Source organism: Nitrospiraceae bacterium (assembly GCA_035623075.1).
Classification (GTDB): Bacteria; Nitrospirota; Nitrospiria; order Nitrospirales; family Nitrospiraceae; genus DASPUC01.
Window position 1 is genome coordinate 1 of record DASPUC010000038.1, and the last position, 45,852, is coordinate 45,852.

Sequence of the window (45,852 nt, forward strand, 5' to 3'; positions counted from 1 at the left end):
GTGCCGCCGCCGATCATCGTCGTAATGCCGGCAGAGAGGGCTTCCCAATATTGCTGAGGACAGATGAAGTGGATGTGGGTCTCCACACCGCCCGCCGTTACGATACAACCTTCCGCAGAAATAGCTTCAGTTCCCGGCCCAACTTCCATCCCCTTCGTCACGTTCGGCATGAGATCGGGATTCCCGGCTTTGCCAATCCCGATGATACGCCCGTCCTTGATCCCGATATCCGCCTTGACGATCCCCCAATAATCGAGAATGACCGCGTTCGTGATGACCGTATCGAGCGCGCCGCTCGCGCTGGTGGCTCGAGAAGACTGTCCCATCCCGTCGCGCAGAACCTTACCACCGCCGAAGACGGCTTCGTCTCCGTACGATGTGAAGTCTTTTTCGATTTCGATGAGCAGCTCGGTGTCGGCAAGTCGGACACGGTCGCCCACGGTGGGGCCGAAGAGATCCGCGTATTGTTTGCGTGGGATCTTCATGAATTCCTCCTAACGAAGGCCACGGGTAATGTTAAGGCTGAGGCGAATTCGCAGTGCTTGTTTTCCTCGACCTTATTCTCAGCCTCAACCTTTGCTAACAAAACCTTGCTCGGCCGCCCGCGCCAGCGCTTTGGCCTTCACCTGTGCATCATCCAATGAGCCATCGGTCAACCCGTTGATCCCGTGGGCAACCCGCTTACCGGCCAGTGCGACGACCGTCACCCGTTTTTCCTCCCCTGGCTCGAACCGCACTGCCGTACCGGCGGGAATGCAGAGGCGGAATCCGAAGGCCTGCTCGCGATCGAATTTCAGAGCACGATTCGCCTCGAAAAAGTGACAGTGGGAGCCGACCTGAACAGGCCGGTCGCCTGTATTCGTCACCACGAGTTCCTTCGTCGCACGACCTGTATTCGCCTGAATGTCGCCGGCCCCAAAGAGAATTTGACCGGGCACGACTGGTCTGGACAACTCAGCTTTGATCACAGAAGCCAGGGAGCTTCCCTTTTTTTGAGAGGCCTTGTGAACCTTGGTCGGGGATCGCTTGGTCTTCTTCGCCATATGCCCCTCCTCGTACGAGGACAACAATTGAATGGATGGGTCTGAGCGTGCCTAGCGAATCGGATCGTGAACGGTCACGAGTTTCGTGCCGTCGGGAAAGGTTCCTTCGACCTGGAACTCGTGAATCATCTCCGGCACGCCCGGCATGACGTCTTTGCGTGACAGCAGCGTGGTCCCAAAGGTCATCAGATCGGCGACGGATTTACCGTCACGAATGCCTTCGAGAACAGCAGCGGTCAGGTAGGCGACTGCTTCAGGATGGTTGAGCTTGAGGCCCCGCTTCTTGCGGTCCGCAGCGAGCTGCCCTGCGGTGTAGATCAACAGCTTTTCCTGCTCTCTCGGAGTCAGATGCATGGGCTCTCCTCTCTTTGGCGGACTTCATGTCCGTCGTTCCTGACACAGGACAAACGGCGTGAGCGAGTTGCATTGAGTATCCTACGTGAGAAATCTATTGCAGGGAGGGAAATGCTAGTCTAGGATTTCGCCGCCTGTCAAGCAGCACTCCATAGTCGGGTGAAAGGAGGCCTCCGTGACTCATACGGAATTGATTGGCAGATTCCGGGATCACCCAACGCTGGGATTCGTCGACTGGGTTTTGCGCGGAATCGGTCAGGTAGTCTTCCAAAACAACCCCATTTCCGGCGCCGTGATTCTCGGCGCAATCTTCTACAACTCCTGGATCTACGGTACGGCCTGTCTGTTCGGAACCGTGATCAGTACGCTCACCGCTCTCCTGTTCAAAGCCGACAAAGGGATGATCAAGGATGGTCTGTTCGGGTTTAACGGCGCCTTGATCGCTATCGCCTTGGTCGCCTATACGAGCCCGAACTTTACCACCGGTAACATGCCCAATCTGCACCTGTGGCTCTACATCGTGCTCAGCGCAGCCTTTACTTCAGTGCTCATGCCGGCATTCGGCGCCTTGCTGGGGCCACACAAAGTTCCTGGCCTCACGATGCCGTTTGTCCTGGCCACCTGGTTCTTTCTCGGTGCATTGTTGCAGTTCTCTACCATCGATGTTTCCAATGCCTTGAAGCCAACGTCGCCGTCAGACTTTACTGGTCCGCGACCGGATTACACCTGGGTCACCTGGTTTTACGGAGTTACGATGGGCATCTCGGAGATCTTCTTTCAGGACAACTGGGTGACCGGGGTCATCATCCTGATCGGCATCGCCATCAATACCCGCATCGGCGCCCTGATGGCGCTCATGGGGTCCACGCTCGCGGTCGCTGCCGCGGTGTTGTACGGCGCGCATGACGAAGCGATCCGTGACGGGTTGTTCGGGTACAACGCTGCGCTGACCGCGATGGCGCTCGGCGGGCTTTTTTATGTGCTGAACGTCTCGGGCTTTCTCTATACGGTCATCGGCGTCTTGGTAACGGCAAGGGTGTGGGCTTCGCTTGGTGTTTTTCTGGAACCGTCCGGGATGCCGGTCTTAACGTCCGCCTTCGTATTTGTCACCTGGTTGATGCTCTTGGCAAAGAGCGGCTTCCCGTCGTTGATCCCTGTTGCGCCGGTTGAGGCTACGACGCCGGAAGACAATCTCAGGCGTTTCGGCAACCGTCAAAAAGCATAGATGGCTTCGAAGGAGAGTGTGGGCTGGTAGCTGGTTGGGCGCCCTCCGACCTGGAAGACATTCTGGTTGGATTTGTCATACCGATATTCCAAGCGGGTCGTGAGAGAGTTGAGCGGTTTATACTGCAGCGTAGAGGTGACCTCCCACAGCGTCTGTGCAATTGCGGGAGGAGAAGCAGAGGACGTAGCTCCAAAACACAAGTTGGCTCTTGGTTGATAGGCGGTCGTGCCCTGGCAGGCGGCGAAGCCTCCTGCATCTTCGAAGATTTCTCCTCGCAGACGGACACCCCACTGCTTCGTGAAATCATGAATCAAATAGGCGGCGACTCCGTCCCAGCGGGCGTTCTTCGCTGAACTGATCGTGCTGCTGTTCGCTTGGTTGGCGTAATAGGATTCTATGACCGCTGAAGTCTGGTCGCTGACCTGTAAGCTGAGGAAGCCCCCTGTAAGAAAAAGATTGCCGCCGGTCGTGCCGGTCGGTCCACTTCTCGGTCCCGCTAAGCCGTACCATGTCAGCTTGATCTTCTCGGACGGAGCCAGTGCGAGTGCGTATTCCACGAGAGGATCATGCTGTGTGTCCCCTCTAGCAGAGTTGATGAACTCGATCGCTCCCACCGAGAGCGACACCCACTTGTTGAATTCATAGGAGGCTCGAGCACCGCGAGTTGTGAATGGCTGACCTAATCCGAACAGCCAAGACCGCGAATAGTTTGGATTACGCGGGCTTTCGACGACTTCATAGCCCACGATGCTGTTGATCTGGCCCAGTTTCAGGTCGAGCCCGCTGCCCACGGGCGCTAAGTATTGGACGTAGTACTCCTGGAAGTCGGCCCAGGGACCGATGTTGTTGCCGCCGATGAAATCCGAATCACGGCCAGCATTGAATTTGACCTTGAACCCGATTCGATCAAACCAGGCATCACCGGCCATAGCGTCCCGTCCGACTACGAGTTGTCCCACATTGAAGCGGGACTGGTTGGAATTCACGTCGAAGATGCGGAGCTCGTTGATCCGGTTTGAGGGATTATTGAAGTTCTGGGTGTAGGAGGCGTCGAGGTAACCATAGATATGCAGCCTGAGATCTTCCGACAGCAGCCGTTTTTCAACTGCCTTCTCGCTAGCCCTCAACCTCAGGGCGATATGTTCCAATTCACGAGCAACCGGGCCAGGTTCTTCCTCTGCCCTGGTATCTCCGAGAAGAAACCACTCTATGGTGAGAATGAAACAGAGGAGAACGAGGCAGACACGAACTAGCCTGTAAGAACGCGACTGGTCATACGGCACAACCCTCTTCTTACTCCTTACTACCAAGGCAGACAAGAGGACTTCCTGCCAACTTCGAAGCCCAGCCAGCCTCTCTTCATACCGTCAGATGCTGCTTCACCATTTCCGCGCTCAACTCATCACTTTTGCCCTGCGCCACCACCGCCCCTTTGGCCATGACCACGTACTTCTCTGCCAGCCGAGCCGCAAAATGAAGCCCTTGCTCAACCAGCAGAATGGAGAACCGTCTGGAGTTCTTGAACCCATTGATCACGTCTTCGATCTGATCGATGATCGAGGGTTGAATCCCTTCGGTTGGCTCATCGAGCAACAGGATCTTTGGCTCGGACAGCAATGCGCGCCCGATCGCGAGTTGCTGCTGTTCGCCACCACTCAAGACTCCGCCAGGCCGATCGAGAATCTGTGTCAGCTTGGGGAAGAGCTGATAGACTTCTTCGAACGCGGCCTTCTCGGAGATGCCGGTGGAAGAATGAGCTCGGGCCCAATATCCCAGTTGGAGGTTTTCCCGAACGGTCAGATGTGGAATGATCTCCCGTCCCTGCGGAACATAGGCAAGCCCTCGTTTCACTCGTCGATTCGTAACTTCCTTCGTCATATCTGTTCCGCCGATTGTGATCTGCCCAGACCGCGTCGGCAGCAACCCCATGATGGCCTTCAGGGTCGTCGTTTTTCCGACCCCGTTCCGTCCCATCAGACAGGCAACCTGCCCAGGCTCGACAGTAAACGACACATCCCGAAGAATGTGGCTCTCGCCATAGTAGACGTTCAGTTTTTCGAGTTGAAGCATTGGGTTTAGCTTTCAGCTGTTAGCATTTAGCCATCAGCCTCAGAAGATCTTTCCCAACTCAGCTCTCAGCACTTCTTATGCGTGCGTGACTTTCTGCCTCCCCAGGTAAATTTCACGCACACGAGCGTCTGCTTGGACTTTTTCAACAGGCCCTTCACAGATCACCGTCCCTTCGTGAAGGACGGTTACCGTCCTGGCGATTTGTCGGACGAATTCCATGTCGTGCTCGATGACAACGATCGCATGTTTTTCCGCCAACGATTGGAGTAATCGCCCCGTCTGTTCAGTTTCTTTGTCCGTCATGCCCGCGACCGGTTCATCGACCAAGAGGAGCAAGGGATCTTGGAGGATTACCATCCCGATCTCAAGCCATTGTTTTTGACCGTGTGAGAGCGATTCGGCCCGTGTGTGTGCCTGATCCTTGAGTCCGATGGCTTCGAGGTTCTGGTCGATTCGTTCCCGCTCAGCCGTGGTGGATTTCCCCAGCAAGGTCGGGAAGACGCCTCGGCTCGAACGTTTTAGTGACAGATCGAGATTTTCCCAGACCGTGAGGTTTCCATAGATCGATGGTGCCTGGAACTTCCTCCCGATGCCGAGTTCCACGATCTCATCCTCTCGTTTCCCGATGAGATCGATATCCTTGCCGAAGATCACACGGCCGGCGGCCGGTATCGTCTTGCCGCAGACCACATCGAGCAGCGTCGTTTTGCCAGCCCCGTTCGGACCGATCACGACCCGCAATTCGTTGTAGTTGACGATGAAGTTAAGATTGTTGAGCGCCTTAAACCCGTCGTAGTCGACGATGACGCCTTCGAGATAAATAATGGACCCTCGTTCAGTCATGTCAGCGCTTCCCCTCCGACAGGGCCACTTTGCTCACACCTGTTTCCATTGGCCGCAAAAGACTTGTGCTTCTCCTGATCACGCCGACCAGCCCATCAGGGAATAACAGGACCACCAACACGAAGAGTCCGCCGAGGATGAACGGCCAGAGTTCCGGGAAGTAATTCGTGAGCACACTACGACCATAATTCACACTGACCGCTCCCAGCACCGCACCGGCCAGGCTGCCACGTCCACCGACCGCCACCCAAATCACCATTTCGAGCGAAGGCAGGACGCCGATTTGCGCCGGGGTGATGATCCCGACCTGAGGAACGTAGAGCATCCCGGCCAAGCCGGCCAATGCCGCCGCAACAACGAACACGAACAGTTTGTAATTTGCCGGAGTGTATCCCGAAAACACGACTCGCGGTTCGCTATCTCGAACAGCGATCAGGACCCGCCCCGCTCGGGATTTAATAATCCAGCGGCACAGGAGGTAGGACCCGCCCAGACACAAGACCGTCAACACATACAACGCCCGCTGAGTGCCGGGATCTGCGAGCCGAAACCCAAGCACCTGCTTAAAATCCGTCAATCCATTCGTCCCGCCAAGATTCGTTTCGTTCCGATTGAACACCAGCCATGCCACGAGGGCCAGGGCCTGTGTAATGATCGCGAAGTACACCCCTTTAATACGACTGCGGAAGGCCAGGAACCCAAAGACGAGTGCAAAAAGCGTCGGGATAAAGATCGCCCCCACCAAGGCCACAGGAAAACTGTAGAACGGCTTCCAGAACAGGGGCAATTGTTTAACCTGGTTCCACACCATGAAATCCGGCAAGTCACTGCCGTACACGCTTTCCTTCCCGATCGTCAGCATGAGATGCATGCCCATGCAGTAGGCACCAAGCCCGAAAAATACGCCCTGACCAAGACTCAAGATGCCTGTATAGCCCCAAATGAGATCGAGGCCCAACGCAAGAATCGCAAAGGCGAGAAACTTCCCAAATCGATTGAGGCTGAAATCGGAAAGGTGCAGCCAGGAATCCTCCGGCGGCAGGACGTTCAAAAGGGGCATCGCGACAAGCAGGACAAATCCCAGAAGCCAGAAGGCCAGCCCTTCAGCACGCGGCTGATCGTGCGCCACTGGTTCAAGACTCGGCATGTCGCCCCTTGATAGCAAATAATCCTGATGGGCGCCATTGGAGGAAGAGAATGACCAACACCAGAATCAGCACTTTGCCATAGACCGCTCCAAAGCTCGGCTCGAGCAATTTGTTCAGGCCGCCGATACCTAGCGATGCAACGATTGTCCCTGCCAGTTTTCCAACACCGCCGGTGACCACGACCATGAATGAGTCGACGATGTAGTTTTGGCCCAGCCCTGGCTCCACATTCCCAATAAGCGTCAGAGCCCAACCGGCCACTCCTGCCAACCCCGAACCGAAGGCAAAGGTATAGGCATCGACCTTGCGCGTAGGAATTCCCAAGCAGGCACTCATGTTCCGATTCTGTGTCACGGCCCGTACGCGTAAGCCCAAGTTTGACCGAAATAGCAGCAGATAGATGCCCACGACACAGACAATCGACAATCCGATAATAAAGATTCGATTGTACGGGAGATAGACTCCGACCATCACCTGAGCACCGCCGCTCAACCAATTTGGTGCCACCACCGCCGTCAGGTCACCGAAATAGACGCGCGCCGCCTGCATCAAGACCAGGCTTACCCCCCACGTCGCCAGCATCGTCTCCAGCGGGCGCCCATACAGGAATCGGATGACGGTCGCTTCGAGTAGAAGGCCACACGCTGCTGCGGCAAGAAAGGAAATCGGCATGGCGAGCAGAAAGTACGAATCGAACATCGACGGCGAGAGATAGGCTCTAAACAATTCTTGCGTCACGAACGTCGCGTAGGCCCCGACCATCATCAGCTCGCCATGAGCCATATTGATCACGCCCATGAGTCCGAACACAATGGCTAATCCGAGTGACATGATGAGCAGTATCGAGCTGAGGCTGATACCGCGAAAAATTGTTTCGATCGCGCTCGACCATGCATTCCACGTCTCAATGCGCTCGATCGCAGCCGCTGCGGCTCTCGCTATCTCTTTTTGCTGCTCGGTCGCCTCGGGTGCGTTACCGGCAACAACCAGTTCTTTCAAGCTTGGCGCGCCGTTCTGGCTGCGAAGCTCCCCGAGCTTCTGGACGGCGGAAATCTTGATCGACGGATCGTCCGACGTGAGACTCAGCAGCGCGGCAGACTCCTCCATCGTGTAGCGCACCCATTTGTTCGGATCCTTCGTCGCTGCCTGTTCCAACCAAGGAATCGCGACGGTCCTGCCCATCGTACCGAGATCCGTGGCAGCCGATCGCCGGACGCCAACATCGTCACTCGAGAGATTCGCCCGATTCTTCAGCAGATCCATCAGAGGCTTGATGGCTTGCCGGATGGCGCGATCCGCGTTAGCGCGAAGTTCTTCCAACCTGGGCAAGAGACTCACATCCCCTTGCTCAATCAAGGTACGAATCGCTGCTTCACGAACCGTTTCATCCTCGCTGGTCACTTGAGCGAGAGCCTGCTCTACGGGAGGGGACGGAGGGGCCGTTGTCGGCCCCTCCGCCGCTCTCACCCAACTGTCACCAACGAAGAATAGGAGCCCGATAACGGTTAGAGCGACCTGTGCGAATCGCAGATAAATCTTCACGATTGGCGAGCAACCCCCTCACAAGACAAACGGGTGACGTTGACATTTCGTCTCGTCACCCGCTGTCCTTCCCTATGTCTCTGCCCGTTCGCCCGTTATGACACGGGGATATTCTGGATCCCCTACGCTCTCACTTCTTCTGATAGGTGCCCTGATGGCTCACCCAGTCACAACCCTTCTCCGGATTCGTATACTCGCTCCAGGGTTCGGGTTTCACAAGCCCCTTCGAGCGAGACACGACCTTGAACTGCCCATCCTTGAGAATTTCTCCGATGAGCACGGGCTTGTAGGTGTGATGGTTGGCCGGGTCCATCATGATTTCGCCGCCTGGAGCGAGGAACTTGCTGCCGTATACTGCCTTCCTGACCTTATCCACCTCAGTCGAACCGGCTTTTTCGACCGCCTGTTTCCAGATGTGCACCCCGAAGTAGGCCGCCTCAATTGGATCGTCGGTAACCCGCTTCTCGCCATCCGGCAAGTTGTTCTTCTTGCAATAGGCTTTGAAATCCGCCACGAACTTCTTGTTCTGCGGCGTATCGACGCTCTGGTAATAGTTCCACGCAGCCAAGTGCCCTACCAGTGCAGTGGTATCCATACCCCGCAACTCGTCCTCCGCCACGCTGAACGCCATGATCGGCGCATCTTCGGCCCGTAGACCCTGATTGGCAAACTCCTTGTAGAACGGGACGTTGCTATCGCCGTTGATCGTACTGATCACACAGGCTCCACCACCGGCCGCAAACTTCTTAATCTTGCCGACGATGGTCTGATAGTCCTGGTGATGGAAGGGTGTGTACTCCTCCATGATGTTCGCCTCCGGCACTTTCTTGGCCAGCAACATGGCGCGCAGAATTTTGTTCGTCGTGCGCGGGTACACATAGTCCGTCCCTAACAGATAAAACTTCTTGTAGGCCCCGCCTTCCTTGCTCATGAGATATTCGACAGCCGGCACCGCCTGCTGGTTCACTGCCGCGCCGGTATAGAAGACATTGTGCGAGCATTCTTCGCCTTCATACTGGACCGGATAGAAGAGCAACCCGTTGTTCTTTTCGAACACCGGCAGCACAGACTTGCGGCTCACCGAAGTCCAGCAGCCAAACACCACGGTCACCTTGTCTTGCAACAAAAGCTGTTTGGCCTTTTCAGCGAAGAGGTCCCAGTTCGAGGCGGGATCGACGACGACCGGCTGGATCTTGCGACCCATCACGCCGCCCTTGGCATTGATTTCCTCCACCGCCATCAGAACCACGTCGCGCAGTGAGACTTCACTGATCGCCATCGTGCCGCTTAAGGAGTGAAGGATGCCGATCTTAATCGGCTCCTTATCAGCTGCATAGGAGAGCGCCCAATTTCCGAGATTGCCCAAAAGCGCGGCAATGCCGACACCAGCCGTCACTCTGGCACCTTGCACTAAAAAATCTCGTCGTGAAGGACCAGCCTCCAGCATACTCGTGGTATCCGGCTCCTTGATGATGCTGGGCTTGTTAGGGTCATTCGATTCCATCGTCAGGCTCCTTTCGCTAACGTAATGATGTGTACTACCTTTAAAACATGCCGTCCTTGTTCTTCTTTTGTATTCTGTCCGAGTCAATGGACGTCGTTCTCCACGCGTCAACCCGTATACTCCTAGAAAGTGTTAGCCCTCTCTCGCAAGAGATCATCGTCCCTCAAGCAGAGATGAACCTGGTGCGCGAGATAAAACAATCCATCATCGGCTCGTCCAAACACAGAGAAACTCTAGTAACACTTCGTCTTCTTAGTACTGGACCTGGAAGGCCACCTTGAAAGCATTATGATGATCACCCGTCGCAGTGTTGGAGTAATTCGTGCCCAGGGAGGAAAGATTGCCATACTGCCAGTATGCCGCAAGGCGCGCGTTATGGCCGGCAATGATGTAGTTCGTGCCGAGTTCCGTTTCCTGGCGATTTTGGCTGTTATTAGGCACAACGGACGTATATCTGGCATAGGGCTGAAATTGCCCCATCAATCCCGCAATCCCTACTTTATCCGGAAATAGATACATGCCGGTCGCGTAGTAGGAATGCCCGTCAAACATACAGAAGCAGCCATTAGGATTACCACCAGCGGCTTGAAAGGGCGCCGAAAAGGCACCGGTCGATGACGAGTTGTTGTAATTTGCAAAGAACTGTTGCCACTCAGCATTGACCGTAATCACACCCTTGTCCCCGCTGTTACCAAGTGGTTTCTCAAACAGGAGGTCGGAGGTAAGGTACGTGAGATCCGCCTGATTAACTATTGTTCCAGCACCATTTTTCTGGTGTTGCGCCGCAAATGCGATCGCGAGAATATCGCCGGCTTTGCCGTAGTAGGTCCCGCTTGTGTAATAACCAGGATTCTTCTCTGGGTTCCAAAAGTTGTAGGTGAGGCGTCCCGCATACAAGAAGCTGTTTTGTTGATTAGGTCCTACACCTGCTCCTGACTGGAGTCCCGTGAACAGCCCGACGCTATATTGCAAATGACCATACGCTGGGTCGACTTGGCCCCAGAAGACCAAGCCGTTGTCACGGCCGTAGACACCAGCCCCGCCAGTGCCGAATTTCCCGGCGAAGTCTGCGGACTCAAACGGCGTCTTATACTGTTCGAAGACCGCTGAGTAGAACGGACCATTCAGCTCGCCGCGCGATGCTGGCACCAACAAACGCCCGGCCCAGACATTCACGTACTGATTGAACTCGAACTTCCCGATCGCATCGAGCAAACCGATATTGGTTGTACCGTTCCCGCCATTGGATGTTTGACCGAACGGATTGCCCCCCTGACCATTGCAATCAAAGCATTCGGTGTTGAACTCGAACTTGATAACCTTCGTGATTCCACCGTTGATATAGATACGAGCGTTGCCGATCCCGAAGCTGTTGTTGTAACTCCCCCCGTTCGCTGACCCGTTTTCCACCGCCGCGAACCCACCACGAATACCCATTCCGATGGAAATCCACTGGTCCCCGTCCTCGCTCTTGATCATGCCAGCCGCGTACGCACTCGGCAGCGTGAATGCCATCCCAGCCAACAGCACCACGACGGCCCCGGCAATTAAAAATGCTTTCCACCATCCAATTTGGCGTGTCTTCATGGAGAATGCCTCCCGGTTATAATCGGCTTGTGACTCCGTTGCTCACTGGCCTTGCCCCTATCGCCTTGACATCGTCGTCACTACGCACGCCATTGTGCGCAATCTCCACCCTCGCCCTGTCCGTCCGGCTCTCACTTCCACATCGATTCCGTCAGTCGGCGCCAACTTTCATCTGCATCGCATTTCCGCAGACCTTCGTCGACGGATGGTCACTCCTTCGGATTCGCCGCTGTTCGATTCAATTGCACCACTGTGATTCGGCCTACTCAAAATGTAGCCCCCAAAAAAAAACGCCCTTCCGGTCCCTCTCCTGGACCAAAAGGACGTCATTGTCCTTCGATGAATTCGGTCTTGAAACCTTGGACTCCATTGTCCAAGTCGTGACCGTACGGCGAGGTATTTATAGAGGTCATGTCTTCTTCTTGTCAAGTGGATAGTTTTTGGTCCGAAGATGGACGGTCCTAGTTTCAACACCCTCCATGCCTGTGCTAGAGTGTGACAGGGATTGCTCGTGAGGTTCCCACATGTTGCTCCGAGAGGGATATGCTGTCGCCTTGCTGACTGGCTGTTTGGTGGGTTCTTTTGCCTGTGCCACTGGGCCCGAATTAGATTTGACCTTGCATGAATCCGATCGAGGCAGGGTCTACCTTGAACGGTTTTCCGATCGATCGCTCCAAGCTGCGCATCCAATTAGGATATCAATAGATACCATGGCCCGGGTCCTGCGCGGCGTAAACATCAAGGAGAACCGAGGGTTCCTGATTAACGCGCTCGCCGGGAAACAAGAGCCCGTTCGAGCGTTGAAGGACGAGGAGGTGGCATTCCTCGCGCCGCTGCTGGTCGAGGGACTCGCCAAAGCTGCGTCTGACCAGCAGGTTGGGTTTCGGTTTGGTCGAACGGGGGCGCCCGCGGAATGGAAGCAGGGTTCGCTCTACGCCTACGGACAATCGCTGTACCTGACCTTGCCTTGGCTCATCCCCGCCGACCGGCTCGGAGCCGGCGGGCCGACACTATCACCTACGATTCTCTTTATGCCGGAGTCGGCCAGACGGCCAGACAGTTATCGTGACGCGAGATCGACGGAGTCGACGGTTGTTATTGACTATGCCTTGCTCGCCGCCCTGCCCGCCGAGTCATTATCACCACCGCCCCCTGTAGTCCCTACCGCCAGACCAACTCCTGGGGAAACAGCCCCAGCACCCCTCGGCGCACCAGTGGTCCAAGGACCCAGCCAAACGAGAGAAAGTGACCTCGATGAACTGAAGAAGGAACTGCAAGACATCAAACGGCAGCTGGCCGAACAGGAAGCCGAACGAAACGCAAGTAAACAGAAGAGCTCTTCCAAACAGAAACCACCATCGACTCCTTAACCGCTGTATCAGAATAAGATTCCGCTCTTGTCCAATTATCTCCTTTGCTTAATCTGCCCCGTCTGAAAATTCTCCGGCTAGCAGCACAGCCTCGCCAATTTCCTGGATGGATTTTCAAAGGTCCATGCTTTGCCGCTGAATCAGCTTTAAGGCATCTTCCTGACCTTCCGCCTCCAGTTGTCCCATTTGCAATGTGAGTCAGGGAGATAGCATATCAAGTCCGACTCTCACAGAGGATCTGGACCCGTTGAAGGGGGCGAGGTCGCTCCCGACGCAGGAGGCCTCACCCCGTTGGCCCATGCGCAACCTCCCCTCTCGTGGGATGCGGGACCTTCTCCTCAAGCTCACGACGCGACGGATTGATCCTGTCAGCATACCGGCAAGAGACGGCTATAGACATTGGCGGGCCGGCCGTCGAAACAATACAATTAGGAGACGGATCACTTAGCTTTGCTGTCCGATTTTTTCGGATCACTCTCCAGACCCGCCTGACCGCCTACCCGTTCCCCGCCCATCGAACCAGCTCTCATCCCCCTCTTTTCCATAGGAGTTTCCTGGCCCGCCTGACCGCCCGCCCGTTCTCCACCCATCGAATCAGCGCCCTTCTTCCTCTGTTCGAGATGGGTCTCTTTACCAGCCTGACCCCCTATCCTGCCACCTGGCTGGTCGGATTTTGTGTTGGTACCGTCCGAGGTGGCAGCGTATAAGGGGCTAAGAAACAGCAAAACACCACAGAACGTAACCGTGATTATGCTTAGAATGGACCTCATGTCAACCTCCCTTGCTAGAGGATTTTGTACTCCGCGAGTATCGCAAGTTGCACGTTGAATTGGAAGGGGGCTTTCATCTCCGGGGCCAAACAAGCAAGCCCCATCGCTAACTTTCGCCGCTGGTATTCCTCTTTGCGTTAACCTTCCCCCCGCAGTTGTACCAACGTAAATGTGAGTCATGCACAGCGCTGGCCGGCCCTGGATTTCTGTACCAGGTCTAGGGAGAGTCTCCAGCGGTGGTGCCGGCCCGATCCTGCCAAGGATCCGGCACCGATTCAGGAAACTAGGTCAATCGTTTTAGAGAAGCGGGATATAGGATGGAGTGAGTTTCGTGACCGCTGATTTTCATGGCAATTGTTTCAGGCACACCTGCACGAACTACATGCTCCTGTGCGTCATAGGTCGTGAAACGTCTTTCTTTGACCCATTTCCCCCTATAAACGGCCTTCCAGCCATAGAGGGTGGATCACTTAGCTTCGCTGTCTGGCTTTTCCGGATCACTCTCCTGACCCGCCTGACTGCCTACCCGCACTCCACCCGACGGCTCGGCGGCGAGCGTCCTCCGTTCGAACGGAGTTTGCAGACCCGCCTGACCGCCCACCCGCATTCCACCTAACGACTCAGCGGCAAGCGTCCTTCGTTCGAACGGAGTTAGCAGACCAGCCTGGCCGCCTATGGTGTCAGCCGACTGGTCGGCTTTGGCGTGGCTAGTGTCCGCCGAGGCAACGCATGACAGGCTAAGAAACAGGGAAATACCATAGACCGGGACCTTGATCGTGCTCAGAATGGATCTCATGACAACCTCCCTTATGAGAGGGGTTTGTACTCCGCGCGCAAAGCGAGTTGAAATGGGAGGGAGCCTTCACTTCCGAGGCCGAACGGGAATGCCCCATTGCCAACTCCCGCCATGCTATTCCTTTTCTCGTCATCCCTACTTATCAGCCTAGTAGCAGATTGCAATCTGGCCACCTAGGGAAATCCCTAAATCGACCTTTAATCTTCCCTTGCTGTTGACGCTGGTTATGAAGCTCTTTTGGGGTCTGAAAACGTTCCCTCGGACCCCTTTCTCAAAAGAGATACGCGAGCAAGATACGATCTCTTTCCTGACCTACACCTCTGTCGTTGTCCTACCTTCATTCATTGCGCATTTGCCCCCTGCTAGAGGACCTGGACCTGCTAAAGGAAGTGTCGATGATTTCTGCATTGACACGTGAAATGCCCTGATGCTAGCTTAATAAGTGGCTGAGGGGAGTGAACATTGACGTTCTCTCCGCCAGCCACATAAAAAGAGAGGACAATGACGTCCTTTTGGCTCGAGTTCAGAGCCGGAAGGGCGTTTTTTTTCTCGCGTGAGTCGGCACGAGCACGAGGAGGACATGAGATGGGACGGCTGGCTATTCGGCTTCTGCTGATTGCAGCCCCACTGTGGGGCTGCGCAACTCAAAATTCTCCTGAGGTCTTGCTGAACCAGGCGTTGCGGGACCAAGACGCTGCGTATCTCAGGTTGACCAATGCCATTGGAAGATACTGCTCGGTGAGTAATAATTCTTTTGAAAGCAGTCAAAACTGCGTTCTCGAGAAGCTGACGGTCCTGCGAGCCGAGCAGGCCCGGAAGGTCCCCAGTTTATCCGATCTCTCGATGATGCCCGCTCTTTCGCTCAGCGTGGACGAGCATCCCCAGGTCGCGAATGTGAACTGTGCACGCACCCGAATCGCGACAACCTGTCACCGGGTACCGCCACCAGTGACTCAGACCGGCCTGAACTAGCGGAAGGAGACGGGCTCCAGGGCTACATCCTTCGTTCGATTATCATTGCGCATTATGCGGTAACTGGTTTTGATAGTCTCGAGCCAGTTGATCTGTCTCTTGCGCCAGAACCCAAAGCTTCTGGGCCATTGCTCGGCTCTATTTCAACTCTGGGGATTCCTGACAGAATTCTTTCGTCTTGAGGTCAGCGTCGCACCCGTAGCGTTAGGCTTGCATGTCGACGTCTCTTGACTGCTGATGGGGCTAGTTTGTCCTGTCCCGGTAGCAGTGAGGTAGCAGACTAGGACAGCCAGTACCCGATCACAGCGTCAATCCGCCCAGCTGCGAGTTTCTGTATGCCATCATCAAGGGGATGGGAGAATAGAAATGGGCGAGCTGTGGTAATCAGTAAAGCAAAAAGGAGAGTGATCGAGCTCACAGGGATGCAGAGTCAAGATTTCTCTATCACCATGAGGTAGCGAAGTAAGCGTTATGGTAGGTGGTACAGAAATTCTCGATTGGTCACCCATGTCCTTCACGCCTCGCCATTTCCCTCATATCCACAAGCAACGCACCGTGAGGTACCGCGTGGGACCATTGCTCAAGTTGACTCTGGGTTACGTCTTTGGTTTCTGGCTACAGATGGCGTTCCTGGGGCTTAATAGTGAACTGGCTTATGCGGAGTGGGTCCCGGTTGAGAAAAACAACCAATTGGCCGGATCAATGACAGTGTACGTCAATCCAGATACTATTGATAGGAAAGGGGCTTTGGTGATGATATGGCAATTAATTGACTTTAAGACAATGCAAGGTGGGAGGAGCCCCAGCCGATTTTCGTCTATGAAAATGCAAAAGCAATTCGACTGCGTGGAAACGCGTGTGCGGCTGCTTAGAGTCACGGTCTTCTGGGGCAATATGGGAACCGGTGACCCCACTGAGGCATATGTAGAAAAAGGCAACTGGGTACTAGTTGAACCGGATAGTGTTGACCAAGCTTTGTGGGAAGTTGCTTGCAACAAGCAATGATTGCGTCCGATAGCACCAACGCTGATCACATGCTGGCATCACAGGGCTGACCAATATGAAGCTTTATTAATTATACCTGAAGCGGCAAGGCGGTCTGAAAGGGATCGCAACTCGCACTCAACCAAATCAACACTTGTCGTCGATTATGAATTACCAGCTACCTTGCCCTGGTCTCTAGACCAGTCTCGCCCAATATCGATAAGATCATCCCCTCAGCTACCGTCCCTCCTCTTACCACCGCACAGTCCACCGCCCTGTAAAGGAGAAAACCACTCAGGAGGATGTGGATATCGAAACTTTGCGGAAGAACGTATAAGAGATCAAACGAAAACTCATCGAAGAACAACTCGAACGCAATCCCCCCTCAAAGAAACCTGTAGTATCACGAGATTCCCAGGCTCCATAAGCTTCTATCCTATATCTACCTTCGTCGCTCTTCTGCCCGTTCCTCGATCTCCCCGGCTAATAACACGGCCTCGGCAATTTCCCGCATGGATTTCCGAAGGTCCATGCTCTGCCGCTGGATCAATTTGAAGGCCTCCTCCTCCGTTAGCTTCTTTGAGCGCATCAGGTATCCCTTCGCCCGTTCCAACAACTTTCGGACAGCCAGCGCTTCCTGCATCTCAAAGGATTTTTCCAGGAGCGTGGTGTGCTCAATCGCAATGGCCACTTGATTCGCGATGGCCTGTAACAGCTTTACTTCCTCCGCCGAAAACGCATGGGGAACGGACGTATAGCAATTAATCACTCCCACGGCTTTTTCCCGAATCATCATCGGAACGGAGAGGAGCGAGCAGAGCCCCTCTTTTCGCGCCAGATCCGGATACATGTAATCTCGCTCTTGTGTGACATCGGCGACGATAATCGGCCGCCGTTCTTGCACGGCACGCCCGCTGATGCTTTGGCCGACTTTCAGATTGGGTTTTCGCCGATATTGTTCGCTGAGACTCTGCGTCGCCGCGATTCTCAACTCACCACTTGCTTCGTCCAGTAGCATGATCGAACAGATTTTCGAGTTCATCATCTGTGCCGTCATCGTGACGAGAAGCTGTAACACATCTTCGATCAATCGATTCGATGCGACTGTCTCCGACACTTGCGACAACGTTTCCACTTGCAAAGCCTTGCGCCTCATCTGTTCGTAGAGGCGAGCGTTCTCGATGGCTCCACCGACCTGATTGGCGATCGTCGAAAGAAGAGCCAACTCATCAGGCCGGTACCGTTTGGGGCGTTTGTGTTGGACATTGATGACTCCAACGACTTCCTTCTTTGCCATGATCGGGACCGATACGAACGCTTGATGGCGATCCTCTGGAAGATTATGGAAGAACTTAAAGCGCGAGTCTTCACTGGCATTGCTTGGGATCACGACCCGAGTCCGTTCACGAGCCACCCATCCTGTGATGCCCTCCCCCATTCCGAGCGTGATCCTTCCGATTAATTTGGGATGAGGATTCTTCGACGCTCGCAGAATCAACTCGTCCCGACCTTCAGAAAGAAGATACAGGAGACAGGCATCCGCTTTCGTCACTTCTACGACCACCTCCACGATGTGTTTCAAGACCGCTTCGAGATCCAGCGTGTTGCTGATCGAATCGGTGATTCGATGCAAGACGTCGACTTCGCGGGTTTTTTCTCGCAAGGCCTGCTCAAGTTGATCGATTGAGAGTGTTCGTTTCGTCGACATTCTGGCGTTACCCGCGCCTCCCGCGTCTAATACTGGAACGATTCATTCTTGACCGGCGACGAGGCTTCGAGTGGTCGTTACGTCCAAAGCGGCTGTGGTACCACTCTTCGCAGGCTCGTCGGTCCAGCGGCCGAATCACCACCTCTCCGATGCGCACCGGCCATACTCCGATTACCTGGCCATTCAATACCTTTTTATCGTGCTGCATGGCCGCCCAGAGTGATCGGAACGACACGCTCGGAATCGTTTCTGCAAGACCGGCGCAACCGACCAACTTCCTGATTCTCTCGACGACCTCGCGTTGGCAGAGCCCCAAATGGTGCGCGAGGTCCGCTTCTTGAACCAATCCGATCCCCACCGCTTCGCCATGAATCATCCCCCGATATCCCGCAAGGGATTCCAGCGCATGACCGATCGTGTGGCCATAATTGAGGATGCGCCGTCGATCCGATTCTCGCTCATCATCGGCAACGACTTGCGCTTTAATTTCACACGACCGTGAGATCACCCGCAATACTGTTCGCTCGTCGAGCTGAAGCAATGATGCGATGGATTGTTCGAGAAACGAAAAAAACGCTTCGTCGGCGATGATGCCGTACTTGATGACTTCCGCGATCCCGGCTACCCATTCGCGGCGTGGAAGCGTTCGAAGCGTGACGGGATCGATCAGGACGGCTCTCGGCTGATGAAACGCACCGAAGAGATTCTTTCCCAACGGATGATCAACCCCTGTTTTTCCTCCCACACTGGAATCTACTTGAGCAACTAACGTCGTTGGCACTTGCACAAAGGGAATACCCCGCTGATAGATTGCCGCCGCAAAGCCTGTCAAGTCACCGATGACTCCTCCGCCCAGCGCGATCAGAAATGACTTTCGTTCGAATTTGTTCCTGGCCAGCTCATCAAGAATGGCCCCGACTGTCGACAATGTCTTTGTTCGCTCGCCGGGCGCCAGTACGATGGGAGCAGGATCGAACCCTGCGCTTTTCAGTGATCTGAGTGTTGCCGGTAAATAGTGCCTGGCCACGTGGCGATCCGTAACAACACCGACTCGTCGGCCTTGCACCAGATTTGTGAGGCGTTCTCCTGCCTCCAGGAGAAGGCCAGGTCGAATGACAATGTCGTAGCTTCTCTCTCCTAATGCCACGGGAATGATTTGCTCAAGTTCTGTTCTCATAGTGCCCTACGACAACTATGGGCGCCGTGACGCACCAATCTCCACACCCATTTCCTCAGCCCCTTGGCACTGGGTTGTTCACCCTATTCAGGTGATTCGCCGATCCTGTGCTGCAGCAGGAGTAAGAACCGGAGGGATGGTAGCACAACGGTGCGAAAACTAAAATGATTTTGGGATGACTCGCATGGATGGCTTACCGCTCTCCTACACCATCCGCTAGGGGATTACTTGCCATAAGGACAGTTTACATTTTGTCCCATGAAGCACGTGCTCTCAAATAAGCGGTGAGACCCATCTCCTAGTGCCGCGATGGGCCCAAGCCAATCTCACACTGTCAGGGGGAAAGAAGATGGCGATGGAGAGGTACGCGAGCGAGTCTCTACAAGAGACTCGCTCACATTCACTGTTATCTTAAGATCGCGTCTTGAGACGGTGCAATAGACATGCTTAGGTCTGGACGATTTGAGGCGTCAAGAAAATCAAGAGCTCTTGCTTCGACACACTTTCAGATTTGTTCTTGAACAACCATCCGAGCACCGGGATACGGGACAAGTACGGAATCCCTTGCACATTGTTGTTCTGCGTGTCGATGAATATCCCGCCGATCACCATGGTCTCGCCGTCACGAACATTCACCTGGGTGGTGGCCTCGCGCCGATCAATACTCGGGCCGGCCGGGTTGCTTCTGGCCCCGACCGCGTTCCGAGTAGTCCGGACCCTCATCCTAATCAGCTTCCCCGTCTCCTTCGGATCTCTGGAGGTGATTTGAGGCGTCACGTTCAATTCCAGATTGGCATCCACAAAGGTGGTCTGGGTACCCTGTAATGAGGTTGTCTGAAATGGTATCGACTCGCCCTGCGAGATCTTTGCTTCTTGCTTATCCAGTGTGATGATCTTGGGAGCAGCGATGACCTTCGACAAGCCGAGCAATTCTCCGGCTGAAAGCCGCAGATCCAACGCGAAGCCCAGTGGTAACTTGCCAAATGTATAGCCGATTGTCGGCACAGCCGGCAATCCAGAAACTTGGGCCGGCAAGTTCACAATGAAGTCCGTCGGAATGGATGTGGGCGTTGTTCCCGCTCCGGGAACATATGGCCCTGTAATATTTCCGACGCCACTGAAATTGCTACCGGTAATGTTCTGATTCGAGACTCCCCACTGAATCCCAAGCCCCCTGGTATAGACAGTATCCGCCTCGACGATTCTCGCCTCAATCTGAACCTGAGGGACTTGAAGGTCGAGGCCTTCGATGAGCTGCTTGATGGTCGCCATCCTTGATTCGGTATCGCGGACGATCAGTGCATTGCTTCCCTGGCTCTGCTGCATGACGCCCCGTGGGCTCAGGTACCGCATCAAGGCCGTCATGAGTTCTTGCGATTGCAAATTCCTAATATAGAAGACCCGGTCAACCAATTCTTCCGCTTTCGTCTTGGCATCCTTCGCCCGCGCTTCTTCATCCTGCTGTTTGGCGATATTTGCCAGTGAGTCGACCCAAAGAATGTTCCCCTGCTTGATTTGTCCTAGACCATTCATCTTCAAGATCATGTCGAGTGCCTGATCCCAGGGTACGCTCACCAATTTCATCGTGACCTTGCTCTTCACGCCCTCGCCGATTACGATGTTGAAACCACTGACTTCAGCAATCAGCCGTAAAACATTGCTGATGTCAGCCTGTTGGAAGTCCAGCGAGATGCGGCGCCCCACATACCGTGTTTCTCCAAGGACAAGATCGTCTTTCGGCACCCCCTTATTCCCACTATCCCCGTCACTCGTCATTTGGACCGGACGAACCTGGAGCCGTACCGACGTCCGCTTAATGGCAGGGACGGCTCGCGCATGTTTCGGATTCTGCCAGACCCGCCCTGGTTCCTGTTCTATTTGTGGTTCTGTGGCGCGATCCGACGGCGATACGGCTTCAGACGCCCCATTCGTTGGAACGACGTGACTCGGCGTGTCCTCGGTCAATCTGATCAGCAGCTGCGTTCCCTGCGGTTCGACAGAAAATGTGGCAGGGCTTGCCAAATCCATCACTACTCGGACTTTATCGGGATGATAACCGAGGCGAATCCTCGTCAAAACGGAATGATGAACTGCCATCATTGGTTTCGGTAATGCAGATGCCACTTGCGGAATATCAACGACGAGCCTGCGTTCATCGAGAAGTCGCGCTTCATGAGAAATCTTTCCATCTCCTGAGATCACCACGGTCACCGCGTTTTGCTCGCGGCGGAGATCCAGGCCGGTCAACATTTGGGCGGGCAGCGCCTCAACTGGCCTCGGTTCAATGGTGGTAGCACGATCCCCCACTGCAGCCGCTTCGTCGCTCGGCAGGGTCGCTCGAGCCCCTACCGGAGGCATCAGCATCAGGAGGCCCACAACCCCCACGGTTCCCCATACACGAACCAGATTGTTTGTTCCGCACGTCGTTGGTTTCATTCTACGCCCTCTTTCGGATGGAGGAGCTTGACATATTCTCGCTCCTGTTTTTTCCCATAGACATCCGTAAACCGCTCTTGAACGATAATGCCCTTCTCCGTAATCGCGCTCACGACCCCGTTATTGGGGCCGATCCGTGTTCCACGCCGCACGGCATAGCCGTTTCCGTCCGGCATCTGAACCATCGCGGTGTATCCGTAAGACCCCCACACAATGGCGATGAGATTCATTTCTGTCAGACCGACTCGTTGCAGAGGAGGTAGGGTTTGATCGACCGGACCGAGCCCCAATTGCTGGACGATGGGAGCGAACGGATCCCGACGGCCCGATGGATCATACGAGCGTGGTGTGGTCGCCGACTCAGGAGAGGGCGCCCCTTCGCTAGCCCCGGCAGTCGAATCTCCAACAGACGCTGCGACTGCTGGTGACGGTGTCTGTCTCCCAACATCGGTCACAGCAGGTGCCTTGACGGAATCTTGCCTCATAGGCCCAATCTGCTTCATCGTCGCAATCAGGTCTGTACCGGCCCACACGGGCTCCCCGAGCATGATCAACATTGCCACTCCTACCGTGCCAATTCCCGTCGCAATCTTTGTCATCGCGCTTTGCCTTCGCATTCTTATGATCGCCGTAACCCTCGACGACAACGTTCGTTCTCCGTTTACTTCTTCGGAGCTGCAGCCGGCACTGCAGCGACAACTTTGTTTTCTTGTGGCGCCGCATACGCCACGAGATCAAACACGGTTTGCGTCACCACTCGTCCCTTTTCAATCTTCGGCGATCCCATTTTCAACCCAGACACAGTGATGATTCGCGGAAGACTGTTGATACGATCGAAGAAAATTGCCGCAGTGTGATACCCGCCGGACACCTCGACATTGACAGGCATGCGAACGAACAGTTTCGACGCGTCTTCCGTCTTGGTACCCGGCCTCCATAACCTGATATCCAACCCCAAGCGCACGCCCAGGTCAGATACCTGTTTCAAAAGCATCACCGCTTCCTCTTCCGGAGGAAGCCGTTCCTTCTTCTTGGCTAGTTCGATCTCCAGCTGCTTGCTCGCAGCAATCAACTCATCAAGATGTTTGACTTTGATGGTCAACGTTTGAATTTCAGTGTCCAGCTTTGCAATGTCTCCTTGAAGTCCTTCGATTTCTGCAGACTTGGGCTCCACGATTTGATAGTAAAACGCAACCAGGATGCCGGCCAGGACGAGCGCGAGAAGCCCTACTTTCTGCAACAACGGAATGGTTCGAAGAACGTCAATGTTGAGCTCTGGTAATTTCATGGCAACTTAACTCTTCAGACGGAAGTTGAGCTTAAACTGATAGAGATTGACCTGGCTCTCCGTGGCAGCCTTACTCTCCTGAAGATCGATATTCATGAAGTAGTCCGTGCGGCGAAGGTTATTAACGAATTCCACTACGTCGTCGTTCGTCATCGCACGACCCTCAAGCTCAATATTTTGTCCGTTTATCCCCACTCTGACTAACCACAGCTTCAACGGCTCCAAACTTTGGCTGACATGATCCAGCACTTTCACTGGACCAACGCGTGATTTTTCCAGTTGGTCGATGATTCGATTCTTATCTTCCAATATTTTCTTGCGTTGTTCGAAGTCCGCAACTTGTTTGACCTGTTCTTTGAGCTGTGCAACCTGCTTTTCCTTATCCTGCTTTTCTGCATGCTTGCCTTCAAGCTCCGTATCGAGTGCCGTGGAATACCACCAGCATCCTGCTAGAGTAATCACCACGAGTCCGACACCCAATAAAGCCTGAGCCCTGACATCATACTGCGGCTTCGCCTGCCGCCCTTTGGGCCCAGGCAATAGATTAATTCGGATCATCGGTCTCCTACCGATCTGAGCGCGAGTCCCATACTCACAGCAGCAAGGGGTCCGAGGTCGGCCAAAGTTTCCTGGTCAAAATCACTGCCCGAGGTATCCACTTCATTGAAGGGATTGGCGATCTCGACAGGAACCTGCATGCGGTCATGAAGCTGTTGGACAAGTCCCTTGGCCCGCGAGCCTCCCCCACACAAGAGAACCTGCTGAATGTCTGAATCCGTCATGGTTGACTTGAAATAATCGATCGTCCTCGCGATTTCCGATGCTACCTCGGCATTCACACTGTCGATGACACCATTGACTGCTTCTTGGTTGGCCCCAGCTGAACGTTCGCCTTTCTTTGTGGCCTCGGCATCCTCGTAGGACATTCCCAACTCCCGTTGGATCGCCTCCGTGTATCGATTCCCACCAATCGGAATGTCGCGGGTAAACAGAGATGTTCCACCTCGAACGATGTTGACGTTCATCACGCTGGCGCCAATGTTGACAAGCGCGGTCGTCTCGTCCTGTGCAACGGGGTAGTTAACCCCGTGCATATTCTCGATGGCAAAAGCATCGACGTCCATGACCAAGGGTAACAGCCCTGCTCCTTTCACGAGTTCGGTCAACTCGTTGATTTTATCCTTCTTAGCCGCAACTAAGATGACCGACATCTCGCCTTGCGCGTCGCTTCCTCCCTCAGCTGGAGGCAGAACGTGAAAATCGATGTTGACCTCATTGATATCGAACGGAATGTACTGTTCCGCCGCGAGCCTCACCTGGCCTTCCAATTCCTCATCCGGCATGGGTGGTAGACTGATCTTCTTAATAATCACCGCGTGGCCCGATATGGACACTGCCACCTGCTTCACCTTAACGTTGAGCTCTTCAAACAACTCACGAATGGCCGAAACGACCCGGCCTTCATCCATTACGGTTCCGTCAACGATGACTTCCGGCTCAAGCGGTTTTACCCCGAACTTCTGCAACACGTACCGCCCACGATTCTCCTTCAGCTGAACCAGCTTGATGCCGCTTGATCCGATATCGAGCCCGACGAGCTGACGTTTCGGCGTCAGCATCGAGACAATATCTGTTTCAACTAAACTCTTGAGTGAACTCAGCATAGGTACCTCGAACCGTACACTACTATCGGGAAATGGCAAATCTTTTTCGTACTTTCGTACCGGTCATTGCTCTTGCCCTTCATACTCAACCCGCCAAATTAACCAAGCTGCATTCTTCGAATTGGTTGTTTCTCCCGATTCGCTTTGGTTTGCGGAAGGTTATTTAGATGGATGGCTGAAGCGCTGTCCCAGGATGATCCGTAATCATCGGTCCTGTTTTTGGCATCGGCCTGCATCTAACCTATCGGGACCGCAGCGTACCACTGCGATACATAAGGGAAGTATAGTTCATGCATGAGAGCTGTCAAGAAACCGGGGGGATCTGTCGAGGCACGACCGCTGGTTGCCGCGACACTATGATTTGTGGAGATCGCGATGGATCACGCTGACCTGGTATCCCCTCGCGGCGAAGCTTTCTTGGAGACGCAGGGCGATGGCAACCGATCGATGTCGCCCGCCAGTACAGCCGATGCCAACGTTCAGATAGCTGCGATGTTCACGTTCAAAGAGCGGAATCAAGAACTGAAATAAGTTATCCAATTTCTCGATAAAGGCGATCGCATCAGGATTGCCGAGCACAAAACTCCGTACTCTCGGATCCTCCCCTGTCAGGGGCTTCAGATCCTGCACGAAGAATGGATTGCGAAGAAAACGAACGTCGAAGAGAAGGTCCACATCGTACGGCACACCAAACTTAAACCCAAATGTGAGCAAGGAAATGGTCAGGGGCCTCGGGACTGAATCGTCCCGAAACTGTCTTACCAAAAGTTCACGCAAGTCGTGCACCGTTAGATCCGACGTATCAATAATTCGATCAGCGTGACGGCGCATTTCCTGAAGACGCTCTTTTTCAAACCGTACGCCTTCTAATACTGGGAGGTGAGGCAAGAGCGGATGAGGGCGGCGAGATTCGGAAAAGCGACGTACCAGCACCTCCTCTCGGGCTTCAAAAAACAACAACTCAACTGAGTGACCGAGGGACTTTATTCGCTCTAATATGCCGATCAGATCGGCAAAGAACACCCGTTCACGCACGTCAATTCCAAGACCCACATTTTTGATTTCACCACCTTGCTGGTTGCAGAGATCCACAAACGTCGGGAGCAAAGCTGGGGGCAGGTTATCAATGCAGAAATATCCCGCGTCCTCAAAGCAGTTGAGGGCGTGGGACTTTCCAGACCCTGAGAGACCACTGACAACGACGAGTTTGAGGCCTGCCATGAGGGTTCACTGTGAGGGATCAATCAATGCCATGCGTCCATTCACAAGACGCTTTAGGATTTGCAGCTTCCCGGATATCGAATTTCTAAACACCACGAGAGAGCCAGGAGTGGATTCCAGCCGCCTTTTCGCTTCGTCGAATGAAAGCATCGAGGTTGAGAGACTTATCACATCAATGCCGTCAATACTCTCCGGTACGCTGTGCCCGCTTATCGAATACACCCGCTTCTTCAGGCCTTTGTGATCGACGAGACGTTCCTTGCGCTTTCGGATTTGTGCCTCAAGTCGAGTGACAGCCTGATCAATAGAGGCATACATTTCCTGGGTTGACACTTTTGCCTGCACCCGCTTCCCCTGGAGCGTACAGACGACTTCCGCCGTATGCTGGAGCTTGTTGACCCCGAGAATCACGGCAATGTGTGCGATCCGCACGTCGTATCGATCTAGTCGAGCCAACCTGGATTCGACATGCCGTCGTATAGCCGGTGTGATGACCAGCTGTCTGCCGGTGATTTGCATCACCTTAGCTCCTGTCGATTGCTACAGAGACCCCACCGTCAAGCTCGGCCACCTATGACCGCACGATGATCACGTTTGTCACCGGAAAGACGGGCCAGATGGTGGGTAACAACTCTGCACCGGGACTGCTGCGTCAAAAGAACCGTTTACGTTGGTTCGCAGAGGGAATGTTCTCTTCAGCGCGATATTTAGCCACAGTCCGTCGCGCGATCAGAATTTGCTGATCGCGCAACCGCGCAGCAATCTCTTCATCCTTCAATGGCCGCCGCGCGTCCTCTTCGGCCACCATTTTCCGAATCATCTCTCGAACCGTAACTGAAGACAACATATCCATGGGCTGATCAGCCCGCTGAAGTCCCGCGTTAAAAAAGAATTTTAGTTCGAGCATACCTTGCGGGCAATGCATGTATTTATTGGCCGTGACCCGGCTGATCGTCGACTCGTGCATGCCGATGTCTTCAGCAACCTGCTTCAGAACAAGTGGCTTGAGGTATTGTACCCCGTGCTCAAAAAACTGCTCCTGAAACTTGACGATACTCGATACCACCTTCACGATCGTCTTGTTTCGTTGCTCGATACTCCGTATGACCCATTGAGCCGCCCGAAATCTTTCCTCAAGATAGGCTTTTGTCTCACCCAATCCGTCGCGATTCGACGTCATGAGTTTTCTATAATCCTGGCTGATCCGCATGCGCGGCAGACCGTCATCGTTCAGCAAGACCACCCATTCCCCTTCCTTCTTCACCACAAACACGTCAGGCACGATGGCATAATTCTGGGTGTTGGAGAACGGTCGAGCGGGCTTCGGTTCAAGTGATTCGATAACCTTGGTCGCCTGAAACACCTCCTCAACCGTCACATCTAACGCTTTCGCGATGCGGGCGTATTGTTTTTTCTCCAAATCCTTTAGATGGTGTTGCACGATACCTTCGACAACCGACCCCTTCAGTGCTCCGGGACGGGCACCGAGCGACCCCATGGGACTCTTGCCCAAATGGCCGAACTGCAGCATCAAACATTCAGACAAATCCCTCGCAGCCACCCCGGTCGGATCGAAGCTCTGCACATCCTTGAGAACTGATTCTGCCTCCGCTTCACTAAAATCGGTCCCGCTGACGATCTCGGCCAATGGCGTGCGGAGATACCCGTCGTCATCGAGGTTCCCGATGAGCAATCGGCCGATAGCTTTCTCACGATCGGACAGTCCAGAAAGAGACAGTTGCCAGACTAAATGATCTTCCAACGAGGTAGGTTTGGCTAGCGTCTGCTCATAAGAGGGAAACTCCTCCTGCGACGACGAAGCGTATTCCCCACCCCCCATGCGACGATCGGTTCCATAATACTCCTCCCATCCGGATGCCGAGACTTCATCAGCCGTATCACGTTCCTCGGGGGTTGATTGCTCTTCATTCGATTGTTCCTGCCCCGCAGACGCTGTATTTTCCTCCTTCTGATCATCAACGTTCTCCGCCTCACCTTCTTGTGTTTCAGCCGGCGCTTCTTCGAGCAAAGGATTTTCCATCATATGCTGTGAGAGGCTCTGCTGGAGTTCTAAGCGAGACAACTGCAGCAGCTTGATCGCCTGCTGCAATTGCGGGGTCATGATCAGCTTTTGGCTGAGTCTAAGGTCCAGTCTCAGTTTCATGGCACTCCACGGAATCGACCGGCTAGAGCTTGAACCGTTCTCCTAAATATACTGCTCGCGCGGTTTCACTTTTTACAATCACATCAGGAGGCCCGGATTCCAGGATCAGGCCTTCGTTGATAATATACGCCCGGTCGGTAATCGACAGAGTTTCTTGCACGTTATGGTCGGTTATAAGGATTCCGATGCCTTTGTCTTTCAGTCGAATGACGATTTGTTGAATGTCAGCAACGGCGATCGGATCGATCCCTGCGAATGGTTCATCCAAGAGCATAAAAGAGGGGTTTGTCGCCAGCGCACGTGTGATCTCCAACCGTCTCCGTTCACCACCAGATAACGCATAGGCCATACTCGTCCGAATATGACTCAAGTCGAGCTCTTTCAGTAGTGCATCAACGCGTTCGGCCCGTTCGGTCTGAGAGTAATCCAGCATTTCTAGAATTGCGAGAATATTGTTCTCTACGGACAGGCGGCGGAACACCGAGGACTCTTGAGGTAAGTACCCGATGCCCTTGCGCGCTCGCTTATACATCGGCAAATCGGTGATGATATCCCCATTGAGAGTGATCTGTCCTTCGTCCGGCTGGCAGAGTCCCACCATTATATCGAAAATAGTCGTCTTACCTGCCCCGTTCGGTCCCAAGAGCCCGACTACTTCTCCGGATCTGACTTCAACGAAGACTCCTTTCACGACTTTTCGGCCGCGAAACCCCTTGACCAGTCCTCTTGCGCTCAAACAGGCAATCTCGGGAAATTCTCTCCCACCGAGACTGGGCGAGGCATTGGGTTCTACGACCTCTCTCACTTAGTGCCCCCTCCTTCCGGTTCGATGCGAACGTGGGAACCGCCCTCCACGACACTTCGATCTTCCGCCAGAAACATCGTGATCTGCTTCCCGCTCACCCTGGTACCTTTGTCCCATGCCACAGGATTTCCCGTCAGTACGATTTTTTCTTCGTTCTGATAGTACACGGCCTTCTCACAGGTCGCAGTCCCGGATTCTTTTTCAATCTTAACTCTCCCCGTCGCCTCGATGCGGTTCAACGTACGGTTTGAGACGGTCGGCATCACATCCGACCCCTTTGAGGCAGTCGTGCTCTTTGTCGAATCACGCGAATGGCGATCATCTTCCCCGCCAGCCTCTTGCGGTTTAAACAAAACAACCATCCGATCGGAATACACAACCAGTGCCCCTCGCGTGAGCACGACCGTTCCCTCAAAGACGGCTTGGTTATCGTGATTCTTGACGGTCATTTTCTTGGCGGTAATGGTGGTACTGACCGTCTGATCGGCCGCTCCCTTTGGAGGGCTGGCCTCTTCTGATCGACCGTGTGAGGGAACACCGACTGTCAGAATGTTAAGAAGCAGGAACCAAATCCACATGGACGTCCTCAAGTACTTCAAACTCTTCCGTGTCCAGATGTCCCAGGAGGCCACGCCCCCTGACTTCCAATCCATGACCGACAATGCGCACGGGATCCTGCGTTCTGATCTCTCGCGTTTGATCGGTCCATGCGAGGTGATTCGTGTATATGATATACCCACTCGTCGTCTCCACGACGAGCGGGGCAGTTCGATTCGCGAGTATAAAGTTCTTCGTGGCGGTATCCAGTGTCCCTTCCTCGCCCGTCACGGTCAGCTCCTTCCCCTGCTGACCAAACAAGGTCACGGCCACAGTCTGAAGCAGGGCGCGCTTGTCCTGTTCAAAAAGCCGCGCTTGTTGCGCTTGAACTTGCCATTGAACAGTCGCACCCTTCGTCTGAGTAAACGTAAAATTCGAGATTGTGGCATCAGCTTGATCGATCGAGCCAGGCGCCGTCGTGGTTGGTGTGGGAACTGATGTGGAATTCGTCAGGAGTAGATAGGCGAGAAAGCAAGCCAGAATTACGCTGATGGCAAATAAACTTCGTTGGGCCCAGTGTCGCCACACGGTACGTGGTATTCCTCGTTCAACAATGCCTGGCACGATAATAGCATGTGCCATGGGGCAAGTAAACGGATGCCGTCGTCACGCCATGTTTCAGATGATGGAAGTCACTTAAAGCTCGGCTATCGATGTGCGATCAACGCGGATGATTCGGGCCACACCACCCGTATGCCGTGCAAGGGGTCGGAAGCCTAGCCGGCTTTCTCGCTTGAGGGGGACTGAGCAGCTGCAGTCTGCTTTCTGTTCGACGTCGTCTCAGGTCTCGCTACGAGTTCGATCGCAACCAATTCAGCCGCATCTCCCATGCGTTGGCGAGTTTTCACCGTCCTGGTATACCCGCCGGGACGATTCTTGAAGCGTGCCGCCACATCACTGAACAGTTTTGCGACGACTTCCTTACTCCGGAGGAAACTCAAGGCTCGACGTCTGGCCGGTAAAGTGCCCTGCTTCCCCAAGGAAATCATCCGATCGGTAAAGCCTCGAATTTCTTTAGCCTTCGCCTGGGTCGTTTCGATGCGTTCATGTTCAAGGAGGGAGGTAACCAAGCTTCTGAATAAAGCCCATCGATGTTTGGTCTGCCGCCCTAGCTGTCTACCCTTCTTTCGGTGACGCACGGTACCCTCTCTTGCGCTGCTCGTTAGAGACTATGGATTGCCATTTTTCGGAGTGGAGCCCTCCAGTTTCGCTCCGAGGGTCAAACCCATCTCCGACAAAATCTCCTTGATCTCATTCAAGGATTTTTTCCCGAAATTCTTGGTCTTCAACATCTCGCCTTCGGTCTTCTGCACCAAATCCGCAATCGTCTTGATATTCGCGTTCTTCAAGCAATTTGCCGCGCGTACTGACAATTCCAGTTCGTTCACACTCCGGAACAGATGCTTATTGACCTCACGCTGAGACTCATCAGCCCCCGCCTCGGCCCGCCCTTCGACACGCTCTTCAGGATTGATAAAGATATCCACGTGGTCGCGGAGAATGCTCGCGGCGGTCGACAGCGCATCGCGCGGGGCGATCGTCCCATCCGTCCAAATTTCCAACATCAACTTGTCGTAATCAGTCATGCGCCCGACACGGGCATTCTCCACGTGAAAATTGACCCGCTTAATTGGCGAGAAAATGGAGTCGATCGCGATGACCCCGATGGGGAGACCTTCCTCCTTATTACGTTCAGCTGGAGCATATCCGCGTCCGTGCTTCACGGTCATCTCAATGTCCAACGTGGCATCCTTGTCTAGCGTGGCGATATGTAGATTGGGCGTCAGGATCGTAAGGTCCGCATCATGGATAATGTCCGAACCTTTGGCTTCACCCGGTCCCTTCTTCTTCAACCGGATCGTTTTGGGTTTATCCGTGTGCAATGCCAGCCGTAAGCCTTTGACGTTCAAGATGATCGACGTGACATCTTCCGTCACGCCGGGGATCGTGGAAAATTCGTGCAGTACCCCTTCGATTTTAACCGTCGTTACCGCCGCGCCGGTCAAGGAGGACAACAGCACGCGCCGCAATGCATTGCCGACTGTCGTGCCGAATCCCCGTTCAAACGCTTCGGTGGTAAATCGACCGAACGTCGGAGAAAGTGTGTCCTTGTCGACTTCCACCCGCATCGGGATCTGAAAGTCTTTCATTGCTTTGATCATGACTCCCCCTTCATCTCATCGAGTAGCCTGGTCATCGAGCACCCATCGCCTCTACTGACAACCACCATCTCTCTCGAATCACTGTTCTATCTCGAATATAATTCCACGACCAATTGCTCGTTGACCGGAAGAACAATCTGACTCTTTGTGGGGAGCGCCTTCACGGTCCCCTTAAAGGTCGCCTTGTCCAACTCCAGCCATTCGGGAATCCCGCGTCCATCCACCGCCTCAAGCGCAGCCTGGATCGGAACCAACGTCCGACTTCGTTCCCGCACTTCGACAACGTCGCCGGCCTTCACCAGCGCTCCCGGAACATTCAGCTTGCGGCCATTCACCGTCACGTGCCCATGACCGACCAGTTGGCGGGCTTCCTTACGCGAGGCCCCAAATCCCAATCGGTACGCAACGTTATCGAGCCGGCATTCGAGGAGTTGAAGCAGCGCCTCACCAGTAACACCGGATTGTCGCTCCGCACGCTCGAAGATACCGCGGAACTGCCGTTCCTGAAGACCATATATGCGCCGTAGCTTCTGTTTTTCGCGCAACTGGGTGCTATAGTCGGAAATCCGCTGACGAGCTTGGCCATGTTGCCCCGGAGGATAACTCCGACGCTCAATCGCGCATTTCTCCGTCATGCAGCGCGAGCCCTTCAAGAACAGCTTTTCACCTTCTCGCCGACAGAGTCGACAGACAGGACCACGATACTTTGCCACTGCTTCCTCCTCGTGAATCGTCATTCGTTAAACGTGGAATCGCTGTCCTGCTCTTTTGCGATTAACGATCAACGTTTAACGTCGTTCTCACACTCTTCTGCGCTTGGGCGGACGGCATCCGTTGTGCGGAATCGGTGTCACATCGCGAATCAAATTAATCCGTAATCCCGCTGCCTGCAAAGATCGGATCGCTGATTCACGCCCAGCTCCCGGTCCATTCACGTAGACATCGATCTGGCGCATACCACTTTCCATTGCTTTACGGGCTGCCGCTTCGCCCGCTCGCTGCGCCGCAAAGGGTGTGCTTTTGCGGGACCCTTTAAACCCCTGATTTCCCGCACTCGCCCAGACCACTGTATTGCCGCTCATGTCGGTGATCGTCACAATGGTATTGTTGAAGGACGCTTGCACGTGAGCGACCCCATTCTGTACGATACGGCGCTCTTTCCGCTTCCCCTTTTTGACGCTCATACAAACTCCCTAGTGGCTACGTGACAGATGTCAGGCTGTCGGTGTTGGTTTTGTTGCCGGCCTTGGTTTGCTCCCTACCCCTGCTCGCTTGCCTTTTCTTGTACGCGCATTGGTTTTTGACCGCTGTCCGCGGACCGGAAGCCCCTTGCGGTGGCGCAGGCCACGGTACGTTCCAGTGTCGATCAAACGCTTGATATTCATAGAAAACGTCTTCCGAAGATCGCCTTCAACCTGATAATCTTGCTCGATGATTTCACGGAGCTTCACAATCTTGTCTTCGCTCAGGTCCTTGACCCGGATCGCACCGTCCACACCGGCCTTCGTCAGAATCTGCACCGCCGATGCCCGTCCGATTCCAAAGATATAGGTCAGACCTATATCGATTCGCTTCTCTCTCGGCAAATCCACTCCGGCGATACGTGCCATTTGGTTCTCCCTTCTACATCCTGCAGGATGGCCCGACCAGCCTTTTATACGCGCGCCCAACCAGGGCCTTCCGAGGCCGCACATTGCGCGAGCAGGCGACTGGTCGTGGCGTCCTGCTCACCCTTGCCTCTGCTTGTGCCGAGGATTTTCGCAGAGGATTCGGACAACGCCTCGCCGCCTCACCACTTTACACTTGGCACAAATCGGCTTAACCGACGATTTGACTTTCATGACTGTCCACACTCCTGCTGACCTACTTAAAGCGATACGTGATACGCCCCCTCGTCAGATCGTAGGGCGACATCTCAACAGTGACCTTGTCTCCAGGCAGGATGCGAATAAAATGCATCCGCATTTTCCCCGAGATATGTGCGAGAATTTTGTGGCCATTATCGAGCTGGACGCGAAACATCGCGTTCGGTAACGTTTCGGCGACCGTGCCCTGTATTTCAATCATGTCCTCCTTCGGCACGAATCGTTATCCTTTCTTCCGTCTAACGGCCAATTCGCCCCCCCCTTTACAACTGGCTCAGAATTCTGGCTGGCCCGCTCGATTGAACCGCAATCGTATGTTCAAAATGAGCCGAGAGACTTCCGTCTGCCGTCACTGCCGTCCACCGATCATCCAACACTCGGACCGCACTTCCACCCATGTTCACCATCGGCTCAATCGCAAGAACCATCCCCGCTTGTAGTCTTGGTCCCTGTCCAGGCCTGCCATAGTTCGGCACTTGCGGCTCCTCATGCAATTGGCGGCCGATCCCGTGGCCGACAAACTCTGCCACAACAGAATATCCTGCGGCCTCCACATGGCGTTGAATCGCATGCGAGATGTCCGACAAGCGGCGGCCTACCGTCGCCTGTTCAATGCCGAGCATCAAGGCTTCTTCCGTCACCTGGACTAACTTGGCAGCCTTCTCGCCAACCTCACCGATCATCACCGTCACTGCCGAGTCGCCGTAGAATCCATCGACGATTGCCCCCAGATCGAGCCCGATTATGTCCCCCTCCTTCAGTTTCCGTTTGGAGGGTATCCCGTGAACCACCTGCTCGTTCACCGATGCACACAGCGTTTTTGGATAATTCCGATACCCCTTAAACGCCGGCTTGGCGTTGCGAGCCAAAATCTCCGTCTCCGCCAGAGCATCAAGCTCATCGGTAGTCAGCCCGACCCGCACAACCTTCTTGAGCACCTCTAACGTTTCTGCTACTACTCTCGACGCCTTGGCCATGACCTCAATTTCGTCAGGCGTCTTGAGGATGATCATGTTGCCCTGTACGGCTCGAGCACCTTCATCAACTTTGCAAACACCGCATCGACGGCCTCAGATGCATCCAAGTGAGTAAGGAGCCGCTTGTCTTCATAGTATCGAATGAGCAGCGCCGTTTGCTCCTCGTACACCTTGAGCCGCGTTTCAATCGCTTCTCGCCGATCATCACTCCGTTGAACGAGCAACTCGCCACAGCGGTCGCACACCCCATCTTGCTTGGGCGGCGAGAAATCAACATGGAACGTCGCTTGACACTTCGGACAACTTCGCCGGCCGCTCAGTCGTCTGACGATCGCCTCCCGAGGAACCTCAAAGTTCACCACGCGATCGAGGGGCATCCGTTTTTCCCCTAATGCCTGCCCCAGTTCATCCGCTTGCGGCGTGGTTCTCGGAAAACCATCCAAAACAAACCCACTAGCACAACCAGCTTCGTTCAGCTTTTCCCGCACTAACCCGATCACGACCGAATCAGGGACCAGCTTTCCCTGATCCATGTATTCCTTGGCTTCGAGCCCAAGCTTCGTCTGGTTTCTAACGGCTCCTCGCAGCAGATCGCCGGTCGAAATTTTTGCAATCTTGAACGCCTCGACTACTCGATCAGCCTGCGTGCCTTTCCCCACTCCCGGTGCGCCGAGAAACACCACTCGCATGATCGTCCTCAACCGCTCCGACCACGCAGGGGGCCCATGCCTTTTCCAAGAAACCCTTCATAATTGCGCATCAGCATGTGGGACTCGATCTGCTGCGCCGTATCCAACCCGACACCAATCACGATCAAGAGCGACGTGCCACCGAAATAGAAAGGAACGTTCAACTTATAGATCAAGAACTCTGGGATGACGCACACGATCGCCAGATAGATCGCTCCGGCGAACGTGATCCGCGTCAGTACCTTATAGATATAGTCCGACGTCCGCTGTCCGGGACGAATGCCGGGAATGAAGCCACCGTATTTCTTCATGTTGTCGGCCATATCAACCGGGTTCAGCACCACGGCCGTGTAAAAGAAACAGAAAAAGAGAATGAGCCCCACATACATCAGCGTGTACAACAACGAGCCCGGGGCCAGCTGCGCTCCAATCGACTTAACCCACGGCGTCTCAAAAAACCCCGCGATCGTAGCCGGAAACGCGATGATCGAAGAGGCGAAGATCGGAGGAATGACACCCGCCGTGTTGATCTTTAGCGGAATGTGTGTGCTCTGCCCTCCGTATACACGCCGACCAATGACCCGTTTCGCATATTGAACGGAAATTTTTCTCCGCCCGCTCTCCAGGAAGACGATCGCGGCAACGACGGCCACCATCAAGACCGCCAAGGCTACCAACAGAATGAAACTCAGCTGACCGACCTTATACAAGTCGAACGTCTGCGCAATGGCGGCCGGCAGTCGTGCGACGATTCCGGCGAAGATGATCAACGAAATTCCATTGCCGATCCCTCGCTCGGTGATTTGCTCGCCCAACCACATCAAGAACCCGGTACCCGCCGTGAGCGTGATCACCGTCATCAGACGGAACCCCCAGCCGGCGTTCAGCACGAAGGCGCCTTGATTCATTTGCTCCAGACCGATGGCGATCCCAAACCCTTGAATCAACGCAATCCCGATCGTGCCGAATCGGGTGTACTGAATAATTTTCTTGCGCCCCCGTTCTCCCTCTTTTGCCAGCTTCGAGAGGTGCGGAATGACCACGGTCAACAGCTGCAAAATGATCGATGCGCTGATGTAGGGCATGATGCCCAGCGCAAAGATCGTCAACCGCGACAGTGATCCGCCGGAGAAAATGTCCAAGAAGCCGAGCAGCGCTCCGCCCTGCTTTGTCAGGAATTCGGAAAGCGCCTCGCCGTTGATGCCGGGCGTCGGGATATGCGCGCCAATCCGGTAGACGACCAGCATCCCCAAGGTAAAGAGGATACGGGTGCGCAGCTCGGGAATTTTCAGAATGTTCTGAAAACTGGTCAGGAGCCGCTCAAACACTGGGAATGACCTCGATTCTCCCTCCCGCTGCTTGGATCTTTGTCTCCGCGGACTTGCTGAATTTATGCGCCTGTATAACAAGCGGTTTCTTCAGCTCACCGCTCCCCAATATTTTAATCGGTAACGTTTTCCGTTTGACCAACCCCGCATCCACGAGCATCTGCGGGGTGATCGTCCCCGCCCCCCCCATCTCAGAGAGATTCTTGAGATTGACGATTGCATATTCTTTCCGGAATGGGTTCGTGAATCCGAACTTCGGAAGACGCCGGATGAGAGGCATCTGTCCGCCTTCGAACCCTGGACCTTTCCCTCCGCCGGACCGCGCGAGCAACCCTTTGTGACCCTTGGTCGCAGTTTTCCCGTGGCCGGATCCAGGCCCACGACCGATCCGTTTCCGTCGCTTTCTGGCTCCCTTGGCAGGAGCGAGTTCGTGCAGGTTCATTGTGGTTGGACGTCCAACAGATATCCGACCTTATGAATCATCCCTCTCACCTGCGCTGTGTCGGGGCGGACCACACAATGGCGAATGCGTCGAAGTCCCAATCCCCGCAATACCAGTCGATGATCCTCCGGGGTTCCGATCGGACTTCGTTTCAATGTAATCCGTAGACCTTTTGTCACCACCTTCGGTGATTTCGTCGTGGCCATCAGACTGTCGCTCCGTGGGCAACCTGGCTTCCGACACCTCGCCTCAATTGCAGCACTTGTTCGGGATTCTTGAGCTGACACAGCCCGTTCAACGTGGCGCGGACCGTATTAAATGGATTCCCTCGCCCGAGCGTCTTCGAAATAATATTGTGGGCTCCAACCAACTCCACGACCGCCCGCACGGCGCCTCCCGCAATAATTCCCGTTCCTTCAGCAGCCGGCTTCAGAAGAACATGTTCGCCGCCAAACAATCCGTGCACTTCGTGAGGAATCGTCCCCGATTTGAGCGGCACATGGACTAGGTGCTTCTTCGCCTGCTGCACCGCCTTCGCGATGGCAACCGGGACTTCAGCTGCTTTCCCTTTTCCAATCCCGACCCACCCCTGCCCGTCACCGACCACAACCAGCGCGCAGAAGTTGAATCGCTTTCCGCCCTTGACGACTTTCGCAACGCGGTTGATGAACACCACTTTGTCTTTAAGGTTCAGCTCGTCTGGATTAACTCGCACGCGTTCTCGCTCCTCTCTCGATCTGACCAGCCTTCGGTCTGGAATCAGAAACTGATCGCCAATGCTGACGGCTGCTCGCTAGAACTTGAGTCCCCCTTCACGTGATGCATCGGCAAGGGCCTTAATCCGGCCGTGATAGAGTCGTCCGGCTCGATCAAACACGACCGCTGTCACTTTTGCAGCTTTCGCCCGTTCGGCCAACAGCTTCCCCACCGCTTTCGCCGCCTCAATGCTACCAGTCGATTTCAATGATTTTCGGAGGGACTGGTCGAGCGAAGACGCAGCCGCCAATGTGGCTCCCTTGACGTCATCGATTACTTGCGCATAGATGTGCGCGCTGCTCCGGAACACGTTTAAACGGGGACGATCCGGTGTTCCAAAAACTCGCTGACGAACCCGCTGCTGTCGACGCGCTAACTGACGCGCTTTCTCTTCGGTTCTCATCGTGACACCCTGCTACTTTCCGGTCTTGCCTTCTTTCTTGCGTAAGGTTTCACCAACGTAACGAACGCCCTTCTGTTTATAGACATCGGGGGGCTTGAGCGCACGTAAGTTAGCCGCCACTTGCCCGACCAATCGCTTATCCGCTCCCTTCACGTTGATGAGAGTCTGCTTATCTACCTTGACCTCGATGCCGGGAGGCACGGCGTAGGTCACCGGATTGATGTAGCCCACGTTGAAACTCATCGTCCGCCCCTGGACCTGCGCCTTGTATCCGACTCCGGTAATTTCAAGATTGCGCTCATATCCTTTCGTCACTCCATGGATCATATTGTTGAGTTCGGCCCGAACTAACCCATGGATCGCGCGCACGTTCCGGTCGTCATTGGGGCGCGTCACCACCACTTGACCGTTCTCGACCTTGACACCAATACCCGAGACGAGCGTCCAGTCGAGCTTTCCCAGCGGTCCCTTAACTGACACCACCGGTCCGGCGACTTTCACATCGACACCGCTTGGAATTGCAATGGGCTTTTTCCCTATCCGTGACATCGATCGCTTACCCGTTCGTTACCACACGGAGCACAGTACTTCTCCTCCGAGTCCCGCATGACGAGACTCTCGGTCCGTCATGATCCCTTTCGACGTCGAAAGGATGGAGACTCCGATCCCGTTCCTGACCTTGGAGATGTCCTTGCTGCCGACATACACGCGACAACCAGGTTTGCTGATCCGTTCCATCCCTGAAATCATCGACTGGCCTTCTCCGACATATCGCAACTGGACCTTGAGGACAGGATGGCCTTCTTCCACCGCTTGCTCGACGCCTTGGATAAATCCTTCGGCCTGGAGCACCCTCAAGACCTCGCGTTTCAGTTTGGATGCGGGAACCGTCACCACTTCGTGATGTCGTCGCGCACCGTTCCGCAATCTCACCAAAAGGTCGCCGATCGGATCCGTCACCATAAGTCCTCTACCAACTCGCCTTTCTGACGCCGGGAATTTCTCCCTTTAAGCTCAACAACCGAAAACAAATTCTGCACATGCGGAACCGTCGAAGATAGCCCCGCACACGGCCACATAGCGGACAGCGGTGATAGTCCCTCGTGGGAAACTTGGACTTAGCGGCCGACTTGTTTCTGAGCGCTAACCTCGACACCCTGGACTCCTTCGTTTGACGTTACGTTCTGAACGGCATGCCCAATTGCTTGAGCAGCGCCTTGCCTTCGTCGTTCGTTCTTGCGGTCGTGACGATCGTAATATCCATTCCATGGATCGATGCCACTTCGTCGTAATGGATTTCCGGAAAGATCAGTTGTTCCTTCAGCCCTAACGTATAGTTGCCCCGTCCGTCGAAGGCTTTGGGTGACACCCCGCGAAAATCTCGAATGCGGGGAAGCGCCAAGGTCACGAGCCGGTCAAAGAATTCATACATCCGTCGGTTACGCAGCGTCACCTTCGTCCCGATCGGCAGGCCCTGACGCAGCTTGAACCCGGCGATCGCTTTCTTGGCGCGAGTCACGATCGGCTTCTGCCCGGTAATCGCCCCCAGCTCAGTCGTCGCACTTTCCAGAAGCTTCACGTTTTGAATCGCCTCACCCATGCCGACATTCAACACGATCCGGTCGAGCTTGGGCACTTGCATGATGTTCTTGTATCCGAACTCCTTCATGAGTGCCGGGACGACTTGCTGCTGATACATGTCGCGCAGCCGCGGCCGAAACTTGGACTCCTCGCTGCCGTCGTCTGTCAACGCGGGAGCGGGCGGAGTCCCTTTTTTCGCCGGTCGCCCAGCCGGCTTCCCGCCTTTGTCTTTCTCACCCTTGACCATGCTGATACCCTTGCGTCCTAATCGACGATTTCCTTTGATTTCTTACTAAACCGGACGCGCCGTCCGTCGTTGAGTGTCCGGATCCCTAACCGTGTCGGCTTTTGCGTTACAGGACACAAAAACATCACTTTCGACAACGCCAATGGAGCCTCGCGCTCGAGAATGCCGCCCTGCTTTACTTTTTGGTTCGGTTTCGTGTGCCGTTTGATGATATTGACCTTTTCAACCAGGACTCTTCCGGCCCCAAGGTCGACCGACAATACCTTCCCGGACTTCCCTTTGTCGCGGCCCACCATGACCACGACCGTATCGCCTTTTCGAATTCGACTTTTCTGCAATCCGTCCACGTTCACCCGATCCCGCCGTTGCGTTACAACACTTCCGGAGCCAAAGAGATGATCTTCATGAACTTCTTCCAGCGCAATTCTCGCGCGACCGGCCCGAAAATACGGGTTCCGATCGGCTCCCCTTCCTTATTAATGAGCACGCAGGCATTGCGATCGAACTTGATATACGACCCGTCTTCCCGGCGGACTTCCTTCGTCGTCCTCACGATGACAGCTCGGCTCACATCACCCTTCTTCACCGTCGCCTGAGGGATCGCTTCTTTCACGGTCACGACAATCACATCACCCAATGAGGCATATCGTCGCCTGGTCCCACCGAGCACATGAAAACACATGGCCTGCTTGGCCCCTGAATTATCGGCCACGTCCATGTAGGTATAGCTCTGAATCATGCCCGTTCTACGTCCTGCAGAGGTCCGGCCGTCCGCTTACTCGGTTTGTCCCTTTTCCAAGACTTCCACGACGCGCCAGTGTTTGTCGTTGCTGATCGGCCGTGTCTCGATCATGCGCACCCGGTCTCCAATCCGACAGGTGTTCTGCTCGTCGTGCGCTTTTAGTTTGGTCACCCGGCGGAGGATCTTGCGATACACCGGATGAATCACCGAACGCTCCACCGCCACCACCACCGTCTTATTCATCTTGTTGCTGATGACCCGGCCCACCCACTCTCGCCGCTTTGCTGTCGCCTCCGCCATCGTCAGGCCCCTTTCACGTTCGTCGACGACGGTTCCTTGCGTTCAACTTCACGCAGGATCGTCTTCACTTGAGCGATGTTTCGCTTTGTTTTCCTGATCTGCATGGGATTTTCCAAACGCCCGGTCCCGAGCTGAAACCGAAGGTTGAACAGCTCTTGCGTCAGCTGTTGCGCCTTTTCAGCCAATTCTGCACCCGTCAACTGTCGCAGTTCTTTCAAATCCATGTCCGTACTCGCCTTAAAACTCTCCCCGCGTCACACATTTGGTGGCGATCGGCAGCTTGTGAGACGCTAGCCTGAACGCTTCGTGTGCAATTTCCGGTGTCACACCATCCATCTCGTAGAGGATCCGGCCCGGTTTCACGACCGCCACCCAGTACTCGGGATTTCCCTTGCCCTTTCCCATACGAGTTTCCGCCGGTTTCTTCGTAATCGGCTTGTCGGGAAAGACTCTTGTCCACACCTGCCCACCGCGTTTCACGTAGCGGGTGATCGCAATACGGGCGGCTTCGATCTGTCGGCTTGTGACCCAGCCGGGCTCCAAAGCTTTGAGGCCGAACTCTCCCAGAGTGAGATGTCCGCCACGATAGGCCTTACCGGTCATGCGGCCCTTCATCATCTTGCGAAATTTGACCTTTTTTGGTGCCAGCACAGTCGCCTCTTCTGTTACCCCAACCGACGTTCAAAGGCTGCTTCCGGTTTGAGTGGCTGAACGGGAAGAATCTCGCCCTTATAAATCCACGTCTTCACCCCGATCTGCCCCATCGTGGTATGCGCCTCCGCAAATCCATAATCGACCTCGGCCCGAAGCGTGTGGAGCGGCACACGACCTTCCCGATACCACTCGGTTCTCGCGATTTCCGCACCGCCAAGACGACCGGCAATCATGATCTTAATTCCTTGAGCGCCGAGGCGAAGCGCCGATTGCACGCTGCGCTTCATGGCCCGACGGAAGGCTACGCGCTTTTCCAACTGGGTGGCGACATTTTCGCTCACCAGTTGCGCGTCCAACTCGGGTTTCTTGATCTCTTTCACATTGATATAGACCTGTCCCGCGTACTCCTTCTCGAGCGAGGCCTTGAGCTTGTCGACTTCCGCTCCCTTCCGTCCGATGATGATCCCCGGACGGGCCGTGTGGATGATCACGCGGGTTTGATCGCCCGACCGCTCGATCTCTACCTTCGCGACTCCTGCGTGGTACAAACGCTGCTTGACCATCTTCCGAATCTTGATGTCCTGATGCAGCAGCTTGGCGTAGTCCTTATCGGCATACCACCGAGAGCTCCACGTGTAGTTGTATCCCAGGCGATAGCCGACTGGATGCGTCTTCTGCCCCATACTGTCTCACCCCTACTTCAATGGGGAACGATCTTGTTCCCGGTGATATTCCTCACGCACTACGTCTTTCCCTGAACGCCTGTCCCTGCCACAATGATCGTAATGTGACTGGTCCGTTTTTGGATCGCGTTGGCCCGTCCCATGGATCGTGCGCGAAACCGTTTATAGGTCGGCCCGCAATCCACAAACGCCTTCGACACCCACATGGCGTCGCTGTCGCCCATTTCCTTCTGTTCGGCATTTGCCACAGCAGAGCGGAGAATTTTCTCCACCACCCGGGCTGCGTGCCTCGGGGTGTGCTTGAGCATCGCCAACGCCAGAGGAACCTGTTGCCCGCGAATCATATCGATTACCGGCCGTGCCTTCCGGGGCGCCACGCGAACAAATCTGAGTATCGCTCTTGCTTCTGCCATTGCTCTTTCTCTTCAAAACCAAGCTGTCAGCCTTCAGCCATCAGTCTTAGCTGACAGCCAACGGCTGAGAGCCATCGCCTCATTTCAGTGGGACGGCCTTTTCCGTCTTGGCTTGTCCATGGCCCTTAAAGAATCGCGTCGGAGCGAATTCGCCGAGCTTGTGTCCGACCATGTTCTCCGTCACAAAGACAGGAATGAACTTCTTCCCGTTGTGTACCGCGAAGGTGTGACCGATCATGTCCGGAACCACGGTTGACCGCCTCGACCACGTCTTGATGAGCTTGCGATCTTTGGTTTGATTCATCTGCTCGACCTTCTTGAGCAAATGGTCATCCACAAACGCGCCCTTGGTCACTGACCTTGGCATCGACGACTCCTACTTGCGGCGAGCGATACGGAATTTTTCCGTTCGCTTGTTGTTCCGCGTTTTATAGCCCTTCGTCGGCAAGCCCCAAGGCGACACCGGATGGGGATTCCCTTGTCCGGATTTTCCTTCGCCGCCGCCGTGAGGATGGTCAACGGGATTCATGACGACCCCGCGCACGTGCGGGCGTCGTCCCTTCCACCTGGAACGTCCTGCTTTCCCGACACTGATGTTCTCGTGGTCGACATTACCGACTTGGCCGACCGTGGCCAAGCAGGAGCCCAGAATTCGTCTCATTTCACCGGATTTCAGGCGAACTTGGACATAATTGCCGTCTCGTCCCATGACCTGCGCGAAGCCGCCGGCACTTCGGATGAGCTGCGCCCCTTTGCCAGGCTTGAGCTCGAGATTGTGAATCGTCGTACCCAACGGCATACTCGCAAGGGGCAGGGCATTGCCCGGTCGTACTTCCGAGTCTGGGCCTGACTGGACTACATCGCCGACCTGCAATCCGATCGGTGCCACGATGTACCGCTTTTCACCGTCTGCGTACTGCAAGAGAGCGATTCGAGCCGAGCGGTTAGGGTCATACTCCAATGCACTGACCTTCGCCGGAATGCCCACTTTGTCACGGCGAAAATCTATCGTGCGGTACAACCGCTTATGCCCCGCGCCGCGAAACCGCACGGTCGTTCGGCCATCATTATTCCGCCCGCTGGTCCGGAGGTGAAACTCGGTCAGCCTCTTTTCCGGTTTCTTCTTCGTCAACTCCTCGGTCGTGACCGCGGTCATCCCCCGGCGTCCCGATGTTGTCGGCTTATACGATTTCAATCCCATATCTCTTTTTCATCCACCCGCCCGGGGCGCGTCTCGATGCGCCCTTGACCCTAGGCGCTTTCATAAAGTTCGAGCTTTTCGCCTTCCTTCAATTTGACGAACGCTTTTTTCCAGTCCGATCGTTTTCCAGAAAACCGCCCAAGTCGCTTGATCTTTCCTCGGACATTGAGAACATTGACGCGCTCTACTTTGACCTTCAAGAGCGTTTCGACGGCCTGCTTGATCTGGATGCGATTCGCATCCGGATGAACGAGGAACCCTACCGTATTACTGCGCTCACGCATCGCCGTCACTTTCTCGGTCAAGAGCGGTTGCACCAAGATACTACGCGGGTCGACTTTCATGCCCAGACCTCTTTCACCCGAGCCAATTCACGTTCGGGAATGACAATGATCTGCGCCCGCACGACGTCGTAGACATTCAACCGCTCAGGCCCCACCAAGCGAATATGCGACAGGTTGCGAGCCGCCTGAGCTAAGCCCGAATGTCCCTCGCCGGCCACCACCAACGCGTGAGCCCCCTTACCGAACTGATCGAGTGCCTTCGCCAGGATCTTTGTCTTCGGCTGCTCCAGCGACAGGTTGGAGATGATGACGACTTGTCCATCAACGACCTTCGCCGACAACGCACTTTGCAGCGCCGCCCGGTACTTCCGCTTCGGCATACTGTAGGCATAACTCCTCGGCTTCGGCCCGAAGACCGATCCGCCATGTCGCCATACAGGAGAACGAATAGACCCAGCTCTCGCCTGACCCGTATGCTTCTGCTTCCATGGTTTCTTGCCGGATCCGCTGACTTCGCCGCGACGGAGCGTCGAGGCGGTCCCTTGGCGCTCACATGCTTGTTGCATAATGACCGCTTCGTGAACGAGCGACGGATGCGGCTTACAACCAAACACCTCTCGCGGAAGCTCGACCGTCCCGACCTTTTGTTTTTTCAGATCGACGACATCAACCGTCGGCATGGCCTATCCCTTTTTCGACTTGCGCACGACGACGAGCCCATTGGCCGCTCCCGGAACCGCCCCCCTCACGAAGAGAAGGTTCTCACCCGGTCTCGACTCGATCACCTTCAAGCGCTGGGCCGTCACTCGCTCAGCACCCATGTGCCCCGGCAACGTCTTTCCCTTCCAGACCCGTGAAGGGAACGAACTGGACCCGATCGATCCAGGAGCCCGGTGAAACATCGAGCCGTGTGACTCGGGACCACCGGCGTAGTGATGCCGCTTGACCACGCCCTGAAAACCCTTCCCCTTGGACACGCCGATCACATCGACCCAATCGCCCTTTTTGAAAATATCGACCTTCACCGATTGGCCTACCGCAACATCGCCAACCTTCTTGAACTCGCGAAGCACGCGACTCGCTGGCGCCTCATGTTTCTTGAGATGGCCTAGCTCAGCCTTCGACAGCTTGCGGTCCTTTACCTCATCGAATGAAAGCTGAACCGCTTCATAGCCGTCGCGCTCTTTAGTCTTGAGCGTCACCACGCGGCAAGGACCGGCCTCGATGACTGTCACGGGAGTCAGCTGACTTTCATCGAAAATCTGCGTCATCCCGAGTTTTCTTCCTAAAAGCCCGTTTGTCATGTTCATCCAGTCCTAAGTGCTGAGTTGTGAGGGCTGAGACATCCGTCATCCGGATCTCCGCACTTAGCACTCATAACTTTATTTCCACATCCACACCCGCCGCCAAATTCAACTTCATCAATGAATCCATCGTTTCCGGCGTCGCGTCCATGATGTCCATCATGCGCTTGTGTGTTCTGATTTCGAACTGCTCTCTGGATTTTTTATCTGCATGCGTCGCGCGTTGAACCGTAAACCGCTCGACTCTCGTCGGCAGGGGAATTGGCCCGACGACCTTTGCTCCACTGCGACGCACCGTCTCGACAATTTCGGCAACCGATTGATCAAGGATTCGATAATCAAATCCCCGCAATCTGATTCTGATGCGCTGTTCTACCTTGACCATTCAGTCCTCTACCTCTCGATATGTCGAGTTACGCCAGGATTTCGGTGACGACGCCGGAGCCGACAGTCTTGCCGCCCTCGCGCACCGCAAACCGCAACCCCTGATCCATCGCGATCGGGCTGATCAACTCCGCCGTCACACTCACATTGTCCCCCGGCATCACCATCT

Annotated in this window: 60 protein-coding genes; 4 read left to right on the plus strand and 56 right to left on the minus strand. The window is 54.8% G+C overall.

From position 1 onward, the window contains the following. The 3 genes from ureC to VEI50_12665 form a co-directional block, all read right to left on the minus strand. Window positions 1-485 (minus strand): urease subunit alpha (ureC, locus tag VEI50_12655; protein HXX75971.1); only part of this gene is annotated, 485 nt, incomplete at its 3' end. A gap of 84 nt (window positions 486-569) precedes the next feature. Further along, entirely contained in the window at window positions 570-1,043 is a 474-nt protein-coding gene (locus VEI50_12660; protein ID HXX75972.1) for an urease subunit beta, read from the minus strand. Between the two features lie 51 nt (window positions 1,044-1,094). Next, window positions 1,095-1,397, minus strand: coding sequence for an urease subunit gamma (locus tag VEI50_12665; GenBank protein ID HXX75973.1), 303 nt, complete (start codon window positions 1,395-1,397; stop codon window positions 1,095-1,097). A gap of 175 nt (window positions 1,398-1,572) precedes the next feature. Here VEI50_12665 and VEI50_12670 point away from each other — a divergent pair, with 175 nt between their 5' ends. Continuing rightward, a complete protein-coding gene (locus VEI50_12670) occupies window positions 1,573-2,622 on the plus strand; it encodes an urea transporter (GenBank protein HXX75974.1) in 1,050 nt (349 codons plus the stop codon). Here VEI50_12670 and VEI50_12675 read toward each other — a convergent pair. From VEI50_12675 to VEI50_12705, 7 genes are all read right to left on the minus strand, one after another. Further along, window positions 2,610-3,905 (minus strand): outer membrane beta-barrel protein, encoded by a 1,296-nt coding sequence (locus VEI50_12675; GenBank protein HXX75975.1) that lies wholly within the window; start codon window positions 3,903-3,905, stop codon window positions 2,610-2,612. The genes VEI50_12670 and VEI50_12675 overlap by 13 nt on opposite strands. Window positions 3,906-3,981: 76 nt before the next feature. Next, window positions 3,982-4,692 carry an urea ABC transporter ATP-binding subunit UrtE gene (urtE, locus tag VEI50_12680; GenBank protein HXX75976.1) on the minus strand — a complete coding sequence of 237 codons (711 nt, stop codon included), beginning with the start codon at window positions 4,690-4,692 and terminating at the stop codon, window positions 3,982-3,984. 75 nt (window positions 4,693-4,767) lie between these two features. Then, window positions 4,768-5,535 (minus strand): urea ABC transporter ATP-binding protein UrtD, encoded by a 768-nt coding sequence (gene urtD, locus VEI50_12685; protein ID HXX75977.1) that lies wholly within the window; start codon window positions 5,533-5,535, stop codon window positions 4,768-4,770. A gap of 1 nt (window position 5,536) precedes the next feature. Next, window positions 5,537-6,682, minus strand: a complete 1,146-nt coding sequence (gene urtC, locus VEI50_12690; protein HXX75978.1) for an urea ABC transporter permease subunit UrtC — start codon at window positions 6,680-6,682, stop codon at window positions 5,537-5,539. Beyond that, window positions 6,669-8,225, minus strand: a complete 1,557-nt coding sequence (urtB, locus tag VEI50_12695; GenBank protein HXX75979.1) for an urea ABC transporter permease subunit UrtB — start codon at window positions 8,223-8,225, stop codon at window positions 6,669-6,671. The genes urtC and urtB overlap by 14 nt, the downstream gene beginning before the upstream one ends. 130 nt (window positions 8,226-8,355) lie before the next feature. After that, entirely contained in the window at window positions 8,356-9,729 is a 1,374-nt protein-coding gene (urtA, locus tag VEI50_12700) for an urea ABC transporter substrate-binding protein (protein HXX75980.1), read from the minus strand. Window positions 9,730-9,981: 252 nt separating this feature from the next. Continuing rightward, a complete protein-coding gene (locus tag VEI50_12705; protein HXX75981.1) occupies window positions 9,982-11,316 on the minus strand; it encodes a hypothetical protein in 1,335 nt (444 codons plus the stop codon). A 524-nt stretch (window positions 11,317-11,840) separates the two neighbouring features. Here VEI50_12705 and VEI50_12710 point away from each other — a divergent pair. Further along, a complete protein-coding gene (locus VEI50_12710) occupies window positions 11,841-12,686 on the plus strand; it encodes a hypothetical protein (protein ID HXX75982.1) in 846 nt (281 codons plus the stop codon). 1,236 nt (window positions 12,687-13,922) lie between these two features. Here the strand turns inward: VEI50_12710 and VEI50_12715 are convergent. Then, entirely contained in the window at window positions 13,923-14,252 is a 330-nt protein-coding gene (locus tag VEI50_12715; GenBank protein HXX75983.1) for a hypothetical protein, read from the minus strand. A 585-nt stretch (window positions 14,253-14,837) separates the two neighbouring features. Here VEI50_12715 and VEI50_12720 point away from each other — a divergent pair. Next, window positions 14,838-15,224 (plus strand): hypothetical protein, encoded by a 387-nt coding sequence (locus tag VEI50_12720; protein HXX75984.1) that lies wholly within the window; start codon window positions 14,838-14,840, stop codon window positions 15,222-15,224. Between the two features lie 567 nt (window positions 15,225-15,791). Then, window positions 15,792-16,229: a surface-adhesin E family protein gene (locus VEI50_12725; GenBank protein ID HXX75985.1), complete on the plus strand. Its 438-nt coding sequence runs from the start codon at window positions 15,792-15,794 to the stop codon at window positions 16,227-16,229. Between the two features lie 421 nt (window positions 16,230-16,650). On the opposite strand, the gene VEI50_12730 is transcribed toward VEI50_12725, so the two are convergent. The 45 genes from VEI50_12730 to tuf all read right to left on the minus strand — a co-directional run. After that, complete coding sequence (locus VEI50_12730) at window positions 16,651-17,916, minus strand: GAF and ANTAR domain-containing protein (GenBank protein ID HXX75986.1); 1,266 nt, start codon at window positions 17,914-17,916, stop codon at window positions 16,651-16,653. 7 nt (window positions 17,917-17,923) lie between these two features. After that, on the minus strand, window positions 17,924-19,093 hold the full coding sequence (aroB, locus tag VEI50_12735; GenBank protein HXX75987.1) for a 3-dehydroquinate synthase: 1,170 nt from the start codon (window positions 19,091-19,093) through the stop codon (window positions 17,924-17,926). A 447-nt stretch (window positions 19,094-19,540) separates the two neighbouring features. After that, window positions 19,541-21,529: a type IV pilus secretin PilQ gene (gene pilQ, locus VEI50_12740; protein HXX75988.1), complete on the minus strand. Its 1,989-nt coding sequence runs from the start codon at window positions 21,527-21,529 to the stop codon at window positions 19,541-19,543. Next, window positions 21,526-22,128, minus strand: coding sequence for a pilus assembly protein PilP (locus VEI50_12745; GenBank protein ID HXX75989.1), 603 nt, complete (start codon window positions 22,126-22,128; stop codon window positions 21,526-21,528). The genes pilQ and VEI50_12745 overlap by 4 nt, the downstream gene beginning before the upstream one ends. Before the next feature lie 62 nt (window positions 22,129-22,190). Further along, window positions 22,191-22,817 (minus strand): type 4a pilus biogenesis protein PilO, encoded by a 627-nt coding sequence (pilO, locus tag VEI50_12750; protein HXX75990.1) that lies wholly within the window; start codon window positions 22,815-22,817, stop codon window positions 22,191-22,193. Window positions 22,818-22,823: 6 nt separating this feature from the next. Next, window positions 22,824-23,375, minus strand: a complete 552-nt coding sequence (locus VEI50_12755) for a PilN domain-containing protein (GenBank protein ID HXX75991.1) — start codon at window positions 23,373-23,375, stop codon at window positions 22,824-22,826. Continuing rightward, the gene (pilM, locus tag VEI50_12760) at window positions 23,372-24,481 is read right to left on the minus strand and encodes a type IV pilus assembly protein PilM (GenBank protein HXX75992.1); all 1,110 of its coding nucleotides are present in this window, start codon (window positions 24,479-24,481) and stop codon (window positions 23,372-23,374) included. The genes VEI50_12755 and pilM overlap by 4 nt, the downstream gene beginning before the upstream one ends. A 354-nt stretch (window positions 24,482-24,835) precedes the next feature. Beyond that, window positions 24,836-25,702 (minus strand): RNase adapter RapZ, encoded by an 867-nt coding sequence (gene rapZ / locus VEI50_12765; GenBank protein HXX75993.1) that lies wholly within the window; start codon window positions 25,700-25,702, stop codon window positions 24,836-24,838. Between the two features lie 6 nt (window positions 25,703-25,708). Next, the gene (gene raiA / locus VEI50_12770; GenBank protein ID HXX75994.1) at window positions 25,709-26,221 is read right to left on the minus strand and encodes a ribosome-associated translation inhibitor RaiA; all 513 of its coding nucleotides are present in this window, start codon (window positions 26,219-26,221) and stop codon (window positions 25,709-25,711) included. A gap of 133 nt (window positions 26,222-26,354) precedes the next feature. Further along, complete coding sequence (gene rpoN, locus VEI50_12775) at window positions 26,355-27,866, minus strand: RNA polymerase factor sigma-54 (protein ID HXX75995.1); 1,512 nt, start codon at window positions 27,864-27,866, stop codon at window positions 26,355-26,357. A 22-nt stretch (window positions 27,867-27,888) separates the two neighbouring features. Further along, window positions 27,889-28,671, minus strand: coding sequence for an LPS export ABC transporter ATP-binding protein (lptB, locus tag VEI50_12780; GenBank protein HXX75996.1), 783 nt, complete (start codon window positions 28,669-28,671; stop codon window positions 27,889-27,891). Continuing rightward, window positions 28,668-29,249 carry an LptA/OstA family protein gene (locus VEI50_12785; GenBank protein HXX75997.1) on the minus strand — a complete coding sequence of 194 codons (582 nt, stop codon included), beginning with the start codon at window positions 29,247-29,249 and terminating at the stop codon, window positions 28,668-28,670. Before VEI50_12785 ends, lptB begins: the two co-directional genes overlap by 4 nt. Beyond that, window positions 29,224-29,850 (minus strand): LPS export ABC transporter periplasmic protein LptC, encoded by a 627-nt coding sequence (gene lptC, locus VEI50_12790; protein ID HXX75998.1) that lies wholly within the window; start codon window positions 29,848-29,850, stop codon window positions 29,224-29,226. The genes VEI50_12785 and lptC overlap by 26 nt, the downstream gene beginning before the upstream one ends. A 134-nt stretch (window positions 29,851-29,984) precedes the next feature. After that, the gene (gene rplQ / locus VEI50_12795) at window positions 29,985-30,407 is read right to left on the minus strand and encodes a 50S ribosomal protein L17 (protein ID HXX75999.1); all 423 of its coding nucleotides are present in this window, start codon (window positions 30,405-30,407) and stop codon (window positions 29,985-29,987) included. 30 nt (window positions 30,408-30,437) lie between these two features. After that, on the minus strand, window positions 30,438-31,430 hold the full coding sequence (locus VEI50_12800) for a DNA-directed RNA polymerase subunit alpha (protein HXX76000.1): 993 nt from the start codon (window positions 31,428-31,430) through the stop codon (window positions 30,438-30,440). Window positions 31,431-31,516: 86 nt separating this feature from the next. After that, window positions 31,517-32,143 carry a 30S ribosomal protein S4 gene (gene rpsD, locus VEI50_12805; GenBank protein ID HXX76001.1) on the minus strand — a complete coding sequence of 209 codons (627 nt, stop codon included), beginning with the start codon at window positions 32,141-32,143 and terminating at the stop codon, window positions 31,517-31,519. 87 nt (window positions 32,144-32,230) lie between these two features. Beyond that, on the minus strand, window positions 32,231-32,614 hold the full coding sequence (gene rpsK, locus VEI50_12810) for a 30S ribosomal protein S11 (GenBank protein ID HXX76002.1): 384 nt from the start codon (window positions 32,612-32,614) through the stop codon (window positions 32,231-32,233). 30 nt (window positions 32,615-32,644) lie between these two features. Continuing rightward, window positions 32,645-33,040, minus strand: a complete 396-nt coding sequence (gene rpsM / locus VEI50_12815) for a 30S ribosomal protein S13 (GenBank protein ID HXX76003.1) — start codon at window positions 33,038-33,040, stop codon at window positions 32,645-32,647. A 117-nt stretch (window positions 33,041-33,157) separates the two neighbouring features. Continuing rightward, on the minus strand, window positions 33,158-33,271 hold the full coding sequence (gene rpmJ, locus VEI50_12820) for a 50S ribosomal protein L36 (protein ID HXX76004.1): 114 nt from the start codon (window positions 33,269-33,271) through the stop codon (window positions 33,158-33,160). A gap of 22 nt (window positions 33,272-33,293) precedes the next feature. Continuing rightward, complete coding sequence (gene infA / locus VEI50_12825; protein HXX76005.1) at window positions 33,294-33,497, minus strand: translation initiation factor IF-1; 204 nt, start codon at window positions 33,495-33,497, stop codon at window positions 33,294-33,296. A gap of 61 nt (window positions 33,498-33,558) precedes the next feature. Further along, window positions 33,559-34,308 carry a type I methionyl aminopeptidase gene (gene map / locus VEI50_12830; GenBank protein HXX76006.1) on the minus strand — a complete coding sequence of 250 codons (750 nt, stop codon included), beginning with the start codon at window positions 34,306-34,308 and terminating at the stop codon, window positions 33,559-33,561. Continuing rightward, window positions 34,305-34,961 (minus strand): adenylate kinase, encoded by a 657-nt coding sequence (locus VEI50_12835; protein HXX76007.1) that lies wholly within the window; start codon window positions 34,959-34,961, stop codon window positions 34,305-34,307. The genes map and VEI50_12835 overlap by 4 nt, the downstream gene beginning before the upstream one ends. 8 nt (window positions 34,962-34,969) lie before the next feature. After that, on the minus strand, window positions 34,970-36,289 hold the full coding sequence (gene secY, locus VEI50_12840; protein HXX76008.1) for a preprotein translocase subunit SecY: 1,320 nt from the start codon (window positions 36,287-36,289) through the stop codon (window positions 34,970-34,972). After that, entirely contained in the window at window positions 36,282-36,731 is a 450-nt protein-coding gene (rplO, locus tag VEI50_12845; protein ID HXX76009.1) for a 50S ribosomal protein L15, read from the minus strand. Before rplO ends, secY begins: the two co-directional genes overlap by 8 nt. After that, window positions 36,728-36,937 (minus strand): 50S ribosomal protein L30, encoded by a 210-nt coding sequence (gene rpmD / locus VEI50_12850; protein HXX76010.1) that lies wholly within the window; start codon window positions 36,935-36,937, stop codon window positions 36,728-36,730. The genes rplO and rpmD overlap by 4 nt, the downstream gene beginning before the upstream one ends. Then, window positions 36,937-37,446, minus strand: coding sequence for a 30S ribosomal protein S5 (gene rpsE, locus VEI50_12855; GenBank protein ID HXX76011.1), 510 nt, complete (start codon window positions 37,444-37,446; stop codon window positions 36,937-36,939). The genes rpmD and rpsE overlap by 1 nt, the downstream gene beginning before the upstream one ends. A 78-nt stretch (window positions 37,447-37,524) precedes the next feature. Then, window positions 37,525-37,890 (minus strand): 50S ribosomal protein L18, encoded by a 366-nt coding sequence (gene rplR, locus VEI50_12860; GenBank protein ID HXX76012.1) that lies wholly within the window; start codon window positions 37,888-37,890, stop codon window positions 37,525-37,527. 12 nt (window positions 37,891-37,902) lie between these two features. After that, window positions 37,903-38,439, minus strand: a complete 537-nt coding sequence (gene rplF / locus VEI50_12865) for a 50S ribosomal protein L6 (protein HXX76013.1) — start codon at window positions 38,437-38,439, stop codon at window positions 37,903-37,905. Window positions 38,440-38,457: 18 nt separating this feature from the next. Continuing rightward, the gene (rpsH, locus tag VEI50_12870) at window positions 38,458-38,853 is read right to left on the minus strand and encodes a 30S ribosomal protein S8 (GenBank protein HXX76014.1); all 396 of its coding nucleotides are present in this window, start codon (window positions 38,851-38,853) and stop codon (window positions 38,458-38,460) included. 7 nt (window positions 38,854-38,860) lie between these two features. Continuing rightward, window positions 38,861-39,046 (minus strand): type Z 30S ribosomal protein S14, encoded by a 186-nt coding sequence (locus VEI50_12875; GenBank protein HXX76015.1) that lies wholly within the window; start codon window positions 39,044-39,046, stop codon window positions 38,861-38,863. A gap of 21 nt (window positions 39,047-39,067) precedes the next feature. After that, window positions 39,068-39,718, minus strand: coding sequence for a 50S ribosomal protein L5 (gene rplE, locus VEI50_12880; GenBank protein HXX76016.1), 651 nt, complete (start codon window positions 39,716-39,718; stop codon window positions 39,068-39,070). A gap of 17 nt (window positions 39,719-39,735) precedes the next feature. Next, window positions 39,736-40,056: a 50S ribosomal protein L24 gene (rplX, locus tag VEI50_12885; GenBank protein ID HXX76017.1), complete on the minus strand. Its 321-nt coding sequence runs from the start codon at window positions 40,054-40,056 to the stop codon at window positions 39,736-39,738. Window positions 40,057-40,088: 32 nt separating this feature from the next. Continuing rightward, complete coding sequence (rplN, locus tag VEI50_12890) at window positions 40,089-40,457, minus strand: 50S ribosomal protein L14 (GenBank protein ID HXX76018.1); 369 nt, start codon at window positions 40,455-40,457, stop codon at window positions 40,089-40,091. Window positions 40,458-40,493: 36 nt separating this feature from the next. Then, entirely contained in the window at window positions 40,494-40,760 is a 267-nt protein-coding gene (gene rpsQ / locus VEI50_12895) for a 30S ribosomal protein S17 (protein ID HXX76019.1), read from the minus strand. A 2-nt stretch (window positions 40,761-40,762) separates the two neighbouring features. Beyond that, window positions 40,763-40,984 carry a 50S ribosomal protein L29 gene (rpmC, locus tag VEI50_12900; protein HXX76020.1) on the minus strand — a complete coding sequence of 74 codons (222 nt, stop codon included), beginning with the start codon at window positions 40,982-40,984 and terminating at the stop codon, window positions 40,763-40,765. Between the two features lie 13 nt (window positions 40,985-40,997). Further along, window positions 40,998-41,411 carry a 50S ribosomal protein L16 gene (gene rplP / locus VEI50_12905; protein HXX76021.1) on the minus strand — a complete coding sequence of 138 codons (414 nt, stop codon included), beginning with the start codon at window positions 41,409-41,411 and terminating at the stop codon, window positions 40,998-41,000. A gap of 14 nt (window positions 41,412-41,425) precedes the next feature. Beyond that, on the minus strand, window positions 41,426-42,097 hold the full coding sequence (rpsC, locus tag VEI50_12910; GenBank protein HXX76022.1) for a 30S ribosomal protein S3: 672 nt from the start codon (window positions 42,095-42,097) through the stop codon (window positions 41,426-41,428). Between the two features lie 59 nt (window positions 42,098-42,156). Then, complete coding sequence (rplV, locus tag VEI50_12915; protein HXX76023.1) at window positions 42,157-42,510, minus strand: 50S ribosomal protein L22; 354 nt, start codon at window positions 42,508-42,510, stop codon at window positions 42,157-42,159. 79 nt (window positions 42,511-42,589) lie between these two features. Beyond that, window positions 42,590-42,877, minus strand: a complete 288-nt coding sequence (gene rpsS, locus VEI50_12920) for a 30S ribosomal protein S19 (GenBank protein HXX76024.1) — start codon at window positions 42,875-42,877, stop codon at window positions 42,590-42,592. A gap of 9 nt (window positions 42,878-42,886) precedes the next feature. Then, complete coding sequence (gene rplB / locus VEI50_12925; GenBank protein HXX76025.1) at window positions 42,887-43,711, minus strand: 50S ribosomal protein L2; 825 nt, start codon at window positions 43,709-43,711, stop codon at window positions 42,887-42,889. Window positions 43,712-43,761: 50 nt separating this feature from the next. Then, a complete protein-coding gene (locus VEI50_12930; protein ID HXX76026.1) occupies window positions 43,762-44,055 on the minus strand; it encodes a 50S ribosomal protein L23 in 294 nt (97 codons plus the stop codon). Next, window positions 44,052-44,675 (minus strand): 50S ribosomal protein L4, encoded by a 624-nt coding sequence (gene rplD / locus VEI50_12935; protein ID HXX76027.1) that lies wholly within the window; start codon window positions 44,673-44,675, stop codon window positions 44,052-44,054. The genes VEI50_12930 and rplD overlap by 4 nt, the downstream gene beginning before the upstream one ends. A 3-nt stretch (window positions 44,676-44,678) precedes the next feature. Continuing rightward, the gene (gene rplC, locus VEI50_12940; GenBank protein HXX76028.1) at window positions 44,679-45,305 is read right to left on the minus strand and encodes a 50S ribosomal protein L3; all 627 of its coding nucleotides are present in this window, start codon (window positions 45,303-45,305) and stop codon (window positions 44,679-44,681) included. A 64-nt stretch (window positions 45,306-45,369) separates the two neighbouring features. Then, window positions 45,370-45,684: a 30S ribosomal protein S10 gene (rpsJ, locus tag VEI50_12945; GenBank protein HXX76029.1), complete on the minus strand. Its 315-nt coding sequence runs from the start codon at window positions 45,682-45,684 to the stop codon at window positions 45,370-45,372. Window positions 45,685-45,712: 28 nt separating this feature from the next. Continuing rightward, window positions 45,713-45,852: elongation factor Tu (gene tuf / locus VEI50_12950; GenBank protein ID HXX76030.1), on the minus strand; the 140-nt coding region annotated here is incomplete at its 5' end.

Bases quoted from the DNA above. Each gene is read 5' to 3' on its own strand.
- rplF (HXX76013.1), bottom strand. From the start codon at position 38,439: ATGTCACGGATAGGGAAAAAGCCCATTGCAATTCCAAGCGGTGTCGAT.
- infA (HXX76005.1), bottom strand. From the start codon at position 33,497: ATGATTGAAATACAGGGCACGGTCGCCGAAACGTTACCGAACGCGATG.
- VEI50_12730 (HXX75986.1), bottom strand. From the start codon at position 17,916: ATGTCGACGAAACGAACACTCTCAATCGATCAACTTGAGCAGGCCTTG.
- VEI50_12745 (HXX75989.1), bottom strand. From the start codon at position 22,128: ATGACAAAGATTGCGACGGGAATTGGCACGGTAGGAGTGGCAATGTTG.
- VEI50_12930 (HXX76026.1), bottom strand. From the start codon at position 44,055: ATGAAAGTCGACCCGCGTAGTATCTTGGTGCAACCGCTCTTGACCGAG.
- rapZ (HXX75993.1), bottom strand. From the start codon at position 25,702: ATGGCAGGCCTCAAACTCGTCGTTGTCAGTGGTCTCTCAGGGTCTGGA.
- rpmJ (HXX76004.1), bottom strand. From the start codon at position 33,271: ATGAAAGTCAAATCGTCGGTTAAGCCGATTTGTGCCAAGTGTAAAGTG.
- pilQ (HXX75988.1), bottom strand. From the start codon at position 21,529: ATGAAACCAACGACGTGCGGAACAAACAATCTGGTTCGTGTATGGGGA.
- raiA (HXX75994.1), bottom strand. From the start codon at position 26,221: ATGCAAATCACCGGCAGACAGCTGGTCATCACACCGGCTATACGACGG.
- rpsC (HXX76022.1), bottom strand. From the start codon at position 42,097: ATGGGGCAGAAGACGCATCCAGTCGGCTATCGCCTGGGATACAACTAC.
- VEI50_12785 (HXX75997.1), bottom strand. From the start codon at position 29,249: ATGTGGATTTGGTTCCTGCTTCTTAACATTCTGACAGTCGGTGTTCCC.
- VEI50_12755 (HXX75991.1), bottom strand. From the start codon at position 23,375: ATGATCCGAATTAATCTATTGCCTGGGCCCAAAGGGCGGCAGGCGAAG.
- VEI50_12660 (HXX75972.1), bottom strand. From the start codon at position 1,043: ATGGCGAAGAAGACCAAGCGATCCCCGACCAAGGTTCACAAGGCCTCT.
- rplV (HXX76023.1), bottom strand. From the start codon at position 42,510: ATGGCAGAAGCAAGAGCGATACTCAGATTTGTTCGCGTGGCGCCCCGG.
- rpsK (HXX76002.1), bottom strand. From the start codon at position 32,614: ATGAGCGTCAAAAAGGGGAAGCGGAAAGAGCGCCGTATCGTACAGAAT.
- rpsH (HXX76014.1), bottom strand. From the start codon at position 38,853: ATGGTGACGGATCCGATCGGCGACCTTTTGGTGAGATTGCGGAACGGT.
- rplB (HXX76025.1), bottom strand. From the start codon at position 43,711: ATGGGATTGAAATCGTATAAGCCGACAACATCGGGACGCCGGGGGATG.
- lptC (HXX75998.1), bottom strand. From the start codon at position 29,850: ATGGCACATGCTATTATCGTGCCAGGCATTGTTGAACGAGGAATACCA.
- VEI50_12800 (HXX76000.1), bottom strand. From the start codon at position 31,430: ATGATCAAAGCAATGAAAGACTTTCAGATCCCGATGCGGGTGGAAGTC.
- VEI50_12665 (HXX75973.1), bottom strand. From the start codon at position 1,397: ATGCATCTGACTCCGAGAGAGCAGGAAAAGCTGTTGATCTACACCGCA.
- map (HXX76006.1), bottom strand. From the start codon at position 34,308: ATGATCATCCTCAAGACGCCTGACGAAATTGAGGTCATGGCCAAGGCG.
- pilO (HXX75990.1), bottom strand. From the start codon at position 22,817: ATGAAATTACCAGAGCTCAACATTGACGTTCTTCGAACCATTCCGTTG.
- urtD (HXX75977.1), bottom strand. From the start codon at position 5,535: ATGACTGAACGAGGGTCCATTATTTATCTCGAAGGCGTCATCGTCGAC.
- VEI50_12710 (HXX75982.1), top strand. From the start codon at position 11,841: ATGTTGCTCCGAGAGGGATATGCTGTCGCCTTGCTGACTGGCTGTTTG.
- VEI50_12835 (HXX76007.1), bottom strand. From the start codon at position 34,961: ATGCGAGTGGTGTTTCTCGGCGCACCGGGAGTGGGGAAAGGCACGCAG.
- rplR (HXX76012.1), bottom strand. From the start codon at position 37,890: ATGAGAACCGAAGAGAAAGCGCGTCAGTTAGCGCGTCGACAGCAGCGG.
- rpmC (HXX76020.1), bottom strand. From the start codon at position 40,984: ATGGATTTGAAAGAACTGCGACAGTTGACGGGTGCAGAATTGGCTGAA.
- rpsQ (HXX76019.1), bottom strand. From the start codon at position 40,760: ATGGCGGAGGCGACAGCAAAGCGGCGAGAGTGGGTGGGCCGGGTCATC.
- rpsM (HXX76003.1), bottom strand. From the start codon at position 33,040: ATGGCACGTATCGCCGGAGTGGATTTGCCGAGAGAGAAGCGAATCGAT.
- rpmD (HXX76010.1), bottom strand. From the start codon at position 36,937: ATGGCCACGACGAAATCACCGAAGGTGGTGACAAAAGGTCTACGGATT.
- rplC (HXX76028.1), bottom strand. From the start codon at position 45,305: ATGAACATGACAAACGGGCTTTTAGGAAGAAAACTCGGGATGACGCAG.
- VEI50_12705 (HXX75981.1), bottom strand. From the start codon at position 11,316: ATGAAGACACGCCAAATTGGATGGTGGAAAGCATTTTTAATTGCCGGG.
- rplE (HXX76016.1), bottom strand. From the start codon at position 39,718: ATGGTCAAGGGTGAGAAAGACAAAGGCGGGAAGCCGGCTGGGCGACCG.
- urtE (HXX75976.1), bottom strand. From the start codon at position 4,692: ATGCTTCAACTCGAAAAACTGAACGTCTACTATGGCGAGAGCCACATT.
- VEI50_12715 (HXX75983.1), bottom strand. From the start codon at position 14,252: ATGAGATCCATTCTGAGCACGATCAAGGTCCCGGTCTATGGTATTTCC.
- rpsS (HXX76024.1), bottom strand. From the start codon at position 42,877: ATGCCAAGGTCAGTGACCAAGGGCGCGTTTGTGGATGACCATTTGCTC.
- VEI50_12720 (HXX75984.1), top strand. From the start codon at position 14,838: ATGGGACGGCTGGCTATTCGGCTTCTGCTGATTGCAGCCCCACTGTGG.
- rplO (HXX76009.1), bottom strand. From the start codon at position 36,731: ATGAACCTGCACGAACTCGCTCCTGCCAAGGGAGCCAGAAAGCGACGG.
- urtC (HXX75978.1), bottom strand. From the start codon at position 6,682: ATGCCGAGTCTTGAACCAGTGGCGCACGATCAGCCGCGTGCTGAAGGG.
- rplN (HXX76018.1), bottom strand. From the start codon at position 40,457: ATGATTCAGAGCTATACCTACATGGACGTGGCCGATAATTCAGGGGCC.
- aroB (HXX75987.1), bottom strand. From the start codon at position 19,093: ATGAGAACAGAACTTGAGCAAATCATTCCCGTGGCATTAGGAGAGAGA.
- pilM (HXX75992.1), bottom strand. From the start codon at position 24,481: ATGCTGAGTTCACTCAAGAGTTTAGTTGAAACAGATATTGTCTCGATG.
- urtA (HXX75980.1), bottom strand. From the start codon at position 9,729: ATGGAATCGAATGACCCTAACAAGCCCAGCATCATCAAGGAGCCGGAT.
- rpsJ (HXX76029.1), bottom strand. From the start codon at position 45,684: ATGGTCAAGGTAGAACAGCGCATCAGAATCAGATTGCGGGGATTTGAT.
- rplD (HXX76027.1), bottom strand. From the start codon at position 44,675: ATGCCGACGGTTGATGTCGTCGATCTGAAAAAACAAAAGGTCGGGACG.
- rpoN (HXX75995.1), bottom strand. From the start codon at position 27,866: ATGAAACTGAGACTGGACCTTAGACTCAGCCAAAAGCTGATCATGACC.